General features: G+C 66.4%; 50 protein-coding genes and 1 pseudogene (1 of these 51 cut by a window edge). 27 read left to right on the top strand and 24 right to left on the bottom strand.

Translation table 11 applies throughout. The annotated features are described in order from the left end of the window. The first annotated feature begins 70 nt into the window (after positions 1-70). Entirely contained in the window at positions 71-970 is a 900-nt protein-coding gene (locus tag JOE41_RS07100; protein ID WP_232223543.1) for an SMP-30/gluconolactonase/LRE family protein, read from the top strand. Between the two features lie 88 nt (positions 971-1058). Here the strand turns inward: JOE41_RS07100 and JOE41_RS07095 are convergent, their stop codons facing one another. The 4 genes from JOE41_RS07095 to JOE41_RS07080 all read right to left on the bottom strand — a co-directional run bounded on the left by JOE41_RS07095 (position 1059) and on the right by JOE41_RS07080 (position 6718). After that, a complete protein-coding gene (locus JOE41_RS07095; protein WP_209751709.1) occupies positions 1059-3266 on the bottom strand; it encodes an alpha-galactosidase in 2208 nt (735 codons plus the stop codon). 173 nt (positions 3267-3439) lie between these two features. Continuing rightward, positions 3440-4783 carry a sugar ABC transporter substrate-binding protein gene (locus JOE41_RS07090; RefSeq protein WP_209751707.1) on the bottom strand — a complete coding sequence of 448 codons (1344 nt, stop codon included), beginning with the start codon at positions 4781-4783 and terminating at the stop codon, positions 3440-3442. Between the two features lie 56 nt (positions 4784-4839). Next, positions 4840-5766 carry a carbohydrate ABC transporter permease gene (locus tag JOE41_RS07085; RefSeq protein WP_011693211.1) on the bottom strand — a complete coding sequence of 309 codons (927 nt, stop codon included), beginning with the start codon at positions 5764-5766 and terminating at the stop codon, positions 4840-4842. A 10-nt stretch (positions 5767-5776) separates the two neighbouring features. Then, a complete protein-coding gene (locus tag JOE41_RS07080; RefSeq protein ID WP_011693210.1) occupies positions 5777-6718 on the bottom strand; it encodes a carbohydrate ABC transporter permease in 942 nt (313 codons plus the stop codon). Positions 6719-6931: 213 nt separating this feature from the next. On the opposite strand from JOE41_RS07080, the gene JOE41_RS07075 reads away from it, so the two are divergent. Then, the gene (locus JOE41_RS07075; protein WP_209751705.1) at positions 6932-8134 is read left to right on the top strand and encodes a Gfo/Idh/MocA family protein; all 1203 of its coding nucleotides are present in this window, start codon (positions 6932-6934) and stop codon (positions 8132-8134) included. Between the two features lie 14 nt (positions 8135-8148). Then, the gene (locus JOE41_RS07070) at positions 8149-9168 is read left to right on the top strand and encodes a LacI family DNA-binding transcriptional regulator (RefSeq protein ID WP_043431022.1); all 1020 of its coding nucleotides are present in this window, start codon (positions 8149-8151) and stop codon (positions 9166-9168) included. A 36-nt stretch (positions 9169-9204) separates the two neighbouring features. On the opposite strand, the gene JOE41_RS07065 is transcribed toward JOE41_RS07070, so the two are convergent. From JOE41_RS07065 to acs, 5 genes are all read right to left on the bottom strand, one after another. Beyond that, complete coding sequence (locus JOE41_RS07065) at positions 9205-9996, bottom strand: DeoR/GlpR family DNA-binding transcription regulator (RefSeq protein WP_209751703.1); 792 nt, start codon at positions 9994-9996, stop codon at positions 9205-9207. 58 nt (positions 9997-10054) lie between these two features. Further along, complete coding sequence (locus JOE41_RS07060; protein ID WP_011693206.1) at positions 10055-10969, bottom strand: carbohydrate ABC transporter permease; 915 nt, start codon at positions 10967-10969, stop codon at positions 10055-10057. Then, the gene (locus JOE41_RS07055) at positions 10966-11937 is read right to left on the bottom strand and encodes a carbohydrate ABC transporter permease (protein WP_011693205.1); all 972 of its coding nucleotides are present in this window, start codon (positions 11935-11937) and stop codon (positions 10966-10968) included. The genes JOE41_RS07060 and JOE41_RS07055 overlap by 4 nt, the downstream gene beginning before the upstream one ends. 119 nt (positions 11938-12056) lie before the next feature. Further along, positions 12057-13367, bottom strand: a complete 1311-nt coding sequence (locus JOE41_RS07050; protein WP_052309810.1) for an ABC transporter substrate-binding protein — start codon at positions 13365-13367, stop codon at positions 12057-12059. Between the two features lie 227 nt (positions 13368-13594). Further along, positions 13595-15625 carry an acetate--CoA ligase gene (gene acs, locus JOE41_RS07045; RefSeq protein ID WP_209751701.1) on the bottom strand — a complete coding sequence of 677 codons (2031 nt, stop codon included), beginning with the start codon at positions 15623-15625 and terminating at the stop codon, positions 13595-13597. A 494-nt stretch (positions 15626-16119) separates the two neighbouring features. Between acs and JOE41_RS07040 the strand changes: the two genes are divergently transcribed. The 3 genes from JOE41_RS07040 to JOE41_RS07030 are packed head-to-tail and all read left to right on the top strand — an operon-like array spanning position 16120 to position 19140. Further along, positions 16120-17622, top strand: a complete 1503-nt coding sequence (locus JOE41_RS07040; RefSeq protein ID WP_209751699.1) for a hypothetical protein — start codon at positions 16120-16122, stop codon at positions 17620-17622. A gap of 10 nt (positions 17623-17632) precedes the next feature. Beyond that, a complete protein-coding gene (gene nth, locus JOE41_RS07035) occupies positions 17633-18466 on the top strand; it encodes an endonuclease III (RefSeq protein WP_307800673.1) in 834 nt (277 codons plus the stop codon). After that, the gene (locus JOE41_RS07030; RefSeq protein ID WP_209751697.1) at positions 18463-19140 is read left to right on the top strand and encodes a CoA pyrophosphatase; all 678 of its coding nucleotides are present in this window, start codon (positions 18463-18465) and stop codon (positions 19138-19140) included. The genes nth and JOE41_RS07030 overlap by 4 nt, the downstream gene beginning before the upstream one ends. Before the next feature lie 55 nt (positions 19141-19195). On the opposite strand, the gene JOE41_RS07025 is transcribed toward JOE41_RS07030, so the two are convergent. Together JOE41_RS07025 and JOE41_RS07020 are read right to left on the bottom strand one after the other, a co-directional pair. Next, positions 19196-19396 carry a YegP family protein gene (locus JOE41_RS07025; protein WP_011694003.1) on the bottom strand — a complete coding sequence of 67 codons (201 nt, stop codon included), beginning with the start codon at positions 19394-19396 and terminating at the stop codon, positions 19196-19198. A gap of 159 nt (positions 19397-19555) precedes the next feature. Continuing rightward, positions 19556-21262: a bifunctional 3'-5' exonuclease/DNA polymerase gene (locus JOE41_RS07020; protein WP_209751695.1), complete on the bottom strand. Its 1707-nt coding sequence runs from the start codon at positions 21260-21262 to the stop codon at positions 19556-19558. A 619-nt stretch (positions 21263-21881) separates the two neighbouring features. Here JOE41_RS07020 and ssd point away from each other — a divergent pair. From ssd to JOE41_RS06985, 7 genes are all read left to right on the top strand, one after another. Further along, positions 21882-22904, top strand: a complete 1023-nt coding sequence (gene ssd / locus JOE41_RS07015) for a septum site-determining protein Ssd (RefSeq protein ID WP_209753574.1) — start codon at positions 21882-21884, stop codon at positions 22902-22904. Further along, positions 22901-24211, top strand: a complete 1311-nt coding sequence (locus tag JOE41_RS07010; protein WP_209751693.1) for a TadA family conjugal transfer-associated ATPase — start codon at positions 22901-22903, stop codon at positions 24209-24211. The genes ssd and JOE41_RS07010 overlap by 4 nt, the downstream gene beginning before the upstream one ends. Next, positions 24211-25041 carry a hypothetical protein gene (locus JOE41_RS07005; RefSeq protein ID WP_209751691.1) on the top strand — a complete coding sequence of 277 codons (831 nt, stop codon included), beginning with the start codon at positions 24211-24213 and terminating at the stop codon, positions 25039-25041. Before JOE41_RS07010 ends, JOE41_RS07005 begins: the two co-directional genes overlap by 1 nt. Further along, on the top strand, positions 25038-25652 hold the full coding sequence (locus JOE41_RS07000) for a type II secretion system F family protein (protein ID WP_011693195.1): 615 nt from the start codon (positions 25038-25040) through the stop codon (positions 25650-25652). Before JOE41_RS07005 ends, JOE41_RS07000 begins: the two co-directional genes overlap by 4 nt. A gap of 157 nt (positions 25653-25809) precedes the next feature. After that, the gene (locus JOE41_RS06995; RefSeq protein ID WP_374068685.1) at positions 25810-26118 is read left to right on the top strand and encodes a DUF4244 domain-containing protein; all 309 of its coding nucleotides are present in this window, start codon (positions 25810-25812) and stop codon (positions 26116-26118) included. After that, positions 26115-26570, top strand: a complete 456-nt coding sequence (locus JOE41_RS06990) for a TadE family type IV pilus minor pilin (RefSeq protein ID WP_209751686.1) — start codon at positions 26115-26117, stop codon at positions 26568-26570. The genes JOE41_RS06995 and JOE41_RS06990 overlap by 4 nt, the downstream gene beginning before the upstream one ends. A gap of 50 nt (positions 26571-26620) precedes the next feature. Beyond that, complete coding sequence (locus tag JOE41_RS06985; protein WP_245200980.1) at positions 26621-27007, top strand: Rv3654c family TadE-like protein; 387 nt, start codon at positions 26621-26623, stop codon at positions 27005-27007. A gap of 72 nt (positions 27008-27079) precedes the next feature. Here JOE41_RS06985 and JOE41_RS06980 read toward each other — a convergent pair whose 3' ends face one another. Next, positions 27080-29494, bottom strand: coding sequence for a DEAD/DEAH box helicase (locus JOE41_RS06980; RefSeq protein WP_209751682.1), 2415 nt, complete (start codon positions 29492-29494; stop codon positions 27080-27082). Positions 29495-29573: 79 nt separating this feature from the next. Beyond that, the gene (locus tag JOE41_RS06975) at positions 29574-30266 is read right to left on the bottom strand and encodes a GNAT family N-acetyltransferase (protein WP_209751680.1); all 693 of its coding nucleotides are present in this window, start codon (positions 30264-30266) and stop codon (positions 29574-29576) included. A 143-nt stretch (positions 30267-30409) separates the two neighbouring features. Between JOE41_RS06975 and JOE41_RS06970 the strand changes: the two genes are divergently transcribed. Next, the gene (locus JOE41_RS06970; RefSeq protein ID WP_209751678.1) at positions 30410-31303 is read left to right on the top strand and encodes a rhodanese-related sulfurtransferase; all 894 of its coding nucleotides are present in this window, start codon (positions 30410-30412) and stop codon (positions 31301-31303) included. Between the two features lie 15 nt (positions 31304-31318). Here JOE41_RS06970 and JOE41_RS06965 read toward each other — a convergent pair whose 3' ends face one another. The 6 genes from JOE41_RS06965 to JOE41_RS06940 all read right to left on the bottom strand — a co-directional run bounded on the left by JOE41_RS06965 (position 31319) and on the right by JOE41_RS06940 (position 36494). Continuing rightward, the gene (locus JOE41_RS06965; RefSeq protein WP_245200657.1) at positions 31319-31858 is read right to left on the bottom strand and encodes a hypothetical protein; all 540 of its coding nucleotides are present in this window, start codon (positions 31856-31858) and stop codon (positions 31319-31321) included. A gap of 72 nt (positions 31859-31930) precedes the next feature. Then, positions 31931-32488 (bottom strand): hypothetical protein, encoded by a 558-nt coding sequence (locus JOE41_RS06960; protein ID WP_209751676.1) that lies wholly within the window; start codon positions 32486-32488, stop codon positions 31931-31933. Continuing rightward, a complete protein-coding gene (locus JOE41_RS06955; protein ID WP_209751674.1) occupies positions 32488-33369 on the bottom strand; it encodes a hypothetical protein in 882 nt (293 codons plus the stop codon). Before JOE41_RS06955 ends, JOE41_RS06960 begins: the two co-directional genes overlap by 1 nt. A 44-nt stretch (positions 33370-33413) precedes the next feature. After that, entirely contained in the window at positions 33414-33875 is a 462-nt protein-coding gene (locus JOE41_RS06950; protein WP_209751672.1) for a hypothetical protein, read from the bottom strand. Positions 33876-33915: 40 nt separating this feature from the next. Beyond that, positions 33916-35073 (bottom strand): hypothetical protein, encoded by a 1158-nt coding sequence (locus JOE41_RS06945; protein ID WP_209751670.1) that lies wholly within the window; start codon positions 35071-35073, stop codon positions 33916-33918. A 236-nt stretch (positions 35074-35309) separates the two neighbouring features. Next, on the bottom strand, positions 35310-36494 hold the full coding sequence (locus JOE41_RS06940; RefSeq protein ID WP_245200656.1) for an NYN domain-containing protein: 1185 nt from the start codon (positions 36492-36494) through the stop codon (positions 35310-35312). Between the two features lie 116 nt (positions 36495-36610). On the opposite strand from JOE41_RS06940, the gene JOE41_RS20990 reads away from it, so the two are divergent. Next, positions 36611-38254 (top strand): methyltransferase, encoded by a 1644-nt coding sequence (locus JOE41_RS20990; protein WP_245200977.1) that lies wholly within the window; start codon positions 36611-36613, stop codon positions 38252-38254. A gap of 54 nt (positions 38255-38308) precedes the next feature. Here the strand turns inward: JOE41_RS20990 and JOE41_RS06935 are convergent. Continuing rightward, positions 38309-39478: pseudogene (locus JOE41_RS06935) on the bottom strand (MFS transporter); the annotation flags it as partial. Between the two features lie 190 nt (positions 39479-39668). Between JOE41_RS06935 and JOE41_RS06930 the strand changes: the two are divergent. From JOE41_RS06930 to proC, 9 genes are all read left to right on the top strand, one after another. Continuing rightward, positions 39669-40304: a helix-turn-helix transcriptional regulator gene (locus tag JOE41_RS06930; RefSeq protein WP_209751666.1), complete on the top strand. Its 636-nt coding sequence runs from the start codon at positions 39669-39671 to the stop codon at positions 40302-40304. Positions 40305-40411: 107 nt separating this feature from the next. Further along, on the top strand, positions 40412-43147 hold the full coding sequence (gene topA / locus JOE41_RS06925; protein WP_011693180.1) for a type I DNA topoisomerase: 2736 nt from the start codon (positions 40412-40414) through the stop codon (positions 43145-43147). Positions 43148-43281: 134 nt separating this feature from the next. Next, complete coding sequence (locus JOE41_RS06920; protein ID WP_245200655.1) at positions 43282-44406, top strand: hypothetical protein; 1125 nt, start codon at positions 43282-43284, stop codon at positions 44404-44406. A 121-nt stretch (positions 44407-44527) separates the two neighbouring features. After that, a complete protein-coding gene (locus JOE41_RS06915) occupies positions 44528-44977 on the top strand; it encodes an SseB family protein (RefSeq protein ID WP_043431006.1) in 450 nt (149 codons plus the stop codon). Positions 44978-45057: 80 nt separating this feature from the next. Further along, positions 45058-46104, top strand: a complete 1047-nt coding sequence (locus tag JOE41_RS06910; protein WP_011693177.1) for a Ppx/GppA phosphatase family protein — start codon at positions 45058-45060, stop codon at positions 46102-46104. A 1-nt stretch (position 46105) separates the two neighbouring features. Then, entirely contained in the window at positions 46106-46942 is an 837-nt protein-coding gene (locus JOE41_RS06905) for a sugar phosphate isomerase/epimerase (RefSeq protein WP_209751664.1), read from the top strand. A 112-nt stretch (positions 46943-47054) separates the two neighbouring features. After that, positions 47055-47396 carry a YciI family protein gene (locus tag JOE41_RS06900; RefSeq protein WP_209751662.1) on the top strand — a complete coding sequence of 114 codons (342 nt, stop codon included), beginning with the start codon at positions 47055-47057 and terminating at the stop codon, positions 47394-47396. Between the two features lie 18 nt (positions 47397-47414). Then, positions 47415-48725: an RNA polymerase sigma factor gene (locus JOE41_RS06895; protein ID WP_209751660.1), complete on the top strand. Its 1311-nt coding sequence runs from the start codon at positions 47415-47417 to the stop codon at positions 48723-48725. A 492-nt stretch (positions 48726-49217) separates the two neighbouring features. After that, positions 49218-50051 (top strand): pyrroline-5-carboxylate reductase, encoded by an 834-nt coding sequence (proC, locus tag JOE41_RS06890; protein ID WP_209751658.1) that lies wholly within the window; start codon positions 49218-49220, stop codon positions 50049-50051. Positions 50052-50071: 20 nt separating this feature from the next. On the opposite strand, the gene JOE41_RS06885 is transcribed toward proC, so the two are convergent. Together JOE41_RS06885 and JOE41_RS06880 are read right to left on the bottom strand one after the other, a co-directional pair. After that, on the bottom strand, positions 50072-50710 hold the full coding sequence (locus tag JOE41_RS06885; protein ID WP_209753570.1) for a TrkA family potassium uptake protein: 639 nt from the start codon (positions 50708-50710) through the stop codon (positions 50072-50074). A gap of 40 nt (positions 50711-50750) precedes the next feature. Further along, on the bottom strand, positions 50751-52184 hold the full coding sequence (locus JOE41_RS06880) for a TrkH family potassium uptake protein (RefSeq protein ID WP_011693171.1): 1434 nt from the start codon (positions 52182-52184) through the stop codon (positions 50751-50753). Between the two features lie 104 nt (positions 52185-52288). Here JOE41_RS06880 and JOE41_RS06875 point away from each other — a divergent pair, with 104 nt between their 5' ends. Then, positions 52289-53512 (top strand): acetoin utilization protein AcuC, encoded by a 1224-nt coding sequence (locus tag JOE41_RS06875; RefSeq protein ID WP_209751656.1) that lies wholly within the window; start codon positions 52289-52291, stop codon positions 53510-53512. A 44-nt stretch (positions 53513-53556) separates the two neighbouring features. Here JOE41_RS06875 and JOE41_RS06870 read toward each other — a convergent pair whose 3' ends face one another. Next, complete coding sequence (locus tag JOE41_RS06870; RefSeq protein ID WP_232223542.1) at positions 53557-54057, bottom strand: hypothetical protein; 501 nt, start codon at positions 54055-54057, stop codon at positions 53557-53559. Between the two features lie 160 nt (positions 54058-54217). Here JOE41_RS06870 and JOE41_RS06865 point away from each other — a divergent pair, with 160 nt between their 5' ends. Continuing rightward, entirely contained in the window at positions 54218-54775 is a 558-nt protein-coding gene (locus tag JOE41_RS06865; protein ID WP_209751653.1) for a helix-turn-helix transcriptional regulator, read from the top strand. A 105-nt stretch (positions 54776-54880) separates the two neighbouring features. On the opposite strand, the gene JOE41_RS06860 is transcribed toward JOE41_RS06865, so the two are convergent. Continuing rightward, the gene (locus tag JOE41_RS06860; RefSeq protein WP_280873413.1) at positions 54881-56260 is read right to left on the bottom strand and encodes an alpha-hydroxy acid oxidase; all 1380 of its coding nucleotides are present in this window, start codon (positions 56258-56260) and stop codon (positions 54881-54883) included. 119 nt (positions 56261-56379) lie between these two features. Here JOE41_RS06860 and JOE41_RS06855 point away from each other — a divergent pair, with 119 nt between their 5' ends. Next, positions 56380-56632 carry the 5' end (the start) of a FadR/GntR family transcriptional regulator gene (locus tag JOE41_RS06855; protein ID WP_043430996.1) on the top strand. Its footprint extends 455 nt past the window's final position, so 253 of the gene's 708 nt are visible here — the first part of the coding sequence; its start codon is at positions 56380-56382; the stop codon falls past the right edge of the window.

The following is a 56632-nucleotide window of genomic DNA, read 5'->3' as shown; positions in this document are numbered from 1 at the left end:
CCGATCTGGAGAGAGCGTCATCATGCGCTGCAAAAATGTGGATTCAGGAAACGCAATTCGCCGTGCCGCCGTGGGACTTGTTGCCCTCGCAGCACTCCTACTGCCGGCGCCGGTGGCGTCCGCCAGCCCGCCGTCAAACGGCCATGACAAAGTCATTGAGCTCCCGGGCGCGTCGTCCGCCGAGGGCATAGCCGAGGGTGCGGGCACTACCTTCTTTGCCGGGGACCTGCTCAAGGGGGACATTTTCCGCGGTGATATACGCAGGGGAACGGCCAGGCTCTTCATTGACGTGCCCGACGGCCGGATGGCGGTCGGCATGAAGGTGGATGTGGAGGACGGCCTGCTCTTCGTGGCCGGCGGCGCCACCGGCCAGGCCTACGTCTATGACACTGACACCCGCAAGACAGTGGCCACCTATCAGCTCACCACGGAACCGGCGTTTATCAATGACGTCGCAGTGACCCCCGACGGCGCCTGGTTCACGAACTCGCGCAAGGGTGAGCTGTACTTCGTCCCGGTTGACCGCCACGGCACGCCGGGCGAGGCCCGCACGCTCGAACTGACCGGACCGGCCGCGGCCACCCCGGCCGACTTCAACCTGAACGGCATCGCGGCCATCCGGGGCGGCCGAACCCTGGTCGTCGCCCACACCGCCAACGAGGCCCTCTATACGGTGGACCCGGACTCCGGTTCCAGCGCCTACATCACCGGTGCCGGCCTGCCCTACGTGGACGGGATCGTGGTGAAGGGGAACACCCTCTGGGCCGTGCAAAACATGCTCAACCAGGTGAGCCGTGTCCGGCTGGACGCCCGGCTGGATTCCTTCGAGGTCAGGGACGTGATCACCAGCCCTGAGTTCCAGGTCCCGACGACGGCAGCGCTGTTCGGCGATACGCTCGCCGTGGTCAATGCGAAGTTCGGCGTTCCCGGGGCCAGCACCTACGAAGTGGTCCTCGCCGACGCCCGCTAAGCGTCTCGGAAAGCCAAGAGCCTGCCAACCGGGTTCGTACCCGGCCGGCAGGCTCTTTGGGACGCGGTGAAACTACACGGCGTTGAGGCTACACGGCAGTGAAGCTGAGCAGCAGTGCGTGCTCCGGGTTGAGGACGGGCATGGGCAGGCCCACCTCGGACAGGAACCGGCCGCTGGCTTCTGCACCCGCGGTCAGCCATGCGGGGGGCTGCGCCTGGGTGTAGTTGTGCGCGTAGTCGGCATCGCCGGGCGTCGGGAAGATGGCCTCCACGCGGTAGCTGCGGTCCTGGTCCAGTCCCGGAATGGTAATGCGGCCCGGACGCTCCGCGGGCGACGTCCTGGTGCTGACCAGCGCGAACAGTGCCGCCGTGTCCCCGGTTGCTGGGCTGCCGTGGGAAACGACGCCGTGCAGCATCAGCGAATCGTCGGCAACATCCGCCCGGACCATCCGGCCCGAGTGGATCAGGCCGCGGTGCTCCTTATAGAGCCCGATGAACCGCTTGAGTTCTTCGCGCTCCGCGCCGTGAACCTGGCGGACGTCCCATTCGAGGCCGAAGTGTCCGAACAGGGCCGTGATGGCGCGGAACGAAACGTCGTGCGTGCGGGCCGTGGTGTGTGACGTAGTGGGGCCGATGTGTCCTCCGACCAGTTCCGGCGGCACCACCAGCCCGGTCCAGCGCTGGATGGTCTGGCGTTCCAGGGCATCGTTGCAGTCCGAAGCCCAGATCCGGTCCGTGCGTTCCAGGATGCCCAGGTCCACGCGTGCCCCGCCGGAAGAGCAGCTCTCGATTTCGAGGCCCGGATGGGCTTTCCTGAGCTCATCGAAGAGGCGGTAGGCGGCCAGGGTCTGTTCGTGGACGGAGGCGCGCCCGGCGTGGCCGTGCTCGGTGAGGTCCCGGTTCTGGTCCCACTTCAGGTAGCTGATGTTGTTTTCGCGCAACAGGGCGTCAATGCGGTCGAAGACGTACTGCCAAGCCCCGGGATTGACCAGGTCGATGACGTGCTGGTGGCGCCAGGTCAACGGCAGCCGGCCGCCGTCCTTGTGGGACCGTGCGGCCGGCCCGACGATCCAGTCCGGGTGGGCGCGCGCGGTGTCGGAGTCCAGGTTGATCATTTCGGGCTCCACCCAGAGGCCGAACTCCATGCCGCGCGAGGTGACGGCGTCGATCAGGGGTGTGAGCCCGTCCGGCCAGAGGCCCTCGTCCACGTACCAGTCGCCCAGGCCTGCCTGGTCGTGCCGGCGGCCGCGGAACCACCCGTCGTCGAGGACAAAGCGCTCCACGCCCAGGTCCGCCGCGGAATCGGCAAGTTCGACCAATACACCCAGATCGTGGTTGAAGTAGACAGCTTCCCAGACGTTTAGCACTACAGGCCGGGCCTTGCCGGTGCCCGCATGAGCTGCTCCTGAGACGGCTGACGCCGAAGGCAGCACATGGTGCGGCCGGTTCCTGAACCAGCTGTAGAACGCTTCGCTGATACCGTCCAGGCCGCGGTCCGAGTAGGCCGCGAAGAGAGCGGGGGTGGTGTAGCTGCCGTTCGGCTGGAGGACCACTTCGGCCGGACCCAGCAGCTCGGAACCACCGATGACGGTCCGTCCGTCCCCGATGCTGTCCGCGAACTGCTCATGGTTTCCGCTCCAGGCAAGGTGGGTGGCCCAGACCTTGCCGTGGCGGTTGCCGAAGCCTGCCGTGCCGGCGGCCAGCAGCAGGGAGGAGTCGTGGCCGGTCCGGCCGTGCCGGCCGGTCCGCACCCAGGTGCCCTGCTGGATGGCGCGGCGCTGAGGGTGGCGTTCACGGCACCAGCGTCCGGTCAGGTCAAGGAGTTCGACGGCGTCGGGAGCCACCGGCAGCACCGTGGCCAGTTCGTCGAGCTGAAAAGGCGAAGTGCCGGTGTTGGTGACGGTGTGGCGCATTTCCAGCAGCCCGCCGGCGTGCAGTTCCAGCGTGGATTCAACAGAGATTCCGGCATCGGGATCAGACTGGACGATCACAGCTGAACTTCCTGCGGTCTTGACGTCCGTGACGCGCAGGCGGACGGAAAAGTCGTAGCCGGGCACGCCGTCGGCGATCCGGTGCCCCCGGAGGGCCGGGCGTCCACGCCAGCTGGAGGATGCCTGCGGCAGCAGCCCGGCGGGGACGGAGGCGTCGATGGCGGAGGGCGGGATCGGTTCGCCGAGGATGGCCAGATCGGGGAGTGAAGCGCCCAGATCGGCGCCCCAGTGAATGACCTCGGCCTCCCCGCTGTCGAAGCTGATCACCAGGCTGGTGCCGGCGGAGCGGAGGTGCAGGGGATCCATGGGGGTTCTCTTTCGTTGTGGCGGGCGTCCGGTGACGCTGCCGGCGGGGTCCGTAAGGTGTGTTTTTCAGTACGTGCGGGGTGGAGCGCCCCGGGTGCCGCCGCTTCGCGAGGATGAAGCGGCGGCACCGGGGCAGTGGCTGCGACCACTTACGCAGCCACTACAGGTGCGATCTACTTGAAGAGATCGTTCACCTGGTTGTTGGCTTCGGTCAAGGAGCTGGCAGGCTTTTTGCCGGATACTACAGCGTCCATGGCAGGCTCCATGATGCCCTTGACCTTGGCAGTATTGTCAGTGATGGGGTATAGGAATGTGGTTCCATTCTTGACGTGCTCGGTGAAGGCGGTGACATCCACACCCTTGGCCTTGAATGCTTCCGCCGCTTTTTCGGAAGAGGCTTTCAGGGCCGGGAACACCACAGCCTTGGATGCGACGACGTCCTGGCAAGGTGCTGAGGCAAGGTACTCCACCCACTTGATGGCGGCGTCCTTCTTCTTGGTGCCGGCCCAGATCGAGTCGGCCAGGCCGTTGAACATCGACGCCCGCTTGCCTTCAGGACCCACGGGGGTGGGAGCGATGCCCACCTCAACACCCTTGTACCCGGTGTACTGGCCGATCATCCATGAGCCGTGGGCGTTGATGGCAGACTTGCCCGCGGCGAAGGTGTCGGCCATGGCTGCGCCAACAGTGGTTTCGAGCTTGGGCATGTAGCCCTTGTCAACCAGCCCTGCGAACCAGTCGATAGAGGACTGGAATTTGGGGTCGTCATAGTTGTAGTGAGTTCCCCACGGGTTCTTGTCCGTGTGTGACCAGCCGGTGGTGTTGGTGAGGTAGCTCCACTCAGTCTGGCCTGAGGAGTCGCCGCCGCCGTTGAGTCCAAGGCCGTAGACATCCACATTGTTCTTGTCGAAGCCCGCTTCGTCCCCGCGCTTGCCGTTCTTGTCAACGGTCAGGTGGGCAATGACCTTCTCGTACGTTCCGCCGTCCTGCGGGTTCCAGGTGAGGTTCTTCATCTCTTCTTCGGAGACGCCGGCCTTGGAAAGCATGGCCTTGTTGTAGAACAACCCGATGGTGTCCCAGTCCTTGGGCAGGCCGTAGCGCTTGCCGTCCTGGCCCACCCAGAGGTCCGCGAGTCCCTCGTTGTAGGCGGACAGGTCCACGTTGTCCTTCTTGACGGCGTCGTCAATGGGCAGCAGCTGCTTGTTCGCGGCGAGCTCGCCGTAGCGGCCCAGGTGGTTGGTGAAGACGTCGGGAGCCGTGCCGCCAACGAACCCGTTCGTGAGCGTGCTCCAGTAATCGTCCCAGCCGCGCTGGGTGATCTTGACCTTGATATCCGGGTTGGCCTTCTGGAAGTCATCAGCGCACTGCTGGTAGGCGGGAAGCTGGTTGGCGTCCCAGAGCCAGTAGCTGAGCTCGCCCTTGGCCGATTCTGCAGAGGAGCCTGAGCCGCCCCCACAGGCGGAGAGGGAGAGCGCGATGGCTGCGGCGACGGCGGCGGTGCCGAGGGATTTCTTCATTTTTTTCTTTCCGTTCGGGAGGGGTGGTGAGTCGGGCGGTGGGGAGAAGCCGGTGGTTATTTGATTCCGGAGAATCCGATGGAGTTGACGATTTTCTTGCCGAAGGCGGCGAAGAGGATCAGTACGGGCAAGGCGGACACCAGGGTTGCGGCCATGAGGCCGGACCAGTCCGGCGCTCCCTGCGGGGATTGCGACTTGAAGACGCCGAGCCCCACCTGGAGGACGCGGACATCGTCCTGGGAACCGACAAGCAGAGGCCAGAAGTACTCGTTCCACTGCCCGATGAAGGTCAGCAGGGCAAGGGTGGCCAAGGGCGCGGCGGCATTGGGGAGAACGATCTGGAAGAAGATGCGCAGGTGCTTGGCGCCGTCGAGCATGGCCGCCTCTTCCACTTCGCGTGACATGTTCAGGAAGAACTGACGGAGGAAGAAGATCGCGAAGGGGGTCATGAACACGTAGGGCAGGACCATGCCGAGCATCGTGTTGAGCAGGTCCAGGTTCTTGATCAGCAGGAAGTTGGGCAGCGCGGTGAAGATTGGCGGGACCAGCATGGTGCCCAGGAACAGGCTGAATACTGCGTTCCGGCCCTTCCAGCGCAGCCGGGCAAAGGCGTAGGCCGCCATCGCGCTGAAGAACACGGCTCCTGCGGTGGTGATGGAGGAGAAGATGATCGAGTTGCGCAGGTACAGCCAGAAGTCGATGGCTGCGCCGGAACCGCCTTCGGCGACGGCGTCGGCCGGGCTCTGCAGCCCGAACACGCGCATGAAGGCACCCAGCGTGAAGTCCGCGGGAAGGAGGCTGGCCGATTGGGAGGCCAGTGATCCGTTGGTGGACAGTGCTGTGCGGAGCACCCAGAGGAATGGGACCACGGAGACCGCGATGGCCAGGGCCAGCAGTGCCCAGGCGCCTGCGCGGCGGGTGTTGAAGGGACGGCGACGGCGGGTGGTGGCCGGCTTCGGTGCGCGGCTGGTGGTGGTGGTCATGCGGGGCTCCTTAGTCCAGGTCCGACTCGTTGCCCCGGAGGAACTTCATCTGAATGAAGGCAACGAGGGCGAGGATGAGGAAGAGAATGACGGCGATGGCGGACCCGTAGCCGAAGTCCGACTCAGTGAAGGCGCGCTGGTAGATGTAGTACTGGATGACGCGGGTGGCGTTGACCGGTCCGCCCTGGGTGGTCACGGCCACGGTGTCGAAGACCTGGAAAGAGCCGATCACCGTCACAACGAGTACCAGAACCAGGACCGGGCGCAGCAACGGCATGGTCACCTTGCGGAAAGTCTGGAACGGAGAAGCGCCGTCCAGGTTGGCCACTTCATAAAGGTGCTGCGGGATGGCCTGGAGGCCGGCAAAGATGAGCAGTGCGGTGTAGCCCATGTGCCGCCAGGTGTTGATCAGGGCCTGGGTGGGGATTGCCCACTCCTCACTGCCGAAGAACGCGACGCGGGGAAGGCCGCTCCATTCGATGAACTGGTTCACCACGCCGATTTGGTAGTCCAGCATCCAGAACCAGAGCAGGGCGGCGATTACGTTGGACATCAGGTATGGAAGCAACAGGGCCCCTCGCACAAGGGTGGATTTGGCCACCCTGTCCATCAGGAGCGCCAGGCCGAGCGCCAGGGCCGTCTGGAGCACGATATTTATCAGGACGTACTGCCCTGTGACGGCCAGGGAATTCCAGAACAAGGCATCCTTGGCAATCGCCGCGTAGTTGTCGAAGCCGACCCATTCAGGGTCACCGAGGATGTTGTATTCCGTGAAGCTCAGGTAGATGCCGCGGAAAGTTGGCACCACGTAGAAGAGGATGAACCCGATCATTGCCGGGGCAATGAAGAAGAGGGCGATCTTGAGGTCGCCGAACCGGTGGAGGCCGCCTCGCGGCGTTGGCGCTCCGGACCGGAGCTTTGCAGAACTCTCGTGCTTGGTAAGGGTGGTCATCTTCGACCCTTTCCTGACTGTGATGTGGGTAACAACTGGGATGAATCTACACGAGTAGATATGAAGTGGCAAGTATTTCATCCGGTAAATGCTGAGGATTTCCAATGTCACCGGATATTCGTTGACTCGAGTAGATTGCAGTGGAAGACTGTGCCCAGGCCCACACGGGCCATCCGTGCCCGGTACCGCGGGCCACTCAGGGAAAGGTAAACAATGACGTTTTCAATCGGAGTTCTCGGCGTCGGACAGTTCGGCGGCCATTTCGCCCACCTCTTCAAGCTCCACCCGGGAGTCAGCGAGGTCTACGTCGTCGACGAACGGCCCGAACGCGCCGCCGCAGCTCTTGAGCGCTGGGGGCTTGACGGCACCAAGGCGAGCTTCGAGGAGCTCCTGGCGTCCGACGTCGACGCCGTGGCCATCTTCACCCAGCGCTGGACCCACGGCCCGCTGGTGGAGCAGGCGCTGCGGGCCGGAAAGCATGTCTACTCCGCTGTTCCCATGGCGGTTACGGAAGAGGAGATCGAGCGCATCATCGCGGCCGTGAAGGAAACCGGGCTTGTCTATGCGATGGGCGAGACCAGCTACTACAACCCCGCCACTGTGTACGCCCGCAACCAGCACGCGGCCGGCAAGTTCGGCCGGATCTTCTACAGCGAAGGAGACTATGTCCACGACATGGACCTGGGCTTCTACGACGCCTACCAGTACAGCGGCGGAGAGTCGTGGAAGTCGACGGCGAGCTACCCGCCCATGCTGTACCCCACCCACGCCATCGGCGGCGTCCTGGGGGTGCTTCCCTCCCACGCAGTCAGCGTCAGCTGCATCGGAGTCCGGGATGACCGCGACGACGGCGTCTTCGACAAGGACGTCAGCATGTTCGGCAACGACTTCTCCAACGCCACGGCACTCTTTGAACTGAACGACGGCGGGGCCATGCGCACCAACGAAATGCGCCGCGTCGGGTACCCGTCCCACATCCGTGAATCACGGTTCCGCTTCTTCGGCACCGAGGCGAGCTTTGAGCAGCTTGCCAAGGTGACGGTGTGGCAGGACAAGGAAAACGTCCACGACATCTCCGAGCAGGTGGAAACCCGTCCCAGCATCCCGCTGGACGACCCGTCGCTGGCCGATGTCGCCCCGGAACTGCGCGACGCCTTCATCTCCGGACTTGCCCCTGTGCACGACCGCGGACGCCTGCCGGAGGAATTCCGCGGCGCCCCGAACGGCCACGAAGGAAGCCACCAGTTCCTGGTGGACGACTTCGTGACTGCGGTCAACGACGGGACGCTTCCGCCGGTCAACGCCTGGGTGGCCGCACGCTTCACCCTTCCCGGGATCGTGGCCCACGCCTCGGCCCAGCAAAACGGCGAACGGCTCCCGATCCGCGATTTTGGCGACGCTCCGCACGGTGCATAGCTAGCATGTACTCCATGACCATTCCCGCAACGCACCCGCCCCGAGGCCCGGTAACCCGCAAGGATGTTGCCCGCTATGCGGGTGTGAGTACGGCGGTGGTCAGTTACGTTGTCAACGGCGGACCCAAGCGGGTTGCGCCGGCCACCGAGGCGAAGGTCCAGGACGCAATCCGCGTCCTGGGCTACCGTCCCAACGCCGCGGCGCGGGCGCTGAAACTCGGCTCCAGCGAAACCATCGGCCTGATCATTCCGGACAACAGCAACCCATTCTTCTCCTTGCTGGCGCACGCGGTGGAAGACGCCGCAGCTGACCGGGGATTTGCGCTGGTTCTAACGAACTCGGACGGCAATGTAACGAAGGAACGGCGGAACATCCGCAACTTGGCCGCCCGCCAGGTGGACGGCGTGGTGCTGGCCAGCGTGTTGTTTGAACCGGACCTGGCGGAACTTGAGGCGGCCGAGATCCCCTCGGTATTGCTCAATCACAGCGGGGATTCTCCCGGCTTCAACAGCGTGGGCGTGGATCTTGCCGCCGGTGCCAAGATCGGTGTGGAGCACCTGATCGGGCATGGCCACAAGAATATTGCGCTGGCCATGGGCACCAACGTCTCCAACGAGGTCGACGGACGTGAACAGGGCTGGCTCCAGGCGCTGGCTGCGGCCGGCCTGCCGGAAGGACCCATTGTCCGCGGTGAATTCACCCGGGAGGGTGGCTACGCGGCGGGGCAGCGCCTGGTGGCTTCTGCCAGCCATCCGACCGCGGTGTTTGCGAGCTCCGACATGCAGGCCATCGGAATCCTCAGGGCCCTGCATGAGGCCGGCGTATCCGTTCCGCAGGATATGGCGCTGACGTCCTTCGACGGGTCCGCCGAGGCGGAATTCAGCTGGCCCGCACTGACCACGGTGGAGCAGCCGGTCCGCGCCATGGCGGAGGCCGCCGTCAGTGCCCTGGTGGGTGAAACGAAAGGAAGCCCGCCCGAACATAGGCTGTTCCCCACCCGACTGCGCATCAGGCAGTCGTGCGGCTGCCCGTAGCCGGACCCGGGGCCGTGAACAGCGCCGGACGCAGGGTTACCCCGCGTTGGCGATCCTCAGCCGGCTGACGCTCTCCTGCAGGATCCGCCGCGCGTCGCTGCTGAGCCCGGCGTCGCTGATGACCTCGTCCGCTTCCTCGAACCCCGCAATGGTGCTCATGCCCTGCGTGCCCCACTTGGTGTGGTCGGCCACCACCACCACCTTGCGGGAGGCCGCCACAAACGCACGGTCCGTCTCGGCCTCCAGCAGGTTGGGCGTGGTGAAGCCGGCATCCGGATCCATTCCGTGCACGCCCAGGAACAGCAGGTCCAGGTGCAGCTGCTTCAGCGCCCCCGTCGCAATAGGCCCCACCAATGCGTCCGACGGCGTGCGCTCGCCGCCTATCAGGATCACCGTGGAGCCGTAGCGGCCGGCCCCGGAGGACGAGCCGTGATGGAAGAGATCGGCAATGCGGATGGAGTTGGTCACCACGGTGATTCGCGGCCCGTTGACGAGTTCCTTGGCGAGCGCCCATGTGGTGGTTCCCGCGCCCAGCCCAACCGCCATGCCCTCATGCACCAGCGAGGCTGCTTCCAGGGCGATGGCCCGCTTCTCTGCCGTGAGCTGTGTTGACTTTTGCTCGAAGCCGGGTTCATGGGTGCTGGCATCGCCGGGAAGCTTGGCACCGCCATGGATCCGCTCCACCCGGCCGCCCTCTTCCAGCAGCTCGATGTCCCGCCGAACGGTCATGAGCGACACACCCAGCTGCTGGGCGAGGTCCGACACGCGGACCACCCGCTCGCGCTGGACGGCGTCCACGATTGCCTGGTGGCGTGCTGCGGGGAGCATGGAGTTCCTTTCGGGCTGCGGCTGGGGGAGTGCTGTCCCCGTCAGCTTCCATCATGGTCTACCCCTTGGAAGAACCAAGAGTCAGCCCTGCAACAAACTGCCGCTGCAGGAGCAGGTAGATCACCAGGGTGGGGATGACCGTGATGACGGCGCCGGCAGCCAGGAGGTTGTAGTTGTTCAGGAACTGCCCCTGGAGGTTGTTGATGGCGGTGGTGATCGGGAGCCGGTTGCCGCTCTGGATGAACAGCAGCGGCCAGAAGTAGTCGTTGTAGATGAAGATGACCTGCAGTGTGCCGAGCGCGGCGAAGGCCGGCCGGCACAGCGGAAGGATGATCTCCCGGTACTGCCGCCAGATTCCGGCACCGTCCACCAGAGCGGCTTCGGTGAGGTCGGCGGAGAGCGCCTTCATGTAGTTGGAGAGCACGAACGTGCAGAAACCCATCTGGAAGGCCGTGTTGACCGCGATGACAATGATGTAGGTGTTCAGCATGTTGCCGGAATCGCTGAAGGAGTACGGCACCTCGAAGTGCTTGGCCATCTCGAACAACGGCGCGGCAAGGACCTGTGGCGGCAGGAGGTTGCCGGCGGTGAACATGATGAGCAGGGTGATGTTGAACTTCCAGTTCACCCGGCTCACGGCGAAGGCCATCAGGGAGGCCAGGAAAAGGGTCATCAGCACGGCCGGGACCGTGATGAGTACCGAGTTCCAGAAGTACGTGGCGAATCCGCCCTGTGTCCACGCCTGGATGAAGTTATCGAAATTGAAGTCGCCCGCCAGGCTGAAGTAGCCGTGCTCGTTGGTGGACGCCACCGGACGGAGGGCGGTGAAGACGGACCAGCCCAGCGGGACCAGCCACATGACGGCCATGACGGTCAGGAAGATATGGGTTCCGTAGTGGCGTTTGGGCCGGCTGCCGGACCGGGGACCTGCAGCAGTATCTTTCCTGCCGGCGCGGACTGCGGTAGTGCTCATGCTTTGTTCTCCTTGCCAAAGGTGCGGCTGAGGTAGAAGACGATGGGGACGAGGGAAATGACCAGCAGCACCACGGCCAGGGCCGAACCGACGCCGATCACCTGGCCTTCGCCCACCAAGTTCTGGATCACCAGGGCACTGAGCATTTCCAGGCCGTTGGTGCCGCGGTTGATGACGTACACGACGTCGAAGGCTCGCAGCGATTCGATGATGGTGATGACCACTATCACGATGTTGATGGGCCGCATGGCCGGGAAGACCACCCGGAAAAACGTCTGGACGGCGCTCGCGCCGTCGATGGCGGCGGCTTCCTTCAGGCTGGGGTCCACACCCTTGAGCCCTGCCAGGTACAGGAGCATGACGTAGCCGGCATGCCGCCAGGTGGCCGCGATCATCGCGGCCCAGATGTTGACGGATGAATCCCCGAACCAGTCCACGGCCTGCGGCGTCCCGGCTGTGCCAAGCAGGAAGTTCAGCAGGCCGTTGTCGCGCTGGTAGAAGAGCTGCCAGATGATGCCGATCAGGGCCAGCGACAGCATCACGGGTGCAAAGAAGATGCTTTGGTAGATCTTGCTGCCGCGGATGTTCTGGTCCAGCAGCACGGCCAGCAGCAGGCCCAGCGGCGTGGCGATGAGGGCCAGGAACAGGAGCCACAGCATGTTGTGCTGCACCGCCGGCCAGAACGGCGGGTAGTCCTGGGAGATGTACTGGTAGTTGTCCAGGCCCGCAGGGCGGATGTCGCCCAGGTCCAGGCCGTTCCACCGGGTGAAGCTGAGGCCCACGGACATCAGCATGGGCAGCCACACCAGGGTCAGTTCAATCAGGGTGGGGATGCCCACCATCAGCGACAGGACCACCTTGTCCTGTCCGGACAGGCGGCGGACCCGGCCGCCCCTTGCCCGCTGCGCGGGAGCGCCTTCAGGCTCCCGTGATTCCGGCGGAACCAGTTCTCTTGCTGTACTGCTCATGGAAGTTTTCCCTCGATTGGTCCGGATTCCGGGAAGGAACGACGACGGCGGAAGGCTGTGCCGCCGTCGTCGTTCCTTCCTGGATGGTTGCCTGTGATGCGCGGCTGACGGGGCCGGAACTACTGCGCGGCGTACAGCGTCTTGGCCTGTGCCTCGAGGTTCTTGACGTCCATCTTGCCGTCCTTGATGAAGCTCTGCAGGGCCGGGATCATCACGTTGTTGGCCATGGCCGGAAGGGCGTCGCGGTCGAAGAACTGGCTGATGTATTTTGCGTTTGCGATGGTGTCCGCGCACGTCTTGTTGAGCGGCGTGAACTTGGACGTGTCGGTGCCCTTGGCCGTGGCGATGTTCGAGGAATCCACGGCGGCGTAGGCGTCCTGGGCTTCGGCCGTTCCCAGGAATGCCATGAAGTCGCGGGCTGCCTTGTTCTCGCCGCCCTTCTTGGACAGCAGGAGTCCGTCGATGGGGGCTTCGACGGCGTCCCGGCCTTCCATGGCGATCTCGGGGAAGGCGAAGAATTGGATGTCCGCCAGGACTGCGGGATCGGTGAACTGCTGGGTCACGAAGGACCCGAGCAGGTACATGCCGGTCTTCTTGGCCTCCAGCGCCTTTGCCGCGTCCTGCCATGTCTGGCCGAGGGCTGCCGGGTCCTGGAAGGGAAGGAGTTCCGCCCACGTGTCAAAGACCGCGCTCACTTTTTGCTGGTCCCAGGATTCCTTGTGCGCGCAGAGGTCCACATGGAACTGGTAGCCGTTGAGCCGCATGTTGATGTAGTCGAAGGTGCCCATGGCCGGCCAGCCGTCCTTGTCGGCAAAGCCGATCGGGATGATGCCGTCGGCCTTCATCTTGGTGGCCAGGGCCTTGAGGGCGTCGAAGGTTTCCGGAACCTCGTAGCCCTTCTCCGCCCAGAGGCTCTTCCGGTAGAAGAAGCCCCACGGGTAGTTGTAGTTGGGGACGAAGTACAGCTTGCCGTCCGGGCCGGTGGACGCCTTCTTCAGCGCGTCGGAGTAGTTGGCGCCGATGCTCTCCCAGACGTCGTCGATCGGCGCGAGCAGTCCCTTGCCCGCGTAGTACTGCATGCGGTAGCCGGCGAACCACGTGAAGGTGTCGTCCGGGGAGCCCTGCAGGTAGGAATTGATCTTGTTCTGGAAATCGTTGTGCGGCACCACGTTCGTGGTGACTTTCTTGCCGGTCTTGGCGGTGAAGGCATCGGTCACGGCCTGGTACGCGCGCTTGGGGACGTCGTCCGAGGATCCTGAACCGAAGGTGAGGCCGGGGGAGTCGGAACCCGTGGCCGACGGCCCGCTCCCGCCCGTGCAGGCGGCGAGGAACGGAATGCCGGCCAGGCCTGCCGCGCCGACGCCGACGGTCTTGAGGATGGTCCGCCGGCTCGGGTAAGCCGTTGCCGACGCATCAAACTGTGCTGCCATGTTCTCTCCCTTGAAAAATAGCTGCATGTGAGGCACCTCACATGCTCTGACTATAACCTCTCAAAAGAGAACAGGAAAGAACGGGAAACAACATTCTGGGTGCATCATGTGTTTGAATCGTCACAAAGCAGTGCGGCCCCGCTTTTCCGCGCCGGAGCGGGGAAAAGCGGGGCCGACTGGCGCCCGTCAGCCGGAGTTCCCGGCGAGTGTTACTTTTTGAGCGACGGCTACTTTCTGAGCGACTGGGCGATCTGGGCCATCACGGTGTTATCCGCCAGGGTGGTGGCATCGCCGACTTCACGGCCCTCGGCGACGTCTTTGAGGAGGCGGCGCATGATCTTGCCGGAACGGGTCTTGGGCAGTTCGGGCACCACCAGGATGGTCTTGGGCTTGGCGATCGGGCCGATCTCCTTGCTTACGTGGTTGCGGAGTTCCTGGACGATTGCATCCCCGGAGTCCACGGCGTCTTCGCGGAGGATCACGAAGGCGACGACAGCCTGCCCGGTGGTTTCGTCGGCGGCGCCGACCACGGCCGCTTCCGCAACCGCGGGGTGGCTGACCAGGGCCGATTCGATCTCCGCGGTGGAGAGCCGGTGGCCGGAAATGTTCATCACGTCGTCCACGCGGCCCAGCAGCCAGACGTCGCCGTCGTCGTCCCTCTTGGCGCCGTCGCCCGCGAAGTACATGGTCTCGAAACGTGACCAGTAGGTTTCCTTGAAGCGTTCCGGGTCACCCCAGATGCCGCGGAGCATGGCCGGCCAGGGCTCGCGGATGACCAGGAAGCCGCCGCGGCCGTTCGGTACGGATTCGCCGGCCTCATCGACTACGTCCACGGCGATGCCTGGCAGCGGCACCTGCGCCGAGCCGGGCTTGGTGGCGGTGACGCCGGGCAGCGGGGCAATCATCTGGGCACCGGTTTCCGTCTGCCACCAGGTGTCTACGATCGGGGCCGGGTTTTCCTTCTTCTCACCGTTCTTACCCGCGTTGGCGCCGATGACGTCGCGGTACCACATCCAGGCTTCGGGGTTGATGGGTTCGCCTACCGAGCCGAGGACGCGGATGGAGGAGAGGTCGAACTTGGCAGGGATCTCCTTGCCCCACTTCATGAAGGTCCGGATCGCGGTGGGTGCGGTGTAGAGGATGGACACCTTGTACTTTTCGATGATTTCCCACCAGCGGCCCTGGTGCGGGGAGTCCGGGGTGCCTTCGTACATGACCTGGGTGGCGCCGTTGATCAGCGGGGCGTAGGCGACGTAGGAGTGGCCGGTGATCCAGCCGACGTCGGCGGTGCACCAGTACACGTCCGTCTCCGGGTGCAGGTCGAACACCGCCTTGTGGGTGTATGCGCCCTGGGCAAGGTAGCCGCCGGTGGTGTGCAGGATGCCCTTGGGCTTTCCGGTGGTTCCGGAGGTGTAAAGGATGAACAGCGGGTGCTCGGAGTCATGGCCCACTGCGGTGTGGTCCGGTGAGGCGGCCTCCACGGTGTCGGCCCACCAATGGTCCCTGCCCTCGTGCCAGTCCACGTCCTGGCCGTTGCGCTTGACGACGACGACGTTCTCGACGGTGTGCCCGCTGCCGTCCCCTTCGTGGGACAACGCGTCGTCCACCGCGTGCTTGAGCGAGCTGGGCTTGCCGCGGCGGTAGGTGCCGTCGGCCGTGACCACGAGCTTGGCTTCGGCGTCGTCGATCCGGGAGCGCAGGGCTTCGGCGGAGAAGCCGCCGAACACTACGGAGTGGATGGCACCGATCCGGGCGCAGGCCAGCAGCGTGATGACCGCCTCGGGGATCATGGGGAGGTAGACGGCCACGCGGTCGCCCTTGGCCACGCCGAGGGATTCGAAGGCATTGGCTGCCTTCTTGACCTCTTCGGTGAGCTGCGCGTAGGTGTACGTACGGGTGTCGCCCGGCTCGCCCTCAAAGTAGATGGCCACCCGGTCCCCGAGCCCGTTCTCCACGTGCCGGTCCAGGGCGTTGTAGGCGGCATTGATCTCGCCGCCGACGAACCATTTCGCGAAGGGAGGGCTGGACCAGTCCAGCGTCTGGGTGAAGTCCTTGCTCCAGGTCAGCAGCTCGCGGGCCTGCTTTGCCCAGAACGCGGGACGGTCGGCATCGGCCTCTGCATAGTCCGCGGCGGTGACCACCGCGTTGGCGGCGAACCCCGGTGACGGGGCGAACTTGCGGTCCTCTTGGGAGAGGTTCTCGAAGGCGTCGCCCTGCCGGGGCGTTGTCGTGGTGGAGCCTGTGGTCTGTTGGGACATGGTGAACCTCATCATTCATCGATCTTTGCTGCGCGGGACGGACCGTCACCGGGTCGCAGCCGGGCCGCATGCGCGGCATCGGGCGGCGGCTGGTCACGGCTGTACCGCAAAGAGCTGTTCCGAAATACACACTAATACCTGCCCCGCAGCGTGCGTGTGCCCCGTCACATAGTGAACCGTGAGCGGCGTTTATTAAGCGCCGAGTGGTTCTGAAAACGCACAGCCCGCGACCCCGGACCCGTTACCCGGACGCTTGGCCGCCCCCTTCCTCGAGGGGCATGTCCACCCCGCAAACAGGCGGGTGTGCTATGCAAATTCCGCCGACATTCCGCTACGCCCGCCTCCGGCCCGTCAGCTAGTGATCGGCCAATCACTTGGCTAGGCTGAGATGGAGTTGTGACATCCGATGGAGGCAACAGGACCGCTTGGCGGTCCCGTTTCTGCCTGCCGTTAGGAGGCGCTGTCCAGGGCGCCGCCGTGCTAAGGAGAACAGAATGAACCAACAGAGCCATGGACAGCACAAAGCCGTCCATCAGCATCCCGGTCAGGCGACAGGCCCGGCGAGTTCCGGCCAGCCGGCAAGCGCGGAAGGGGCGAAGCCCGCGGGAAGCAGGCTGACCGGAAAGAAGAATGAAACGGTCCTTGGCCCGTTCACCGTCCGCGACCTCACCGTCTTTGCGTCGACGCTCCTTCTGTTTGTCGCGTCGCTGATCCCGATGTTCGGTTCCCGGTACAACCTGTGGAACCTGGGCAACCTCTTCTTCCTGGGCCTGGGGATCATCCTGCCCCTCATTGTGACCGCCCTTTTTGTGGCCCGCCGGTTGAGCCCCGAGTCCAGGGTGCGGATAGGGTCCCTGTCCATTGACCAGTTCGCCTCCGTGGTCGCGTCGTTTTCCCTGGGGTTCTTCTTCCTGGCCGCCGCCCAGGAATTCGTCCCGGTCCTGCTGGTGGGACTGATCGGATCCGTGGGACTTTTCGGGGCCACTGTGCTGGCACGCTTCATTCCCTTCCTGGCCGGTGACTTCCTGGACCGCGCCGAGGTTCCCGCGCATGTTGTGGCCCGGGAGTCCGCCGCACCGTTCCGTAAGCCCAGCGCCCCGAAGGAGCCCAAGCCCGCCAAGGAGCCCGGCTCCAGCACGTTGGCCGGCTGGTCCAAGCGACTGACAGCCGGAGCTGCAGGCGGTGCCGGTGCCGCCGACGCCGCCGGAAAGGGTGCCGCCGGAAGCAAGGGAGCCGCCGACGGAAGTGCGGTCCCGAACGGCGGCCGCCCCTATGCCGGCGCCGCAACTGCGGCACCGCCTGCGGCAACCCAGCATGGGACAACCCAGCATGACTCGGCACAACATGGGGCCACTCCGCATGAGCCGGCACAGCATGAACCGGCACAGCACGGCGCAGCCAGGCAGGGAGGTGCCGTTCCGACAGCTGCCGCAGGCGTGGCCGCGTCGTCGGGCCACGCGGCCGGCAACAACGCCGCTGCCGCTGCCGGGGCCGCGGCGGTAGGTGCTGCAGCGGCCAGCCGTGGTGCCGGTACGTCGCCCGCTACGCAGGCCGCCGCCGTCGTTCCTTCCGTTTCCGAGCGGACGCAGGCCGCCGACGTTGTTCCTTCCGTTTCCGAGCGGACGCAGGCCGCCGACGTTCCCGCCGACGGCCGGGAGTCCCACTCCGGTCAGGCCGCAGGCGCGGTGCCTTCCGCATCGGTTCCCGCTGAGACGATGCTGAACCCGCAGGTGAGCTCGCAGGAGCCCATCGGTGCCACCGTTGACCCGTACAGCCGCCCCGAGGAACACGAGGAGCAGCCTGTCCACGAGGCTTTCTGGTTCGCCGTGGCCCAGCCCCGCACTGCCATCGATGAGCGGACGGGCATGCCCGCATTCGTGATCGATCCCGGCGGATGGGTTCTTGCCCTGGAAGACCGGGGGCATGAATTCCTGGTGCAGCACACTGACGGCCGGGTGGGCGTGCTGCGGGACCTCAGCAACATCGAGCGCGGCTAGCCGGCCGCCGGTGGCCACTCTTTCCGGCACCCCGAAGCCGGGCAGCGTTATCCCGCGGACGTCCGGGGAGTCCCTGCTGGGGCTGAAGCGGCGGGCCCGCAGGATCAACCGGGCGCTCGCGGAGCTCTACCCTTATGCGCACGCCGAGCTGGACTTCCGCAGCCCCTTCGAGCTCCTGGTGGCCACCGTGCTCTCGGCCCAGACCACCGACGTGGTGGTCAACCAGGTGACACCGCTGCTGTTTGCCCGGTATCCGGATGCCCGGAGCATGGCCGAAGCCGACCCCGTCGAGCTCGAAGTGATCCTCAAGCCCACCGGTTTCTTCCGCGCAAAAGCGAGGAACGTCATGGCCCTGTGCAACCGGCTGGTGGACGAGTACGACGGTGAGGTGCCGCCGCGGCTGCAGGACCTGGTAACGCTGCCCGGCGTGGGCCGCAAGACCGCCAACGTGGTGCTGGGCAACGCCTTCGGCATTCCCGGGATTACCGTGGACACGCATTTTGGCCGCCTTGCCCGACGGTTGGGCTGGACCGAATCTGACGATCCCGTCCGCGTTGAGGCCGATGTGGCCGAGCTGTTCGAACCGCGGGACTGGACAATGCTCTCGCACCGGGTGGTGTTTCACGGACGGCGCGTCTGCCATGCACGCAAGCCCGCCTGCGGTGCCTGCGCGGTGGCCACGTGGTGCCCCAGCTACGGGGCAGGGGAGACGGACCCGGAGAAAGCGCGCAAGCTGCTCAAATACGAGCTCGCGCCCGGGCAGGAGGCGCTCCTGGCGCAGCTGCTGGCTGAAACACACCGGGCCGCGGAAATCCGGATGGAATCACAAAAGCGGGGAAAATGACCGCCCGCCAGGACCTCGTGGACCTCATTGCCGCCATCGACGCCGGGAGCGGCCCGGCGCGCAATCCCTACTGGCGCGATCTCGCGGTGGATGACAGCGTTGCCCGCAAAGCCGCAGTGCTGATGCTGTTTGGCGCCTTGGACAACGTTCCGGCTGCGTCGGGAAAGCCGTTGGCCCCGGCCGACCTCGATGTCCTTCTGCTGGAACGCGCCCACACGCTGGACGACCACCCCGGCCAGGTGGCGTTTCCAGGCGGCGGGATCGACCCCGGCGAGACGCCCATCGAAGCGGCACTCCGCGAAGCCGAGGAGGAAACAGGGTTGGACGCGGCCGGGGTGGAGGTACTGGGTGCCATGCCGCAGTTGGCCCTGCCCCGCGGGAATTTCCTTGTGACGCCCGTCCTTGCCTGGTGGCACTCGCCGTCGCCTGTCCGGGTGGTGGATTACGGCGAATCGGCCCAGGTTTTCCGGGTCCCGGTCCGGGACCTCCTGGATCCCGACAACCGGGTGATGGCAACGGTCAGCCGGGCCGGCCAGTCGTTCCTAAGCCCCGCCTTCGTGGTGAACAAGGTGGTGGTCTGGGGCTTTACCGGGATGATCCTGAACGAACTGTTCGATCACCTGGGCTGGTCCGTTCCCTGGGACCGGTCGCGCTTGCACCAGATCGATGTGTGAACTCCCGGTGCAACTCCCGGGCGGCCCGGTTGCCCGTCCCGGCGGGCCCCCGGGACTATCCAGATACCAACTCCCTTGGGGCGCGGTTCACCACAAGCCCGGTGGCGGCGCTTTCGCGGACCGCGTTGATACCTGCTACAACGCCTTTGAGCGTCTTGAACCGTGGCGAAACCGCCACTATCGTGCCATCGTCGGCCTTTAGCCGGAAGTAGAAAGCCTCGTCTTCAGCGTTAATGATTTCAAATGTGCCAGCCACTGTGTGGTGCCTCCCCAAATTTCCATGCGTCATTGCATCGGCCGGTCCTTTATCGGAGCTGCACTGCCACTGCTGCGAACCGGCTAATCGAGCTTAACCGGGATGCGAGACAGTCCACAAAGCTACCGACAGGTAGGTTACAAAGCGCGACTTACAGGGCTATTTCGCCTTGTCGTAGGAGTCCACTACCGCCACGCTTACGGGAAATTCCACCGGAATCCGGCCGAACAGCAGTTCCTTGGCGGCCGCAGCTGCCTCCTCGATGGCCCGGATACAAGCGTCCACCGAGTCGTCGGGGCAGTGGACCATCACTTCGTCATGGAGGAAGAACACCAGCTCGCCCGTGGGTCCGCCGGCCGACCGCATGGCGCGGAGCCGCCGTCGTAATTCCGCCAGCCAGCAGGCCGCCCAGTCAGCTGCCGACCCCTGGACCACGAAGTTGCGGGTGAACCGGCCGCGGGAGCGGGCAATCGCGTCCGCCCGGCGCTGTTCCTCGGCGGTGGTGGATTTCTGGCTTTGCAGCCAGCGGTCCGACGGCGGCGGGCTGCTGCGGCCCAGCCTGGAGGTGACCGTTCCGCCGGCCTCTCCCTCCCGGGCGGCCTGTTCCACGAAGCCGACGGCACGCGGGTATGTACGGGTCAGCTGCGGCATGAGGCGCCCGGATTCACCGGTGGTGGCACCGTAGATGGCACCAAGCAGGGCCACCTTGGCTTTGGCACGGTCCCCGCCGAATCCCTGGGCTGCGATGCCCGCATAGAGATCCTTGTCCCGGGCCGCTTCGGCCATTTTGGAGTCCTGGGCCAGGGCCACCAGCACCCGCGGCTCGAGCTGCGAGGCGTCAGCGACGATGAGTTTATGGCCGGGATCGGCGTGCACAGCGCCGCGGATCTGGCGCGGAATCTGCAGTGCTCCGCCGCCGCGCGATGCCCACCGCCCGGAGACGACGCCTCCCACCACATACTCGGGCTGGAAGCGGCCGTTATTCACCCAGGCGTCCAGCCAGGCCCAGCCGTTGGCCGCATGGAGACGGGCCAGCTTCTTGTAGGCGAGGAGCGGTTCGATGGCCGGGTGGCTGGATTCCTTGAGCTCCCATTGCCGGGTGGTCTTCACCTCAATGCCGTTCCGGTGCAGGGCGCGCATCAGTTCCTGGGGCGAATCCGGGTTGAGGCCTGGCGAGTTCAGCAGCCTGCGGAGTTCGGTGGTCAGCGCCTCGAGCCTGGCGGGCCGGTGGCCCAGCGGCGGGCGCGGACCCAGGTAGTCGGCCAGGATCTCTTCGTGCAGTTCTTCCCGCCAGGGCACACCGGTGTGTTGCATTTCCGCGGCGATCATGGCCCCCGCGGATTCAGCGGCGAGGAGCAGCTGGAGCCGCTGCCTGCGGTTCGCGTCCGTGCTCGCCTGGCTTAGGGCTTCCTGCTGGTCGGCGTACTCGGTGCGCAGCTCTTCGAGTGAATGCCTTGGCGCCCGGCTGAGTCCGGAGTCCTCGAAGAGCGCCCCCTGATGTGCCGGCTGGGGCGGCGGCTGCAGGCTGCGTGGCGGCTGCTGCGAGTCGTCGTCCTGGGTGAGCTTTTCCGCGTTGCGGGCGTAGGCAGTGTGCGCGGTGAACTCAGAATGCGCCAGGATGGCGCCGCAGAGTGCGAGGTCGTAGCAGCGTTCCAGCTCAACTCCCGCGGCCAGGAACGCCGGGTACCAGTCCTGTGTCCGGTGCCAGATCCAGCGCGGGCGCCGCTTTTCGAGCTCACGTACGACGCCGGCCAGCTCGCCGGCGCCGATGAGGCGGGGTTTGGGGTTGCCCGCGGCAGCAGAGCCGTCCGCTGCGAGTTCCTGGAGGGCTGCGCCGTCGGCGTGGGCGGACAGCAGCAGGAACATGGTCCTAATTCTGCCTTGTGGAGTGCCATGTCTGCGCCTCCGGCCGCCGTTGTAGGCAGCCTGTGCCCTTGTGCGGCTCCAGCGGGGGGTACTGGGGGAGTCCTGCCGGCGCACTGCCCCTCCACAGATTGTTCGGCGCCGGAGGTTGTCCACATGGCGTGCGCGGGGTCTGTCCGGACGGGCTGGCCGGCGGCACAGTGGCAGGATGAGCAGGCAGCATCTTCAGGAACCCACGCCGGAACCCGCGCCGGATTTCAGCGGCCCCGGCCCAGCGACGGCCCCGGGCCGAGGTATTGGTCCAGCGTCGGGAGCGCCAGCCGGACCTCCGGAGCCAGCCACGGCGGTACGCCGTGCGGCGCGGGCCGCACCGCCGGGAGGTGACGCTATAGCGCGCCGAAACCAGTCCCGGGTACGGACCGGGACTGATACGGAAGCAGCCGGATCGCACGCACGGGAAGGACGGTCCAGGCGCGGGCGGCAGGCGGCCGGCCGGCAGGCTGATGCGGGCAGGCGGCCAAACCAGGCCAGGACGGCAGCCAGCGGAAGCCCGGCAAGGGATGCAACGTCGGCTGCCCGGGGTCCCGGCGCCTGGCTTCCGGCCGAGTCTGCGGAAACGCTCCTGGTAACCGGCTTCGATTTCCTACGCGGCGAGGTTGAACGGATTGTGGCTGCTGCCGGCGGCCAGCTTCGCGTCGTAGCCGATGCCACTGAAGCGGCCCCTTTCTGGGACACCGCGGCCGTAGTACTGGTGGGCAGCGATATCCGCGAGCTGCCGCCCCGCCGCCGGGCACCTGCGGTGCTCGTGGGACTGGGCGGTGAGGGCGATAGTCTCTGGCACCTTGCCGCCGCCCTGGGCGCCGAACGCGTGGCGGTTCTGCCGGATGCCGCCGCGTGGCTGGCTGAATACCTGAGCCGCTCACGGTCGCCGGAAGCCGGCGGGCTCGTCCTGGGTGTGACGGGCGGGTGCGGGGGAGCCGGTGCCACTACAGCTTCGATCTGGATCGCCCAGGCTGCCGCGGAGTGGGGAGCCCGGGTCCTGTTGATTGATGGCGATCCCTGGGGCGGGGGTTTGGAACTGGCCCTGGCTGCCGAAGAATCACCCGGTCTCCGGTGGACCGACCTTTCAGAGGCAAGCGGAACCATCGATCCGGAACAGCTGTCCGACGCGCTGCCCGTGGCGGGCGGGTTCTCCTTCCTGTCCTGGCCGGGCAGCCGCGAACGCCAAAAGGGTGTGGAGGCAGCAACCGTGGGCGGCGTCCTCGATGCCGCGCGGCGGGGCTACGAACTGGTCCTGGTGGATATCGGCCGCGGAACGGAGCCGCTGCGGACGTTCGCCTGGGACTGCGACCGCATCCTGATGGTGGCCCCCGCGCAGCTAAAGGCCGCCGTTTCTTCCGCCAGACTGCTGCAGGAACTCCCCCCGGTGGAGACTGCGCTGGTGATCAGGGGCAAGGCGGGGGCCGTCCTCGACGGGCCGCTGATCGCGGAATCCGTGGGGTTGCCCCTGCAGGGACTTGTTCCGGAGGTGAAAGGCACGGCCAGCGCCACGGAGCTTGGCCGCCTGTTGGAAATGGGCCGCCGGCGCAGCGTGCGCCGGTTCGCCGCCTCGGTACTTGACCTCCTGGGTGGGGAGTTTCCATGAGCACGCTTCCACAGATGCCGGGTGCGTCCCGGTTTCCCGGGCCGGCCGGCGGCCTTAGGCGGCGGCAGAACAGTGCACTGGACGCCGGGCTGCTCGAATCCGTCCGCGAATCAGTGATGGCCGATTCCGGTCCGGTGACCCCCTCCCGGGTGGCCGCGGCCGTTCAGGCCACGGGAAGGCTCCTGGGCACGGCGGGGTCGCTGGCCGCCGTCGAACGGATCAGCGCAGAGCTCAACGGTCTGGGACCGCTGCAGGTGCTGACCAGGGATCCGTCCGTAACGGACATCTTCGTCAACGCCCCGGACTCCGTCTGGCTGGACCGCGGAAACGGCCTGGAGCAGGCGGCGGTGTCGTTCTCCTCCGAAAGCGAGGTACGTTCGCTGGCGGCCCGCCTCGTGGCGGCAGGCGGGCGGCGTCTGGACGACGGATCCCCGTGCGTCGATGTCAGGCTTGAGGCCGGATACCGGGTCCACGCAGTCCTGCCGCCGATCTCGACAGCCGGGACGCTGTTGAGCGTCAGAGTCCGCCGTCACGAGGTGTTCACGCTGGACGAGCTCCGGGACGGCGGCATGTTCGGTTCTTTGGTCCAGGACGTACTGGAACGCGTGGTTTCCCGGCGTCTGAGCTTCCTGGTCAGCGGTGCCACCGGGTCAGGGAAGACCACCCTCCTCTCAACACTCCTGGGGCTGAGCGAGCCTGGCGAACGGCTCGTCCTGATCGAGGATGCTTCCGAACTGAACCCCGTCCATCCGCACGTGGTGTCACTTGAGTCGAGGCACGGAAACCTTGAAGGCGGCGGTGCGGTGGACCTCGCCGAACTGGTACGGCAGGCCCTCCGAATGAGACCTGACCGCCTGGTGGTGGGGGAATGCCGCGGAGCCGAGGTCCGCGAACTGCTGACGGCTATGAATACCGGACACACCGGGGGCGGCGGAACGATCCACGCGAACACGGCTGCCGCCGTGCCTGCCCGCCTCACTGCGCTCGGTGCCCTTGCCGGAATGGGCCAGGACGCCATGCGGCTGCAGGTTGCCAGCGCTTTGGACGTTGTGGTGCATGTTGAGCGTTCCCGCGGCATCCGTCAGGTGGCCTGCATCGGGGTGGTTGACGACGGCCCGCTCGGACTGGAAGTCTCGGCGGCCGTGGCTGTGCAGGCGGGTACCGTCACCCTGGGACCCTCCTGGCCGAAGCTTGCGCGAAGACTGGGCATTGATGCTTCCGGCGCCGCAAACCACGGCGCCGCGGACCCCGGCCAGGCAGCCACCGGTGCCGGACCGCTGAGGCCAGTGCACAGGGGAAACCAGTGATGGCTTTGTTCGTCACAGCGCTGGCACTCGCTGCATGGCTGGTGGCCCGGCCGCCAGGCGGGCGTGCAGGAAGGATCCGCAAGGCACTGAACACCGGGCATCCCGACTCGCAAGGCAGGCGGGGCTCCCGAAGTGCGTGCGGCGTCAGGGGAAGAGGCGCCTCGCCCGGCGGGTCACAGGCCCGGAACGCCATCCGGGCAGGGAAGCCCCGCCAACAATCCCACGGGGTGCCCATGACAGTGGTGGTCCAACAACTGGCTGCGCTGCTCAAAGGAGGCCGTACGCCGTCACGGCTGTGGGATGAGCTCTGGATGGTCTACTCCGTGGAGGAGCCTTCCGGATCCGGACCCCGTGATGAACCGGGACTCACCGCCGGGTCGTTGTCGATGGTGTCGGTGGCCCGGGCAGCCGCCCTGCGGGGTTCCCCCGTGGCGGAGGCCATTCGCGCGGCATCTGCTGCTGCCTTCCCCGGAAGCCAAAACCGCGAACGGCGAATCTGGGGCGAACTCGCGGCGTGCTTCGACATTGCGGCAGCGAGCGGCTGCCCGCTGGCCGACGTCCTGACCCGTCTGGCGGCGCAGCTCGAAGCGGAGGACGACGCCGAAGCCGCCCGCCAGACCGCCCTGGCAGGTCCGAAGGCAACGGTCACCCTCCTGACCTGGCTTCCCCTGTTGGGCCTGGGGCTTGGGGTGGCCCTTGGCGTGGATCCGCTGTCCATCCTGCTCGGCACGCCGTTTGGGATGGCTGCGCTCGCAGCCGGTGTAGGGCTGACGGTGGCGGGCCGGATCTGGTCCGCCAGGCTCGTCCGCTCTGCCATTGGAACTCCATGACGGCGGAATGGCTGCCGTCGGCGGTCGTGGCACTTGTGCTGGCCGCTGCCGCAGCACTCGCCTTGACCGGACGGGGCAGCACGCACAGGAGGCTTCGTCGGCGGTGCCGGCAGAACCTGGACAACGGAGGGAACGGTGACGCCGGGACAACCCGGCAGGCTCTACGGGCCGGCGAGGGCCTGCGCGACACCGCCATGATGCTGGAGCTGATCGGGGCCATGCTGGACGCCGGTTCGGGGATCGGGCGTGCGCTGGAACTCGTCGCTGATTCAGCCTCACCCGAGTACCGCCATTCGCTCCGGCCCGTTGTGTCCGCACTGGCCATTGGAGCCGACTGGGAAACAGCGTGGCGCAGTTCCGAAGTCAGGACTCCGGAGCTGTTGGTCCTGAGGCAGGCCCTGGGCTTTGCCGCCCTGACCGGGGCGCCGTCGTCGGCCATCCTCTACGCGCAGGCAGCCAGGCTGCGCAGGGAACGCTTCAGGGCGGCGGAAAAGCGTGCTGCCGCGCTCGGCGTACGACTGGTGGTCCCGCTTGGCCTCTGCTCGCTGCCCGCCTTCGTCTGCCTGGGCGTGGTCCCGGTCCTGCTGGCGATGCTTCCCTCCGGAAGCTGACCCCGGACCGGGTGGGGCCGGGTGGGGGCACGACGGCGGCCGAGTCTTCCTCCACAGCCACGGCTTGCCCGGCTTTTCCACTTAGTCGAACCTCTCCCTTATCTCCATTCAGCCAAGCCGGGAGAGTCGAATCAGCCGGCAGACCAGCCGGAGAACAATGAAAGGAACCGCAATGTCAATCACATCCAACCACCGCCCGTACGCCCAGCCTGAACCCTCCGGCCAGACCGTCCCCGCAGACGCAGAAGTGCTGGAGATCTACCCGGGTGCCAGGGAGGCGGCACCCGTCTCCGGCCGGGCGCGCTGGCGTCTTATGGGATCCGAAGTGGGAATGGCCACCGCGGAATACGCCATCGCTACCCTCGCCGCAGTGGGTTTCGCCGGGATCCTGGTGTTCATTCTGCGCAGTGACGAAGTCCGGGGCTTCCTGCTGAACCTGATCCGGACGGCGCTGGCGTTGCCATGACGCCGGGATTGCGCCGCTGCCGGGTGGCGGACCGCGGAGCTGTCACTGCGGAATTCGCGGTGGCGTTGCCGGCGGTCCTTCTTCTCCTGGCGCTCCTGCTTGCGGGATCCGCGGCCGGGATTACCCAGCTTCGGCTCGAAGAAGCGGCACGGGCCGGGGCAAGGGCACTGGCGCGGGGGGAAGACGCCGGAGCGGTGGAGGGAATCGTCCGGCAGCTCGCCGGGGGCTCGGCATCATCATCCATCATGGGTGAGGACGGATGGCTCAGTGTCACGGTTTCCGGCCGGGTGTCCGGTCCCGTCGGGTCCATCATCCCGTGGACATTGTCCGCCCGGGCTTTGGCCAGGAGTGAAACCGCTGAGTCCGCGCCCATCCGTCCGGCGGAGACATGGCCCGTACCGGCACAATTCGGGAACGTCCGGGAGCAGCGTCCCGAAGCTGCGGCCTCGTGAACGCCGCGGGGTCTCCGGACCCGGGGCATCCGAAACCGGGAAACGGCGGACTGGGGAATCCGGAACCCGGCGGAGCACAAGCGGGTCAGCAGGAAGGTGGCCATGATCGCGGATCCGGAACGGTTCTTGCCGCCGGGCTCGGCATGGTGGTGATGGTCGCCATGGCGCTGATGCTGTTGCTGGCCCAGTCGGCTGTGATGGCGTCCAGGGCAGCGGCGGCCGCCGACCTCGCAGCACTGGCGGCCGCCGACGCACTGCGCGGGATCAGCCAAGGCGTGCCGTGTTCTGTGGCGGCCGATGTTGCGGGCCGGCACGGAGCGAAAATAACCAGTTGCACGGAAGGAGGAAGTGACACCATCGAGGTCCGGACAGAGCTCCTGAACCGGAGCATGTTCGGCGTAGCGACCGGCCACGCCAGAGCAGGGCCGCCGCCATGACCAGGAAGCCGGGCCCACGGGGGCCGGGCCCAAGGGGTTGGCCCCCGAAGCCGGGCTCAGTGGGAAGCGGGTTCAGAAGCGCGCTGCGTGCTCTTCCGCCCGTGCACCAGGCGTCGGGGCATCGGCCGGCTGCACGGCGAGTTGTTCGGTGGCGTCCTTCAGCAGGACCTCGATCAAGGTGATCGCTGCCGCCTTGTCCAGCGGGTTGTTCTTGTTGCCGCACTTGGGTGACTGAACACAGGACGGGCAGCCGGCGTCGCACTCGCAGGCCGCGATGGCGTCGCGGGTGGCGGAGAGCCATACTTTGGCCTTGTCGAAGCCGCGCTCGGCAAAGCCTGCGCCGCCGGGGTGCCCGTCGTACACAAAGATCGTGGGCACCCCGGTGTCGGCGTGAATGGCAGTGGATACCCCGCCGATGTCCCAGCGGTCGCTGGACGCCACGAGCGGCAGCAGCCCGATGGCAGCGTGTTCGGCTGCATGCAGGGCACCGGGGAACTGGGCTTCGATCAGCCCTGCCCCGGTCAGGGATCGGTTGTCCACCACGAACCAGACAGCCTTCGTGAACAGGTCCCTGGCGCCGAGCTCCAGCGGCTCCTCGCCCAGGATCTCATTTGAAATCAGCGCCTTACGCTGGAAGGAGACCACCTGTGTTGTCACCTTCACATCCCCGAAGTGAACGGCGACATCTCCCCATTGCGCGGTCCGCTGCGTCTCCAGGACTTCGATTTGGGTCACGTCACGGGCAGTGGTGTAGTAATCGGGGTTGGCGCGGCGAACCATCACGCAGTGGTCAGCCTCGTTCAGGTCCTCCACCACGTAGCTGTCGCCCTGATGGACGTAGACGGCACCTGTGTGGGCCTGATAGTGAGTTTGCGGCGAGTCCATGGTGCCCAGCAGGGAACCCGTCTCGGCGTCGACGATGCTCACCGGGCCGCCGCCGTCGGCCCTCAGGTTCACCATGGCCGCCGCGCTTTGCGGGTGGGTCCAGAACCAGCCGGCCGGACGCTTGCGGAGGTAACCCTGGGAGACGAGCTGGTCCAGGAGTTTCCCGGACGTGGGGCCGAACAGGTCAAGCTCCGCGTAACCCAGCGGCAGTTCCGCTGCGGCGGCACAGAGGTGCGGCCCCAGCACGTACGGATTGGAGGGATCGAACACCGTGGCCTCGACGGAAACATCAAAAATGGCTTCCGGGTGGTTCACCAGGTAGGTGTCCAAGGGATCGTCGCTGGCCACAAAAGCAGCGATGGCGTCCTGGCCCGCGCGCCCCGCCCGGCCGATCTGCTGGAAGAGGGAAGCCCTGGTCCCGGGCCACCCGGCAACCAGGACGGCGTCGAGCCCGGAGATGTCGATGCCGAGTTCAAGGGCGGAGGTGCTGGAGACGCCCAGGAGTTCTCCTGACCTCAGTGCCCGCTCCAGGGCCCGGCGCTCCTCGGGAAGGTAGCCGGAACGGTAGGCGGCAACACGCTGGGGGAGGCTGGGATCCACCTCATCCAGAAGCCGCTTGGTGATGGCGGAGATGGTCTCGGCCCCGCGCCGGGATTTGATGAACGCGATGGTCCGGATGCGGGAGGACACCAGGTTTGCCAGCAGGTCGGCGGTTTCGGCCACTGCGGTCCTGCGTTCCTTGGCGCCGTTCTCGCCGCGCAGTTCAGTGAGGGCAGGCTCCCAGAACGCCACGGTGGTGGAGCCGTGCGGTGAGGAATCCTCGGATACGGCGCGGACCGGGGCGCCGATGAGCCGGCCGAAGGACGTTCCCGGCTCGGATGCGGTCGCCGAGGCGGCAATGAACACCGGACCTGGCTGGGGGCCGCTGGAGCCGTAATAGGCGCAGATGCGTCGCAACCGACGCATCAGGTTTGCCACATGGGAGCCGAAGACGCCCCGGTAGCTGTGGGCCTCATCGACAATCACGTACTTGAGCCGGCGGAAGAAACTCGCCCACCAGGCGTGGTTGGGCAGGACGCCAAAGTGCAGCATGTCGGGGTTGGCCAGGATCACGTTGGCGTGGTCCCTGATCCAGCGCCGGGACGCCGGGTCGGTGTCGCCGTCGTACGTTTCGGCCCTGACAGTCGGGAGCCTGAGCGAACGGATGGCGGCAAGCTGGTCGACAGCCAGGGCCTTGGTGGGGGATAGATACAATGCCACGGCGCCGTCGTCGTGGATTTTTCCCGGTTCGGAAAGCACCCGCAGCTCCGAGCGGTGGATCGCGTCCAGCGCAGGCAGCTGATATGCCAGCGACTTTCCGGAGGCGGTCCCGGTGGCGATCACTACATGTTCCCCGCCGTGGGCAAGGTTGGCCGCCTGGATCTGGTGGCGGTACGGTTCGTGGATGCCCAGTGCACCGTAAGCCTCGACGAGGTCGGGGTGGGCCCATTCCGGCCACGGCTCGTTCACGGCCTGGCGGGCCGGAATGATTCGGACATGACGCAACTGTTCCGGGTCCGGGCCACGGCCCAGCAGCGGAATCAGGGAGTCATGGGGGTTCACTTCAACATTGTTTCATCCGGGCTCAAATCGCCGGGCATTAGCACCCCGGCACTGGCAACCCCGCCCGGCTGCAGCAGTCCTAACCTACGGAAAGGTCAGCGCCTTCGTTCGATGACGACAGCATCAGCACGTGGCACAGGGTGGTCCAGCCCAGGTGCGAGTACAGTTTCTGCCCGTCCAGGGAAGCCAGCAACAGGCCGTTTTCCACGTCGTGTTCGAACGCCTGCGCAGCCAGTGCCTTCATGATGAAACTCCCCAGCCCACGCCGCTGGTAGGCCGGTTCGGTGACGATCTTGTCGAACACTGCCGTGTGGCCCACCACGAATACACGGCCGCTGGCTGCCACGGATTCCCCGGCATTCACCACTGCATGGTGGACGCCGTCCTTCTTGAAGGTAGTCAGCTTCAGGTCATCGTCGGAAAGCCAGGGATCCTCGGAGTCCTGAGTCTCCATGTCCACGATCATCATGGTCTGCGAGGCGGAGGTGACGTTCAGGCCGTGCTGCTGGGCGAGGTAGGTATATCGTGCGACGTCGTTGGTAAGGATGGTGAGGATCCTGGCCGGCGCCTCGGCCGTCTTGGCAGCCAGCTCGGCGAATTCGGTGTCCGAGGGATCGTGGGCGAAATATTCCCATTCCTTCGTGGTGTCCGCGCGCAGCGCGGCCGGAAAGCGGCCTTCCGTTCGCGTCTCGTAGTTCCGGCAACCGGCCCATCCGGTCACCCAGATTTCCACGAGGCGGGTGATGTCTTCAACCATGGCGTCTGGACTCATGTGATGAGAGTATTCCAGCCCTGACGCGAGCAACAGGGGTAGGGTCCCGGAAGTGGTCTTGCTTATTGAATTGTGATCGGAACCGCAGGTAGAGGCTAAGGCCCCGGTTAAGCCGCTTTCGCTCAGCAAGTACCCTTAAATACGTGGCTCTGAACCGAATTGTGCTCTTTTACGGCTTTACTCCGATCACCGACCCCGACGCTGTGCGCCTGTGGCAGCGCGCCCTGTGCGAGAAGCTGGGCCTGACCGGACGCATCCTCATCTCCAAGGACGGCATCAACGCGACCGTAGGCGGAGAGCTGAACGCCGTCAAGCAGTACGTGAAGACCACCCGCGAATACAAGGGTTTCCACGGCATCGACGTCAAATGGTCCGGCGGCGGAGCGGAGGACTTTCCCCGCCTCAGCGTCAAGGTGCGGGACGAGATCGTATCCTTCGGCGCCCCGGGTGAACTCAAGGTGGACGCCAACGGTGTGGTGGGCGGGGGCACCCACCTCAAGCCCGAGGAACTGCACCAGCTGGTCGATGCCAAGAAGGAACGCGGCGAGGAAGTGGTGTTCTTCGACGGCCGCAACGCCTTCGAAGCCCAGATCGGCAAGTTCAAGGACGCTATCGTCCCGGACGTGGCCACCACCCATGACTTCATCAAGGAACTTGAGTCCGGCAAGTACGACTCACTCAAGGACAAGCCGGTCGTTACCTACTGCACGGGCGGAATCCGCTGCGAGGTGCTCTCCAGCCTCATGGTGAACCGCGGCTTCAAGGAGGTCTACCAGCTCGATGGCGGGATTGTCCGCTACGGCGAGACCTTCAAGGACCAAGGCCTCTGGGAAGGGTCGCTGTACGTCTTCGACAAGCGCATGCACCTCGAATTCAGCGACGAAGCCAAAACGATCGGTGAGTGTGTCCGCTGCTCGGCCCCGACTAGCAAGTTCGAGAACTGTTCCAACCCGAGCTGCCGCACGCTCACGCTCTACTGCACAGAGTGCGCCTCCAGCCCGGAGACGCTGCGCTGCCCGGAAGGCTGCGCCGCATAGCCTGGCATCCCGTGTTCAGATCCTGCTGATCCGGTAGGCGAAGTTCGCTGCGGACTGGGCCGCCACTTCCACGCTGAGCACGGCGTCGTTGGACACATGGATCACGTTCACGCGTGACGTTCCGCACCGCAGGCTCAGGTCCACGAGAGCCAACTCCCCGTTGCGGACGGTGAACGACACCCTGCGCGGGCTCTTGCACGCGAGGGTCAGCGAGTATGTGCCGCTGGGCAGCTGTCCGGTGCTCTCCTGGCGTGCGGTGCCGGCCTTGAGCAGGCCGAAACCCGTGTGGAAAACCTGGCCGGCCGTGTCCGGGAGGACCCGCCCGACCCACGCCTCAAGTTCCGCTCCGGTCACCGGGAGGTTTCGCCGTGGGTCCTGGGGGAGGGCTGCATCCGTGAAGGGCGGCGCGGTCGCGGTGGGCAGCGGCCCGCGGCCGTCGTCGTACACGTACTCGCACCCGCTCAGTGCCGCTCCGGCGGCCAGCGCACCGCAAAGCGCGACGGCGACCGCCGCGGCAGTGCGCCGTGGCACCCGGGGTGCCTGCACCGTGTGCATACTCTGACTCTAGGCCTGCCGCCATCCCCAAACCAGAGGCGGCAGGACGCACGCCGAAAGCCCATCCGGGCGTCAGTGCCGGGGGTCCAGAAGCCGGACAGCCCCCACTGCCGCTTTGTGGACCCGGTCCTCATCCGCACTCACGATATAGGCGGTCACCGGACCGGTATTAAGCTCGACCTGCTCGCTGACCGGTTCCCCGCAGGGCACATCAATACGATGGGTAGTGCCGGTGGATCCGCGGGAAGTGACCACCAGCTGCGCCTCCGCCGCACCCACGCAGACGGCCGTGACGGTGTACGCGCCCGCCTCCGTCAGGACCCCGGTGAACGTCAGGCCGCCTCCTGCTCCGCTGTGCCCGCTGATAGCTCCGGCAACGCCGCCCGCACCAGAGGGGACGTCCGCCAGCAGCAGTTCAACGGCCGCCATGTTGCGGTCCTGTTCAGCTTTCAGTCCGGGATCCATCGAGGCGACCGGAAGGGGCGGTGCAGCCGTGGCCGGTCCCGGCCGGGCGGTCGGGAGGGACGGCTCCGGCCCGACGTCGTTTGCGTATTCGCAGCCGGCCAGGCCGGCCGCGACCAGGGCTCCTGCGACCAGAAACAACGCGCGCTGCGGCCCCCTGTGCACCATCAGAACCCACTCCCGGCGGAGGGCTTCAGGCTGTACGCAGTCCGTACCGGAGCGTGGGTCGAATCCACCCTCACCAGGATGCCGTCGGGCCCCACCGGGATATCTGTGGGACGCGGCGCGCCGCAGGGAAAGCCGGTGCCGGAGAGCAGATCGTCACCATTCGGTTTGAGCACAGTAATCTCAACAGCGCCGGTCCCTTCGCAGGCAAAGGTGAGGGTCAACATTCCGGGTGACCCAACCGGCCCGGAGCGATGCCACCTGCCCGGCACCGGATAGCCCCGCACCTCAGCCGGTTGCGCCGGGCCGAGTTGTTCCGCGGCCCAGCCTGCGGCCGGCTCCGCAGTTGAACCAGGTGCGTTAGGGTAGGGTTCCAGCCGGAAGCCGCTCGCGCCGAACCGCGGCTCGGCAGCGGCAGTAACCCGTGCTGTGATGAGGCCGCCTTGATGATTGAGGCGCATGACCCTCCGCGCGTGGCACAGGAGGTTTGACTCCTCCGGGGCGGCCCCGGCCAGGCGCACGTCGAGCACGGCATACTGTGCCGCAACGCAGGCGGCCGTGAGGAGGTAGTCGCCGGCGGGAACCTCGGTGCTCCACGCGGCCGCGCCCCCCGTTGCAGTGACGTAGGGCAGTTGATCCGTTCCTGGCGGCCCCAGCAGCCGCCTCAACTGCTCGTCGTTGGCCCGCTCCGGCGGGACCGTGGGAGAGTCCGGGGCGTTCCCGGAGTCCGGCCGGTCCGGTCCGGAAGTCGACCGTGGCGGGGACGCAGCAGGACCCGGCGGACTGCCGTCGCCCGCGTATTCACAGCCGCTCAGCGCCGCCGCAAGCAGGCCCGGCACAACGGCGGCGAGGACCATCATCCGCTTCCCCCAAAGAGCTGACATGTCCCTGAGCATACGCACCCTCGCCGGCGGGGCAAGTCACAGAACTAGCTTCCGGCCGCCAGATGGTAGGCGTAGATGAGCGGAGCGTCCACGCTGGAGGTGCTGACCTGCACGGTGCCGGCGGCGGGCACGGTGATTTTGGCGCTCTCGCGGCTGCCGTTGCAGGCGGCCCCGGCCTCGGCGAGCTTCGTGCCGCCGGCGGTGACAGTGAAGAAGGCCTTGCCACCGCCGTCGCACGTCATGGTCAGGGTGTACACGCCGGCCGGGACGTCGGCGGCGTCCTTGACCAGCGGCTGGCGGTTGAGGATCTTGCCGGCATCCTCAAGCACCGTTCCGCCGGCTGTCGGCAGTGCCGTTGCCTTCCAGGCCGGGACGTCGGCGTTCTCGATGGAAACGGCTGAGGAGCAGGCCGAGGCGGCCAGCAGCAGGCAGGTGCCCGCGGCCGCCGTGCCGAGGACGCGCCTCAGTGCAGGCTGCGGCCGGGGCCCGGAGGTACGTGAAAACATACCTCCAACTTACCCGGTGACGCGGGCCGCGCTGACCGTGCTAGCCGGCAATCAGCTCCTGCACTTTTCCCTGGTGGAGGGCGATGTACACCCGGTCGCGCAGCCGGTTGGCCTGCTGATCGGTCAGTGTCCGCTCGAGCGGCTGGAGCACCAGCCGGAGCAGGACGTTGACGTCGCCAGGGGCCATGCGGAGGCGGTCGACGGCGGCAGGCGGCAGCTCCGCCGTCGGCGTCACCGCTTTGATCTCCAACGCCGCGAGGACCTCCGCGTCGTCGCCAAGGACCCGCCGCGCCCGGTCGCCCAGAAGTTCGACGTCCGCCTCGGCAGGGTCGGCCAGCACTAGCGAGAGGTCCCGGCGGACCGGCGGCATGAGTGAAACCGGCCGGTAGGGAGCAAGATCCAGCAACTGCCCCTGGATCTCCGGATTCTTGGCGCGGAGCAGCCGGATGTCGTCGATGCCCTTGCGCAGCATGAGTGCCCGGTCCAAGCCCATGCCCAGCGCCAGGCCGGCCCACCTCCGCGGATCGAGACCGGAGCTGCGCAGGACCGGTGCAGCCACCAGGCCGCACTCGGCGAGTTCCAGCCATTCCCGCCGGCCGTCCTGCAGGGTGACCAGGACGTCCAACTGCCTGCCCGCGGCGGTATAGCTGTGGGCGGACGGCGTTGCCCGCCACTGCACGCCGGGGTGGTCAGCCGCCGGCAGCACGGCGTCCACGACCGCCGCCATCATCGCCTGCAGATCGCTGGGCCCCAGCAGGCCGCGCGCCTTGATGCGCCACACATCGACCTGGTGCGGTGTTCCCACATGCGTGCGGTCTACGGCGTCCCGGCGGTAGACCAGCCCGGGCAGGACGTGCAGCCTGTCGTAGCGGCCATGCTCGCCCCGGAGCGAGTCGAGGACGGCCGGGATGCCCGCGGAGGTGTGGCTTCGGAGCATCACCGTGGGGCTGATATGGCGCGAATAGCGCGACTCCCGGGTGACATCGCCGGGTGAATAGCCCAGCCTGTCGTAGTTGTCGGCGGTGGCCACCAGCGGGTTCAGCCGGTGGGTTTCGGACGGGATGTCCCACTGCCGTTCGAATGCGGTGACCACGTCCGCCAGAAGCTGCTGCATGGCATGTGCTCCGGCGTCGGGGTCAGTCAGGTCACGCAGGGCGAGGGCGGTGTTGAGTTCTGTCAGGGAGAGATAGTTCTTCATGGGGTTTCCTTAAGGGGCAGCTGTGTGGAAGGGGAGGAAATCACCCTCAGCCGCTGCACCGGACGGACCCCGGCGGCCGCAGTTATGCGCGCAACAAGAAGCCCGTGCGGCCGGAAAGCGGCCGAGGGCTGATAAATCGTTGCGGCTGTTGCATAGGTCCATGGTGCCCCGGTGCATGCGCGATCCGCAACCTCTTGGAATACAGGCCGCTGCAGCGCGTGGTTGCCACGGTGCTGCTACTGGACGAGCTCATCCAACCGGCGCCAGAACGCCGCCCGGATGGCCTTGCGGATGTCCTGAAGGTCCGTCTTGGCTTCGCCGATCTTCGCGGCACAGTCCTTGATGAGCACCCGGTCAATCGTCGGCGGCAGCAGCGGCCGCTCGGCGAGGAGTTCGTTGAGTTCGCGCTGGCTGACGCTGCCGTGCCAGTTATCCGCGAGGCTGACAGCCACCGCTTCGGCACTTTCCACCAGGTCGAACCAGGGGCTTTGGGCGGCAGGGGCGCCAGTTGCCGTGGAATAGACCGGTTCCCGGCGCGCAACGCCGGCTGCCGGCACCGGACGCGGGTCCGGCTGCACACGCCGCGGCCCGGGCGTCGGGACCGGCCTGCCGGATAAACCTGCCGTGCCCGCAGCAGCCGCGGCAGAAGCAGCCGCGGGCTCTGAAGGCGCGCCGGATCCGGCAGCCTCGGCAGCGGAACCCGGCGCGGAGCCAGCTTCCGGAGCCGCGGTGGCACTGCGGGCGGGAACAACGCCCGGGCCGGGGACAGGCCGCCTGCCGGGAAGATGGCCTGCACCGTTGCCGGAAATGCTGACTGTAGTTCCGGTTTCGGACGAAGCGGGGGCGTAGGCGGCAAGCTCAGCCACTGGCGCCGACTTCGCAAAGCAGCGGTCCAGGAGCGTCTGCGGCAGGGTGGCAATGTCGTCAACCTGCAGTGCCAGATGCTCAGCCACCGCGGTGACCCCCAGCCGGTGGCCCTGGTTCTCAATTCCCAGCAGCACCACCTTCATGCCGAGGTCCTGCGCCGCTTCCACAGCCTCTGCGAGGTCATCGTCCCCGGAGAGCAGGTAGGCGACGTCAGCCGACCGGTTCCGGGCCACTCCCACCAGATCCAGCCCGAGCTTAAGGTCCACGCCTTTTTGTTCGCCGTTGTAGGACATGCGCCCGAGCCGGACTTTCACGCCCGGGAGCAGTCCGATCCGCTTGTGTTCGTCGCTGAACAAGCCGTCCTTGGCGGCGTCGTACCAGTACATCCTCAGCAGGTCCCGGCTGTCGCGCTCGCTGACAAACTCCTGGATGCCGTCCACAAGGCTCTTGTATTGGACGGAAAAGGCAGAGCGCAGCGAGTTCCCGGTGACCCGGAGCCCGCCTGTGGCCAGGAGGAAACCTGCGTCAATGAAGATCACACTTTTGCGGCTCATGCTCTGAAGCATAGGTGGTGCTGCTGACAATCCCGCCCCGGCGGCGCTGAGCCGGACAAGCCCGGCCTGGCGGGCGCAGCCCGGAACCATAGACTTGCCAGGTGACTGAAACAGCTATGCATTTCACGGCCGGCAACACTTCCGACGCCCCGCGCAGCGACCTCCCGGAGCTGCTGTCCGCCCTCGCCGCGGACCTGCGCGGCGTCGGTTACACCGTGGACGGAGTAGCAGGATTGCTTGGCGAGTCCGCCTATTCCGCCCTCGGCCGCGACCAGATCATCCCGTCGTTGATCGCCACCGAAAGTGCCGCCAAAGGCGACCCGGAGGCGGCGGCGCTTGCCGCCGTCGTACGCCTGTGGCTGCTGGCAGTGCCACAGCGCGCCGAAGTGCTCGACGCCGCCCTCCCGGGGGTCCGCACCCAGGGCCTCCTCACGCTGGGACTTGTTGAACCTTCTGCGGCAGGGGAGACCGGCCCGGATCCGGCTTCGGGAACCGTCAGGGCAAAAGCAGATCTGCGGCCGTACGGCTGGAGCGGCGATGCTGCAACGGGAGCGGGCGGCGCCGACCTCTGGGTGGCCAGCGACCTCGCGGCGCACCAGCAGGCCGGCGTCCTCCGCCACGACCATGTGCTGGGGATCGGGCAGGCTTCTACCACCCTGGTGCAGACCACCATCCGCCGGCAGGTGCCCAGAGCCTTGGACCTGGGCACCGGCTGCGGGATCCAGACATTCCACCTGTTGCACCACGCAGACCACGTGACAGCCACGGACATCTCAGCCCGGGCGCTTGCCTTTACCCGGTTCAACCTGCTCCTGAACGCCGGGGCGCTCGGTATCGACCCGGCCACGCCGGAAGACCGGGTGAGCCTGCGCCTGGGGTCGCTGCTGGAACCTGTGGCGGGGGAGGCCTTCGACCTGGTGGTGTCCAACCCGCCGTTCGTCATCACACCCCGAAGCGTGGGGGAGGCCGCGGCGGACCAGTACACCTACCGCGACGGCGGCCTGCCCGGAGACGACATCGTCGCCTCACTGGTCCGGGAACTGCCGTCCGTCCTTACCCCGGCCGGAACAGCCCAGCTTCTGGGCAACTGGGAGGTCGTCGCAGGCACGCCGTGGCAGGAAAGGCCGCAAAGCTGGGCGGGCCCGGATGTCGACTCCTGGTTCATCCAGCGCGAACTGGTAGGGCCGGAACAGTATGCCGAAACCTGGCTGCAGGACGCCTCCGAGTCCCGAGACCGCCGGCGCTACCAGGACGCCTATGCCGCCTACCTGGACGACTTTGCCTCAAGAAACGTGGAGGGGATCGGCTTCGGCATGATCTTCCTGCGGAGGCCCGCCGACGGCGCACGGCCGGTCATCAGCCGCTTCGAGGAGATAACCTACGCCATCGAGCAGCCCATCGGCCCGCACCTGGGGGCAGCAGTTGAACGGGCCGACTGGCTGGCGGCGAACGATCTTTCCGCCGCCCACCTGCTGGTGGCGGAGGACGTCACGGAGGAGAGACACCAGCGCCCGGGTGCGGAACACCCCGGCGTCATCCTGCTGCGCCAGGGCGCCGGACTCCGGCGCACCAACCTGCTGAGCACCGAGCTCGCCGGCTTCGTGTCAGCGTGCGACGGCGATCTGTCCGCCGGGCAGATCATCGGCGCCCTTGACGCGCTGCTGGGCGGGGGCGACGGATTCGACGGCGAAGCGTTCCGGAACGGGCTCCTCACCGAAGTCCGGAACCTGGTCCGCGACGGGTTCCTCCTGCCGGCCTGAACCGGTAACGGCGGCGGGCGCGGAGCCGTCCGGTCCAGCCGGAGCCGGAGCCGGGTCCGGAGCCGGAGCCGGGTCCTGGGAACCGAAGCGCCACAGGACGGTGACGGCGATGGCCAGGGACACCGCTGCGCCGGTCCCGCCGATCAGCAGGAACCCGGTCCGGACCGGCAGCAGGGCACCCAGGAGCCCGCCGAACGCCAACGCTGCAATGGTGATGGCCCGGGTCATTCCACCGATCATGGACATCGCCTGGCCGCGGCCTTCCTCGGGCATCCTGAGGATCACGATTGCCCCGAAGCAGGCATTGAGGACACCGCAGGCAACACCCATCCCGGTGTAGGCGACGAACATGATGTCCACGGTGGGCACCAGGCCGATAAAGGCGAGGACAGCTGAGGTTAATGCCATCGACCCCAGCAGCATGCGGAGCCGCAGCGGGGGTCTCTTGATCTGGCCGGCCAGGACTGCCCCCGCCGCCATTCCCAGGGCAAAAGCGGCAACAAGCAGTCCGTACTGTGTTTCGGAGGCGCCCATTTCGCCCCGTACCAGGAACACCTCGAGGACGTTGGTTGCCTCCCCCACGGCAATGAAGAACAGCGCGCCGAGCACGAGTGCCCATACCAGGCTGTCCCGCCGGATAAGCCGGAGGCCGTCCATCAAAGCGGGCTGCTTCCGCCCGGCCCGTTCGGCTGCGGTGCCCCTCCGGGTCCGGATCAGGAAGGCGCCGGCCCCCATCAGGACATAGCAGGCGCTTGCCACGGAAAACACCAGTACGGAGCCTCCCCAGCCACTCAGCAGTCCCCCCGCCGCAGGTCCGGCCATTCCCGCGATCATGATGGTTGCCTGCATGGTGCCCACGGCGCGTGGCGTGCGCTCTTCGCCGACGATCCGGGGCACCAGGGCTTGGAACGTCGGGCCAGCCACGGCCTGGCAGGCGTTCAGCACAAGAGTCAGTGCGAAGAGCGCGGGAATGTGGTCTTCCAGGTAGTACATGCTCAGGCCCATGCCTGCAACGGCGGCGGCACTTCCCGCGGAGGCCGCCGTGGCGAGTGTGCGGGAATCCCTGGTATCCGCCAGTCTGCCGGCCCACGGGGCCAGGACCACCAGCGGCAGGGCCGAGCACAGCAGATAAACGGCCACCAGCCAGGAACCGGCAAGGGAAATAGTGCCGGCCGCAGTGGCGGCCTGCAGATGCAGCATCACGCTGACCACAACGGCCCCCATGCCGGCGGCAGCCATGAAACGGGCGCTGCTCGCCAACAGGAAATCCCGGTTTCGCCAGAGCGGTGGATTTGCTGGTACTAAGGCAGGCGATGGCCCTGCAGTGTCCCCCATGTCCGCGAAGCTACTCCGCGGCGAACGGGGATGTCAAGCGTTTCTTTCAGACCCGCCGGAGGGCCGATAGAATGGAGGCGTGAATGCAGAAACTCCGGAGCCGGCGCCGGCCGCGCCAGAGGCTGCCAGGCGCAGGGCCCGGCCGGAGAAGAAAGTGGAGATCACCGACCCCAAGGCTATCCGCGCGCTGGCCCACGCCGCACGCCTGGAAGTGATCTCGGAACTGTATTCCACGCAGGTCAGCCGGACGGCCACGGAGCTGGCTGCCCAGACGGGCCTGACGCCGAGTGCCATGAGCTACCACCTGCGGGCCTTGCAGAAGTGGGGCATCGTGGAGCCGGCCGCTACCGCGGGCGATGCGCGCGAACGCCGGTGGCGTGCCGCCGGGACGGACTTCACCATTAACTCGGGCGGCGGTGTGGCCAGTCCCGAGTTCGCCGTCCTGGACCTCGAGCTGGACGCGTTCAGGCGCAGGGTCGACGCCTACGCCAAGGTCCGCGACGAGCGACGCAAAAACAATGAATCCATCGAGGCGCCTGGCGTGGTGGTCCTGTCCAGCGACCTGCTGTACCTGACCCCGGCGCAGCGGGCGGAGCTGACCGGACGGGTGTTCGGGCTGCTCAAGGAATACGAGCTTGAGGACCCGGACCATGTCCCTGAAGGGGCCGAGCGCACGGCCGCAATGTGGTCCCTGATTCCGGACGACCGTAAGTGATCCCCGGCACCTGTTTTCCACATGAATGCGCATCATCCTCCAAAATATGGTGAACTAGGCGAGTATGGGCTCATCTGCCCGAGCCAACCTTTTTCTGTAGGAGCACCGTGCCAAGCAAGGCCAAAACCGGCAAGAAACTCGTGATTGTGGAGTCTCCGGCCAAGAGCAAGACCATCGCCAAGTACCTGGGCGAGGGCTTCATCGTTGAGGCCTCCATCGGTCACATTCGTGATCTGCCGCAGCCGTCCGAGCTCCCCGCCGAACTCAAGAAAACCTCCATCGGTAAGTTCGCGGTCGACATCGAACACGACTTCAAGCCGTACTACGTGGTGTCCCCGGATAAGAAGAAAAAGGTGACTGAGCTTAAGGCTGCGCTCAAGGACGCTGACGCCCTCTACCTCGCAACCGATGGGGACCGCGAGGGAGAAGCCATCGCGTGGCACCTGCTGGAAGTACTCAAGCCCAAGGTCCCCGTCTACCGGATGACCTTCGGCGAAATCACCAAGGAAGCCATCCAGCGCGCCATGGGCAACTTGCGCGATGTCGACCAGGACCTCGTGGACGCCCAGGAAACCCGACGCGTACTTGACCGCCTGTACGGCTACGAAATTTCCCCGGTGCTGTGGCGCAAGGTCGCCCGCGGCCTGTCCGCCGGCCGTGTCCAGTCCGTGGTCACCCGCATGGTGGTGGACCGCGAACGGGAACGCATGGCGTTCAAGGCCGCGTCCTACTGGGACCTCACCGGCCAGTTCGGTGCCGGCAACGGCGCGACGTCGTCATTCAAGGCGAAGCTCGCTGCCGTCGACGGCGCCAAGGTGGCCAGCGGCCGGGACTTCAACGACGACGGCGAACTCACCTCGCGCAACGTCACACACCTGAATGAGGAACTTGCCACGTCGCTGGCAGCGGGACTGCAGAACGCGGAATTCCGTGTCCGCTCCGTCGACACCAAGCCGTACACCCGCCGCCCGGCCGCTCCCTTCACCACGTCTACGCTGCAGCAGGAGGCGGGCCGCAAGCTGCGGTTCTCCTCCAAGAGCACCATGCAGGTGGCCCAGCGCCTCTACGAAAACGGCTACATCACCTATATGCGTACGGACTCGTCCGCGCTGAGTGATGAGGCCGTGACGGCTGCGCGGCGCCAGGCCTCCGAGCTCTACGGGCCGGAGTACATACCGCAGTCGCCCCGTGTTTACACCGGCAAGGCAGCCAACGCACAGGAAGCCCACGAGGCCATCCGCCCCGCCGGCGACTCCTTCCGCACCCCGGCGCAGGTGGCTAAGCAGCTCTCGGGTGACGAATTCCGGCTCTACGAGCTCATCTGGAAGCGCACCGTTGCCTCCCAGATGGGCGACGCCAAGGGCTCCACGGCCACCATCCGCCTCGGCGCGGTGGCTGCGGACGGCCGCGACGCCGAGTTCTCCGCTTCCGGCACCGTCATCACCTTCCCCGGATTCCTCGCCGCCTATGAGGAAGGCAAGGACGAAAGCCGCGGGGACGATGACTCCGAGGAAGCCCGCCGCCTCCCCAACGTGGCCAAGGATGACGCCCTCACGGCCTCGGAGATCGTCGCCGTCGGCCATGAGACCTCGCCGCCGCCGCGCTACACGGAAGCTTCCCTGACAGCCGAGCTGGAAAAGAAGGGCATCGGACGCCCGTCCACCTATGCGTCCACCATTTCCACCATCCAGGACCGCGGCTACGTGCGTAAGCAGGGTTCCGCGCTGGTCCCGAGCTGGATAGCCTTCTCGGTGATCCGCTTGCTCGAGCAGCACTTCCATGACTACGTGGACTACGAGTTCACCGCAGACATGGAAGGCGACCTGGACAAGATCGCCAACGGCCAGGCCGTGGGCGCCGCCTGGCTCAAGCATTTCTATTACGGCGAAGACTCCGATCCCGGCCTGCTGAGCATCGTGAACAACCTTGGCGAAATCGACGCCAGGGAAATCAACTCCGTACCGATCGCCGAAGGCATCACCCTGCGCGTGGGTAAGTTCGGCCCGTACTTGGAGAGCTCCGTTCCCACGATCGATCCCAAGACCGGCGAAGTGGTGGAGTCGGCCCGCGCCAACGTCCCTGAGGACCTGGCCCCGGACGAGCTGACGGCCGCCAAGGCGAAAGAGCTGATGGAGACGGCAGCGCCGGAGGAGAGGGTCCTCGGCGAAGACCCGCACACGGGCCACACGATCGTGGCCAAGAACGGGCGCTACGGTGCCTACGTCACGGAAATCATTCCGGAGATGACGGACGAGCAGCTGGCCAACCAGCCCGTCGAGTACTACAAGAACGGCAAGCCCAAGCCGCCGAAGAAGCCTGTGAAGGCCAAGCCGCGCACGGGTTCGCTGTTCGCCTCCATGAGCGTGGACAGCGTCAGCCTGGACGAGGCCCTGCAGCTCATGAGCCTGCCGCGCGCTCTCGGCCAGGACGCCGAAGGCAACGTCATTACCGTGCAGAACGGCCGCTTCGGCCCCTACCTGAAAAAGGGCACCGACTCGCGTTCCATCGGTTCCGAAGAGGAAATCTTCACGATCACGCTGGAGCAGGCGCTGGAGATCTACTCCCAGCCCAAGCAGCGTGGAGCGCGTGCGGCCGTCCCGCCGCTCGCCGAGTTCGGTCCGGACCCGGTTTCGGAGAAGAACATCGTGGTGAAGGAAGGCCGCTTCGGCCCCTACATCACCGACGGGATCACCAACATCACTGTTCCGCGGTCCACCTCGCTGGAGGAACTGACCCGCGAACAGGCCGTGGAACTGCTCGCGGAAAAGCGTGCCAAGGGCCCGGCCAAGCGTCCCGCGGCGCGCAAGGCCCCGGCGAAGAAGAAGGCTGTCGCCAAGAAGTAGCCACTCGAGAACGTGGGTGTGGGCCGGGGGCTGCGTTCCGGAACGCAGCCCCCGGCCCACACCCACGTTCTGGGTTGTCCACATAGCCCGGCGGGGCGCTTTCACGATCCCCGGTGCCCGTGGAGGCTGGTGGAATGAACAGTCAGGGAAACCCCCGGCCGCATGAAGCCATTGACCCGCTCGCGGACGTCTGGGCAGAGATCGCGGGCACACGTACGGGTGGCTGGGTAGCAGGAACCACGGCGCCCCGACGCCCCGCGCTTCGGACGGATGCTGCGCCGATCCCTTCCGTTGCCTCCGCCCGCGTATCGCCTCCGGCGCGTGGTCCCGTCGCCTTACCAGCGAGTCCGCTGCCTGGCGGCTCAGTCATGTGGCGGACGGAAGAGTTGCTTGCCAGCGGGCTTAGTAAGCGGCACATCAATGAGCACCTCCTCGCAGGCTCCCTTGTCCGGGTCCGCACGGGCATTATGGCCCTCGGCAGTCATTGGAATGCCCTTTCTGACGGCGACCGGGGGCGTGCCCGGCTCGCCGCGTACAGCAAGCGGACCCTGGCTGCCACGGCTGGCGACGGCCTTACGTTCAGCCACACGTCCGCCGGGCGGCTGCATCGCCTGTATCTGTGGCGGCCTGACCAACTGATTCATGTCATCGTTCCCTACCACGCGGCCCGCGGTTCTCACGCGGCCGACGTCAAAGCCCATTCCGCTCTTCTCCTGCCTGGCGACCGCACCGAGATAGACGGTTTGCCAGTAACTTCACTGGATCGGACTGTGCTTGACTGCGCTCTGATGCTCAACTACCGGCAGGCCCTGATCCTCCTCGACCACGGGCTGCGCAGCGGATGCGACCGGCAACGACTGGAATCGGCCTGCGCAGGACTGGCCGGAGTCCGGGGAGTGGCAGGCTTCCGCCGGGCGCTGGCTTTTGCGGACCCGATGTCCGAGTCTCCCGGCGAGTCATTGGCCAGGGACATCATTGCGCGGCTGAGGTTCCCCGCTCCTGTGCTCCAGTTCCGGGTTCAAACAGTCCGCGGCACCTACCGATTCGACTTTGCGTGGCCGGATCTTCGCGCCGCCCTGGAATTCGATGGAAAGTCCAAGTACTTCGACTACAAACCGACAGCCCAAGTGATCTATGAGGAGCGCCAACGGGAGAAGCTGTTGACCGAACAAGGGTGGCGGATCCTGCGCATCGGCTGGAAGGACCTGTTCGACGAACGGGGAATGAAAGGGCGCCTACTGCGGCTCCTGCGTGGCTGAGATCGTGGGTGCCGGCCGGAGCCTGTGTTCCGGAACGCAGCCTCCGGCCCGCACCCACGAAGTCGAAGCCCGGATGGGGAAGGAATTGCGCCCTGCCCGGCAAACGTGGTCGAGTAGATGCATGACTGAACAGCCTGCACCCGCGGAAATCCAGCCCCTGAACGACCTTGAAGAGAAGCTCGCCACAGGTGACCAGCCGGATGCAAACCCGGTGGACGTCATCCTGTCCTTCCTCAACAACGAGGTCTACATCATCAGCTCCGATGCGCTCGAGGGCGAGGACGCGCAGGTGGAACCCCTGGTGCTGTCCAACGCCGAGGGCAAGCCTGTGCTGGCCGTGTTCTCGCACCCGAGCCGGGTGGACCAGCAGTTCCTCGACGCAGCCCCCAACGTCCTGGGCACCCAGGGAGCAGCGATCATCGGCAACCTCGGTGATGAGCTCGGCATGGTGATCAACCCGGGCAGCGCCTTCGGCTTCGAAATCGATCCCGAGGGCGTGGCCAACATCCGGCGCGACTTCAAGCGTGCCGACCAGCCCGCAGAGGATTCCGGCACACCGGCAGCCGAGTAGCTGCAGCCTCATTCCGACTTGGACGGGCAAGCCGCCGACGCAGTTGCGCCGGCGGCTTGCCATCGGTGAATAATGGCAGAATGCGTCTAGGCGTCCTCGACATCGGTTCAAACACTGTCCACCTGCTCCTGGTCGACGCGCATCCCGGCGCGCGGCCGGTGCCCTTCGCTTCGCATAAGCGCCCGCTTTCGCTGGTGCAGTTCCTCGACGCCGACGGAAACATCAACGACGCCGGCCAGCACGAACTCATCGAATTCGTCCTTGAAGCGTGGGAGTTCGCGGCCAAACACAAAGCCCAGGATCTGCTGGCCTTTTGCACCTCTGCCATCCGGGAAGCCACCAACGGGCCTGCTGTCCTCGCCCGGGTCAAACACGAAACCACCGTGACGCTGCAGGAACTCACCGGCAGCGAAGAAGCGTCCATGACGTTCTTTGCCGTCCGGCGCTGGTACGGCTGGGGTGCCGGACCCATTCTGAACCTCGACATCGGCGGCGGCTCCTTCGAAATGGCGCTAGGCCAGGACGAGCTCCCTGAGCTGGCCACGTCCGTGCCGCTGGGCGCGAGCCGCCTCACCCGGGACTGGCTGCAGGAGGACCCTCCCACCGCGAAGAGCGTCAAGGAGCTACGGCGCTACATCCGGGCAACCCTCAAACCTGCTGTTCGGAGCTTCAACGAACTGGGCAGGGCCAACGTGGTGGCCGGGACGTCCAAGACCTTCCGATCCCTGGCCCGGATCGCCGGGGCAGCCCCCAGCGCGGCCGGACCGTACGTCAAACGCGAACTGGGCGCCACGGATCTTGGCATCTGGGCGCAGCGGATCTCGGCCATGAAGACCGAGGATCGTCTGCACCTCCCCGGTGTCTCCGAAGCCCGCGCCAACCAGCTCCTCGCAGGAGCCCTCGTGGCAGAGGCGGCCTTGGAACTCTTTGAGTTCAAGAAGGTCAAGATCTGTCCGTGGGCCCTGCGGGAAGGACTGATCCTCCGCCGGCTGGACCAGTTGATCTTTGAAGGACCACTGGAACCGGTACACCAGGTGGTGCTGCCTCCGGTTGCTGCCCCTGCCGCGGCTTCGGCTGCCGCGCCCGGCGCCCCGGCCCGCGCCGCCTCCGGCGGGAGGGCTGACTGAGATGAGCGCCGCCGTCGAACGTTCCCCGGAAGAAAAACGCGTGATCCCGGTGGCGCTGTCCAGCGCGTCTGTCTACCCGCTGAGCGTGCACGATGCTTTCGCCGTGGCCCAGGACCTTGGTTTTGACGGCGTGGAAGTGATGGTCACCAACAATGCCACCAGCCAGAGCCCGCACTCCCTCCTGGAGCTCAGCCACCGTTACCGGCAGCCGATCGTGTCCATCCACGCGCCCACGCTGCTGTTGACCCAGAAGGTCTGGGGCTCGGCCTGGAACAAGATCGAAATGTCCTGCCGGATGGCGCGTGAAGTGGGCTGCGGGACCGTGGTGGTCCATCCGCCGTTCCGCTGGCAGAACAACTACGCGGAGAACTTTCCGGCAGGCATTCGCCAGCTCGCCGACATGTACCAGGTGCGGATCGCCGTCGAAAACATGTACCCGTGGCGCGTGCGGGGCCGGGAGACTGTTGCCTACCTGCCGCACTGGGACCCGCTGGGCCAGGATTACGACGACGTCACGTGGGATTTCTCGCACGCCGCCACTGCGGGGGCCAACAGCGTTGAGGCGATCAAGGCACTCGGCAGCAAGCTCAGGCACATCCACCTCACGGACGGCTCGGGTTCCAGCCGGGACGAGCACTTGATTCCCGGCCGCGGCAACCAGGGCTGTGCGGAAGCGCTGCAGCACTTGGCGGGCAGCGGATTCGACGGCGTGGTGGTGGCGGAAATTTCCACCCGACGGGCAAAATTCGCAGGTGAACGCGAACTGTGGCTTAACGAAACCCTGAAGTTCGCACGCCAGCACCTGAGCCACCCGTTGGTCGGTGCACGCGAGGCGTAGCAGGTTCTTCGCAGAAGGAACGCGGGCGGTGTGTCGATACGGGCGGGAGCCATTCGTATAGAAGGTGAGAGGCGGGCACCCGGCCGGCCGACTCCTCAAGGAGGAAAACCAAATGTCACAATATCTGCTGAGCATCTACCAGCCTGACGGTCCCGTCCCGGACGCGGAGTTCCTGGAGCCCATCATGCGCGGCCTTGAAGGCCTGAACCAGGAAATGAAGGCGGCCGGCGCCTGGGTGTTCGCCGCCGGCCTCCATCCCGCCGACACTGCCACCGTCCTGCGGCCGGACGGGGACGACGTCCTTATCACCGACGGCCCGTTCACCGAAGGCAAGGAGCATCTGGGCGGCTTCACCGTCATCGATGTGGATGATCTCGATGCAGCCCTTGACTGGGCCCGCCGGCTAGCCAGGATCGTGACTTTGCCAGTCGAAGTCCGTCCCTTCCAGCACTAAGCCCTCGGCGACGTCCGGATGACGGGGCGCGGTTCCGCTGCCGGGGGTTCCGCCTCGGGGGATTCCAGCAGCGAGATAGCCCGGATCTTCCGCCGGGAGTACGGCCGCGCCGTGGCAGTGCTGGTCCGGCTACTCGGCAGCATCGACCTCGCCGAGGACGCCGTGCAGGACGCGTTCACGGCGGCGGTGCAACGCTGGCCCTCCAGCGGCGTCCCGCCCAGCCCGGCCGGATGGATTATCACCACGGCCCGCAACAGGGCCATCGACCGGCTCCGGCGTGACGCCGCCCGCGACGACAAATACGCCAGGGCCGCCCTGCTGCATGCCCGCGCCGGAGACGCCTCCGGCGCGGCGCCCGAGGATCTGCTGATGGATGAGCTGGAAGAGGAGGCCGGGGTGCGCGATGACACGCTGCGGCTGATCTTCACCTGCTGCCACCCGGCCCTGGGAACCCCGGCCCGCGTGGCGCTGACGCTACGCCTCCTGGGCGGGCTGAGCACCGCGGAGATAGCCCGCGCCTTCATGGTGCCGGAAAAGACCATGGCCCAGCGGCTGGTCCGGGCCAAGGCGAAAATACGGGACGCCCGGATTCCCTACCGCGTGCCCCACGGTTCCGAGCTGCCGGAGAGACTGACGGCCGTTCTCGCTGTGGTCTACCTCATCTTCAATGAGGGCTACAGCGCAAGCTCCGGCGACGCACTGGTCCGGGTCGAGCTCTGCGGGGAGGCCGTCAGACTGGCCCGGCTGCTGGTGGCCCTGATGCCGGATGAACCCGAAGCCCAGGGGCTTCTTGGGCTGCTGCTGCTGGTGGAGTCGCGGCGCGCAGCCAGGATGGCACCCGACGGCGGCATGGTGCTGTTGGCGGACCAGGACCGGCAGCTGTGGGACAAGGACCTGATCCTTGAGGGGCAGGCCCTTGTGCGCCGGTGCCTTCGCCGGAACCGGCCGGGACCGTACCAACTTCAGGCCGCCATCAACGCTGTGCACAGTGATTCCCCGTCAGCCGGCGAAACGGACTGGGAGCAGATCCTACAGTTGTACGATCAGCTCCTGCAGGCGTCGCCGGGTCCGGTGGTGGCACTCAACCGCGCGGTGGCCGTTGCCGAAGTGCACGGCCCTGAGGCAGCCCTCGGCCTGGTCGACGCCCTGGAACTGGCAGGCTACGGGGTGTTCCACTCCGTGCGCGCGGATCTCCTCCGGCGCCTGGGCCGCTTTTCCGAAGCCAGGGAGGAATACCGCAAGGCACTGGGGCTGGCAGGCAACGCGGCCGAGAGGCGGTTCCTGGAAGGCCGGCTGCTTGGGCTGCCCGCGGCGGACCGGCCGGGTTAACGAGAAAACGCCGGGCGGTCCTGCCGAAGGAATTGGGGGAACCCTTCCGCAGCCGCCCGGCGCTCCGCCGGTTCCGAAGAACCGGCTGTCATCACTCGCACCTGTGAGGCACTTTCCAAGTTACAGACACACCTTGGGCGTTTCGGGAGTTTACCCTGTGCGTTGGCTGGCAATCCGTGCGCTGGGCGGGACTTGAATGCGGTGGCCAGGGCTTAAATGAGAAGCACCGGCGGCCTCGCAGGAAAATGGGGGAAACCTGCTGCAGACCACCGGTGCCGGGCAAACATCCCCATGCTTGCCTCATCACTCGCACCCTCAATGAGGTAATAACTACGGTAGGCGCCGACTTTGTGAGGAAGCTGCGCCGATCATGTGAGCCAGCTGTGAATGGGGGCGGGCCCGTTTGCCGCTGGCTGCCACTGCGCGGCTGGAGGGCGTCCGGATAGCAGCCCCCGGATGCGGCGACGCGCGCCGAACTGCAATGATGGACCAATGAGCAACCGAATCGCATTCCTTGGCTGTGGATCCATGAACGAGGCCGTCATGAGCGGCATGCTGGAGGCCGGAACGGACCCGGCGGACGTCGTGGCCACTGTCCGGCGCGCGGAGCGTGCTGCCGAACTCGCCCAGCGGCACGCCGGCATCACCGCCATTGCCGGCGAGGAGGAGCCGGAGAACAACAAGCAGGCGGCAACCGGCGCCGACGTCGTGATTCTGGGTGTCAAGCCTGTGGGAATCACCGACCTCGCGCGGGAAATCAGCGGTTCGCTTTCCCCGGAAGCCATCGTGGTCAGCGTTGCCGCTGCGGTGTCCATTGCCCAACTTGAAGCCGCCCTGCCAGCCGGCCAGCCGGTGATCCGCACCATGCCCAATACCCCTGCCAAGCTGGGCCGCGGCGTCGTGTCCGTCTCACCCGGTACCAACTGCTCGGCCGAACAGCTGCAGTTGGCCAAGGACATCCTCAAGGGTGCGGGCACCGTGGTGGAGGTGCCCGAAGAACAGGTGGACGCGCTGTCGGCCATCAGCGGTTCGGGGCCGGCCTACGTGTTCTACCTGGCCGAGGCGATGGCTGCCGCCGGTGTGGAGCTGGGGCTGGATCCGGAGTTGTCGCTGCTGCTGGCGCGGGAAACGGTTGCCGGAGGCGGCCTGATGCTGGCCGAGCCCGGCGCGGACCCAACTGCCCTGCGCAAGGCCGTGACCAGCCCGAACGGGACCACAGAGCGCGCAATAGCCACGTTCGACGAGCGGGGCCTGCCCGCGATCATCGCCGAGGGCGCCCGCGCCGCGGCAGCCCGCGCAGCCGAGATCACGAAGCAACTGGGCTAACGGCTCAACCGCCGGCCCGGCTAGGGGCGGGCGGCAAACCGTTCCAGCAGGTCCACGTGGCCGGACACGATCAGCATGTCCCGGGAGGACACCTTGGTTTCCGGCCGGGCATACGTGAAGTCTTCGCCCGGCGACTTTACGCCGACAATGGTTACGCCGTACTTGGAGCGGACCTTGGACTCGTCCAGGGTGAAGCCCACGGTTTCGCGCGGCGGGTACATCTTCACGATCGCGAAGTCGTCGTCGAACTCGATGAAGTCCAGCATGCGGCCGGAGACCAGGTGGGCGGCCCGGACACCGGCGTCGGCCTCTGGGTAGATCACGTGGTTGGCGCCGATCCGGGTGAGGATCTTGCCGTGCGAGGGCGTGATCGCCTTGACCCACAGGTGCTCGATGCCGAGGTCCACGAGGTTCACGGTGATCAGCACCGAGGATTCGATGGACGTCCCCACTCCCACCACTGCGGAGCTGAACTCCTGTGCACCGAGCTGCCGGAGTGCGTCGATGTTCGTGGCGTCGGCCTCGACGACGTGCGTGAGTATGGGCGCCCATTTCTGCACCAGGTTGCGGTCGCGTTCGATCGCCAGGACCTCGCGCCCCTGCTTGACCAGCTGTTCGGCGGTGGACGAGCCAAAGCGGCCCAGCCCGATCACCAGCACGGGGGCGTTGTGGGCGGGGCGGTTGACGGCGCCTGAGGGATTAGCCAATGATGGGCCTCTCTTCCGGGTAGTGGTACAGCTGGCTGCGCTGGCGCAGTGCCAGGGCAGCGGCAAGGGTCACGGTTCCCACACGGCCGGCGAACATCAGCGCGGTCAGGACATAAACGCCCGACGGCGGCAGCTCGGCACTGAGGTTGGTGCTGAGGCCCACGGTGGCGAAGGCTGAGATGGTCTCGAACAGTACGCGGTCCAGGGGCGCGCCACTGATATGCAGGAGCGTGAAGGCAGAAACGGAAACCAGGGTTGCGCCGGCGACGATCACCGAGATGGCAACCCGCATGGTTCCCTGCGGGATGGTGCGGCCGTAGACCTTCACGTCGGCGTCGCCGCGGGCCTCGGCCACGATGGCCAGGAACATGACGGCGATGGTGGTCACTTTGATGCCGCCCGCAGTGGAAGCTGAACCGCCGCCGGCGAACATGAGGGCATCAGTGAGGAGCATGGTGGTGGATTCCATGTGGTTCTGGTCCACCAGGTTGAAGCCGCCGGACCGGGTCATGACGGAGGCGAAGAGCGAGTGCGTGATTTTGTCGCCGACGTCCATGGACCCGATGGTCCGCACGTTTTCCCACTCCATCAGCCCCCACAGCACGGTTCCGGCAGCCAGCAGGATGAACGACACCTGGATGGTCAGCTTGGTGTGCAGGTTCCATTTCTTCCAGTTCAGCCCGTTCTGCTGCAGCACCATCACCACAGGGAAACCAAGGCTGCCCAGGAACACACCGAGCATCAGCGGGACCAGGATCCACAGATCGGTCTCGTACGGGACGATCCCGTCCGAGTGCGGGGTGAAACCGGCGTTGTTGAAGGCGGAGATCGCATAGAAAACGCCATGCCACACGGACTGGCCAAAGCTCTCGCCCAGCGCCAGGAAGCGGGGGATAAGGGCCAGTGCCAGGCTGCCTTCGATGACCACGGACGTGGTGATGACGATCCGCAGCAGGGTGCCCACTTCGCCAAGGCGCCCGGCATTGTTCATGGCTTCCTGGGCAATGAGCTTGCCGCGAACCCCGAGCTTCTTGCTGACCATGAGGGCCAGCAGCGAGGCCAGGGTCAGCGTGCCCAGGCCGCCGACGAAAATGCCGATCAGGATGACCAGCTGGCCGAAGAAGGACCAGTGCACGGCCGTGGACACGACGGTGAGGCCCGTAACGCAGACGGCGGACACCGCGGTGAACAGGGCCTGGTGCAGGGGAGTGAAATTGCCGGTGGCGGACGCCGCCGGCATGGACAGGAGAGCTGTGAACAGGATGATGACAACACCGAACGCAGTCAGCGCCAGCCGCGCCGGTGACGTGTTGGCGATGTTGTCGATGAAGTCGCGGATCCCCGTGAAGATCCACAGACCTTCACGCTCCGGCATGCCGGGGTGCCAGTTCGCCGGGCTCTTGGACCTCGGCTGGCTTTGCGTCATGTGCGGCTTTTCCTCGGTTGAAACTGCTTCCTTCAGTAGTAAACCACTATATTCCGCGCGATGACCGGGAAATCAGCGCGCCCGGCTCAGGTAGCCTGTCCTTGATGACATTCCTGCCCGGACTCGCTCAATCCGCACTGCCAACGATGGTGGTGTGGGATATGGCCATGACCGCCTATAACTTTGGCCACGGGCACCCGATGGCACCCGAACGCATGGAGCTCACTGCCCGCCTCGCCCGCAGCCTGGGCCTGCTGGACCTGGGGCACGTTACCGTGGCTGCCCCGGAAGTGGCCGGTGACGACGAACTGTGCACCGTCCATAGCGCCGAATTCGTGGCGGCGGTCCGGCGGGTCAGCCTGAACCCGGACCAGCCCGACCTGGAGCGGGGCCTGGGCACGGAGGATGACCCCGCTTTTGCCGGCATGCATGAGGCCAGCGCGCGGCTTGCCGGCGGTTCACTGATGGCAGCCAGTGCGATCCTTGACGGCAGCGCCGTCCGGGCGGTCAACTTCGGCGGCGGCATGCACCACGCCGCCAAGGAGCGGGCCAGCGGCTTCTGCATTTACAACGATGCCGCCCTGGCCATCCAAAGACTGCTCGACGGCGGTTTGCAGCGCGTGGCATATATCGACGTCGACGCCCACCATGGCGACGGAACGCAGAGTATCTTCTGGGATGATCCGAGGGTCCTCACCATTTCCCTGCACGAGACCGGGCTGACACTTTTCCCCGGGACGGGCTTCGCCAACGAGATCGGCGGCCCCAACGCCCAGGGCAGTGCGGTCAATGTGGCCCTTCCGGCCGGAACGGGCGACGCCGGCTGGCTGCGGGCCTTCCATGCGGTCGTGCCGCAGCTGATCGGCGCCTTCGAACCCGAAGTGATTGTGAGCCAGCACGGCTGCGACTCGCACCGGCTTGATCCCCTGACGCACCTCAACATCAGCGTGGACGGCCAGCGTGAAGCGGCCACCGCCGTCGGGAATCTCGCAGCGCGCTACTGCGGCAACCGGTGGATTGCCACCGGCGGGGGCGGCTACAACGTGATCAGCGTGGTGCCGCGCTCCTGGAGCCACCTGATCGCCGTCGCGGCCGGCAGGCCCGTGCCGCTCCGGACGCCCGTTCCCGAGGACTGGCGGACGTACGTCCAGGACAAGTACGGGGCACTCTACGGGGTGACGGCGCCCGAACTCATGGGCGATGACGTCGATCTGTGGTGGCGTTCATGGGAGGTCGGCTTCGATCCCAACGACGAGGTGGACCGCACCGTGATGGCCACGCGCAAGGAAGTGTTTCCGCTATACGGCCTGGACCCCTGGTTCGACTAGCACCTGGTTGGACAAGCGCCTGGTTGGTCAAGCGCCTGGTTCGATTAGGTGAGCGGTTTTTCCGTCTGGAACACCACCCCGGCGGCGCCGATGAGCCAGCCCAGCAGGGACAGTGCGAAGGCGCCAATAAGGTCCGTTGACGCAGTTCCCTTGACCAGCCAGAGGAGCAGGACCAGCAGCCCCACTGCGAGGTAAACCACCACCGCGGCCACGATCCGCCCGGACAGCCGGGCCGTGACTTCGGCCGGGTTGAAGGCGGCGGTGGCGCCGGCTTGGCCGGGTTTCAGATCGCGGCGGGCTTCCTCGTCGCGGCGGACTTCGGCAATGGTGAAACCCAGGGCCGAGGCGGTCAGGGAGCTCAGGGACGTTGCCAGGACGCCCGCTGCCGTAACCAGGGCTCCGTTCAGGGGCGGCGCGACCGTCCTACCGTCCGGCACCCAGAAGCCGACGCGCAGCAGCACGGATCCCCAGACCGCCACGAACAGGCCCAAAAACACAAAAGCGATGATGTTGAACAGCTGCTGGCGCAGGAAATCCATGGCCATCCACCCCTCATATTTGAGCGGCCGCAGCCGGACAGCCCGGGGCAACCGTGAGTCCGTTGTAGCACTGCGGCAGATGCGGGGCAATGGCCGTTGTGCGCGGGAGGTCCGCGGGAGGAAATAGTGGATGCCATCCGGCGTATATGTCGCTAGGGTGGATCCCATGGTGACAGACGACGTATTTGCCGTCATTGCTGAGGCAACCCGGCGTGACATTCTGGTATCCCTCCGCTCGGGGGACAAAGCAGTGGGGGAGCTGGTTGAGGAACTGGACGCCAGCCAGCCCACCATCTCCAAACATTTGAAAGTGCTTCGCGAGGCTGATCTGGTCAGCATGCGCGCCCAGGGCCAGAAGCGCTACTACGCGCTGAACCCCAAGCCGCTTGCCGGCGTCGCCAGCTGGCTGGAGACGTTCGACGTCGGGCCGCGTGCCGCCGCCGTCAGCTCACCGGCCGCGCAGGTCCTGGAAGAAAAAACGGTGCAGGCAGCGGAAACCGCGGCTGCCGCGCCGGTGCCGGCCGCTACGGGCCCCGGCCGTCCGGCTGCCGCAGCGGTGCCCGGCGCCTCGGAAGGCGGGCAGCTCAGCCCTGCCGTGGCGATTCCGGTGGCCACGGCAGGGGACGACACCGTCCCGCAGCAGATCGGCCGCACCGTGGGCCGGGCCGCCACGAAGGCCGCAGACCTCATCGCGAACCTGCCAAAGTTCGGCCGCAAAAAGTAGCCCCGCGTCACCCAACTGACTCGCAGACAACGCTGTGAAAACCCGTTGTGGGTGCGTTAACTGCCAGCCAGTTGGGCGGGGCAGCTGGTGGCCGGGTGTGCCGGCCTACTTGCCGAGGATCCGGACGTGGTCCGGGGTGAGCTCGGAGAGCTTGCTGACGCCCAACAGCGCCATGGTGCGGGTCATGTCCTTTTCCAGGATCTGGATGGCGCGGTCCACGCCGGCCCGGCCGCCGGCCATAAGGCCGTACAGGTAAGCGCGGCCGATCAGCGTGAAGTCGGCGCCCTGGGCCAGTGCGGCAATGATGTCGGCGCCGCTCATGATGCCGGTGTCCAGGATGATGGCGGCGTCGGAGTTGTCCTTGGTAAAGGCTTCCTTGACGCCGGGCAGGAGGTGGAACGGGATGGGCGCACGGTCCAGCTGGCGTCCGCCGTGGTTGGACAGCACCACGCCGTCGGCGCCGTGGTCCACCACCTTGCGGGCGTCGTCGACGGTCTGGATGCCCTTGACCACGAGCTTGCCCTTCCAGGTTTCGCGCAGCCAGTCCAGGTCCTCGAACGTCAGGGTGGGATCGAACATGGAGTTGATCAGGTCCGCCACGGTGCCGGTGTAGCGGGAGAGCGACGCAAACGTCAGCGGCTCGTGGGTGAGGAAGTTGAACCACCAGGCCGGTCGGTAGGACGCATCCAGCACGGTCTTGATGGTCAGCGCCGGCGGAATTGTCATGCCGTTGCGGACGTCGCGGAGGCGGGCCCCGGCGACGGCGGTGTCCACGGTGACCATCAGGGTGTCGTTTCCTGCCTTGGCGGCGCGCTCGATCAGTTCGAGGGAGCGGTCACGGTCCGTCCACAGGTACAGCTGGAACCAGTTGCGTCCGTTGGGCGCCGCCTCGGCGACATCCTCGATGGATGCGGTGCCCATGGTGGACAGCGTGTAGGGAATGCCGGCGGCTTCGGCGGCCTGGGATCCGGCGTACTCGCCTTCGGACTGCATCATCCGGGTGAAACCGGTGGGCGCGATGCCGACGGGCAGTCGGGAGGGCTTGCCCAGGATGTCGGTGCTCAGGTCGATACTGGAGACGTTCCGAAGGACGCCCGGCCGGAACTCGATGTCCAGGAAGGCCTCACGGGCGCGCCGCAGGGTGATTTCGGCTTCGGCGGCGCCGTCGGTGTAGTCGAACGGTGCCTGCGGGGTGCGGCGCTTGGCCATGTCCCGCAGTTCCCAGATGGTGCTGGCGCGCTGCAGCTTCGCGGCACGGCTGAACTCGGGTTTCTTGAACTGCATCAGCGGGGCGAGGTCCGAGTACTTCGGCACGCGGCGCTTGAGCGCGGCCGGGACTGCCGCTGCTGCCCGGTTCACTGCGCCGGACAACGCTGCGCCGGTCTGGGATGCTACGGCTGCGCTGCTGGCGGCCGTGGACGGCACGTCCGTTGCGTCGGGGGCCGGGGTGGCCTCAGGGTTGTTGGGCTGGATGGTGTGCGTCATTGCTGCCTCCGGGGGCATCGGGCTGAAGTGGCTCTGGACGGGCCGCTCTGGACAGATGGATCTGTGGTCTAACCACACTCTAAAGGATGTGGTCCAACCACATCAAGTACCATTGGCCCATGCGTACCCATCAATTGGTCCTGCAGTGGATCGAGAACCAGCTTTCCAGCGGCGAACTGGCCCTGGGCGGCCGGCTGCCGGCTGAGCGGACGCTGGCCGAACAGCTGCAGGTCTCGCGGACATCAGTCCGTGAAGCGATCCGGATCCTGGAAGCCATGGGCGTTGTCCGCGCCGGGGTGGGATCCGGTCCCGACGCCGGCACGGTGGTCATCGCGGACCCGACGGCGGCGCTCGGATCGGCGCTGCGACTCC

It is taken from the genome of Arthrobacter sp. PvP103, assembly GCF_017833075.1.
Lineage (GTDB): Bacteria > Actinomycetota > Actinomycetes > Actinomycetales > Micrococcaceae > Arthrobacter.
This window is presented reverse-complemented; position numbering and strand designations above follow the sequence as displayed.

What these genes read in the sequence shown, in the direction of transcription:
- JOE41_RS07080 (WP_011693210.1), bottom strand. Translation starts at nt 6,718, where the DNA reads ATGACCACCCTTACCAAGCACGAGAGTTCTGCAAAGCTCCGGTCCGGA.
- JOE41_RS06975 (WP_209751680.1), bottom strand. Translation starts at nt 30,266, where the DNA reads ATGAGTCCAGACGCCATGGTTGAAGACATCACCCGCCTCGTGGAAATC.
- JOE41_RS06905 (WP_209751664.1), top strand. Translation starts at nt 46,106, where the DNA reads ATGAGCGCCGCCGTCGAACGTTCCCCGGAAGAAAAACGCGTGATCCCG.
- JOE41_RS07000 (WP_011693195.1), top strand. Translation starts at nt 25,038, where the DNA reads ATGACGGCGGAATGGCTGCCGTCGGCGGTCGTGGCACTTGTGCTGGCC.
- JOE41_RS06940 (WP_245200656.1), bottom strand. Translation starts at nt 36,494, where the DNA reads ATGAGCCGCAAAAGTGTGATCTTCATTGACGCAGGTTTCCTCCTGGCC.
- JOE41_RS07005 (WP_209751691.1), top strand. Translation starts at nt 24,211, where the DNA reads ATGGCTTTGTTCGTCACAGCGCTGGCACTCGCTGCATGGCTGGTGGCC.
- JOE41_RS06955 (WP_209751674.1), bottom strand. Translation starts at nt 33,369, where the DNA reads ATGTCAGCTCTTTGGGGGAAGCGGATGATGGTCCTCGCCGCCGTTGTG.
- JOE41_RS06860 (WP_280873413.1), bottom strand. Translation starts at nt 56,260, where the DNA reads ATGACGCACACCATCCAGCCCAACAACCCTGAGGCCACCCCGGCCCCC.
- JOE41_RS06960 (WP_209751676.1), bottom strand. Translation starts at nt 32,488, where the DNA reads ATGGTGCACAGGGGGCCGCAGCGCGCGTTGTTTCTGGTCGCAGGAGCC.
- JOE41_RS06995 (WP_374068685.1), top strand. Translation starts at nt 25,810, where the DNA reads ATGAAAGGAACCGCAATGTCAATCACATCCAACCACCGCCCGTACGCC.
- JOE41_RS07020 (WP_209751695.1), bottom strand. Translation starts at nt 21,262, where the DNA reads ATGTTCCTGCTGCTGTCCGCCCACGCCGACGGCGCAGCCCTCCAGGAA.
- JOE41_RS06910 (WP_011693177.1), top strand. Translation starts at nt 45,058, where the DNA reads ATGCGTCTAGGCGTCCTCGACATCGGTTCAAACACTGTCCACCTGCTC.
- JOE41_RS06950 (WP_209751672.1), bottom strand. Translation starts at nt 33,875, where the DNA reads ATGTTTTCACGTACCTCCGGGCCCCGGCCGCAGCCTGCACTGAGGCGC.
- JOE41_RS06865 (WP_209751653.1), top strand. Translation starts at nt 54,218, where the DNA reads ATGGTGACAGACGACGTATTTGCCGTCATTGCTGAGGCAACCCGGCGT.
- JOE41_RS07055 (WP_011693205.1), bottom strand. Translation starts at nt 11,937, where the DNA reads ATGAGCAGTACAGCAAGAGAACTGGTTCCGCCGGAATCACGGGAGCCT.
- JOE41_RS07060 (WP_011693206.1), bottom strand. Translation starts at nt 10,969, where the DNA reads ATGAGCACTACCGCAGTCCGCGCCGGCAGGAAAGATACTGCTGCAGGT.
- JOE41_RS07010 (WP_209751693.1), top strand. Translation starts at nt 22,901, where the DNA reads ATGAGCACGCTTCCACAGATGCCGGGTGCGTCCCGGTTTCCCGGGCCG.
- JOE41_RS07075 (WP_209751705.1), top strand. Translation starts at nt 6,932, where the DNA reads ATGACGTTTTCAATCGGAGTTCTCGGCGTCGGACAGTTCGGCGGCCAT.
- JOE41_RS06880 (WP_011693171.1), bottom strand. Translation starts at nt 52,184, where the DNA reads ATGACGCAAAGCCAGCCGAGGTCCAAGAGCCCGGCGAACTGGCACCCC.
- JOE41_RS20990 (WP_245200977.1), top strand. Translation starts at nt 36,611, where the DNA reads ATGCATTTCACGGCCGGCAACACTTCCGACGCCCCGCGCAGCGACCTC.
- JOE41_RS06895 (WP_209751660.1), top strand. Translation starts at nt 47,415, where the DNA reads ATGACGGGGCGCGGTTCCGCTGCCGGGGGTTCCGCCTCGGGGGATTCC.
- JOE41_RS07090 (WP_209751707.1), bottom strand. Translation starts at nt 4,783, where the DNA reads ATGAAGAAATCCCTCGGCACCGCCGCCGTCGCCGCAGCCATCGCGCTC.
- acs (WP_209751701.1), bottom strand. Translation starts at nt 15,625, where the DNA reads ATGTCCCAACAGACCACAGGCTCCACCACGACAACGCCCCGGCAGGGC.
- JOE41_RS07095 (WP_209751709.1), bottom strand. Translation starts at nt 3,266, where the DNA reads ATGGATCCCCTGCACCTCCGCTCCGCCGGCACCAGCCTGGTGATCAGC.
- JOE41_RS06870 (WP_232223542.1), bottom strand. Translation starts at nt 54,057, where the DNA reads ATGGCCATGGATTTCCTGCGCCAGCAGCTGTTCAACATCATCGCTTTT.
- JOE41_RS06945 (WP_209751670.1), bottom strand. Translation starts at nt 35,073, where the DNA reads ATGAAGAACTATCTCTCCCTGACAGAACTCAACACCGCCCTCGCCCTG.
- JOE41_RS06900 (WP_209751662.1), top strand. Translation starts at nt 47,055, where the DNA reads ATGTCACAATATCTGCTGAGCATCTACCAGCCTGACGGTCCCGTCCCG.
- JOE41_RS07030 (WP_209751697.1), top strand. Translation starts at nt 18,463, where the DNA reads ATGACCGCCCGCCAGGACCTCGTGGACCTCATTGCCGCCATCGACGCC.
- JOE41_RS06990 (WP_209751686.1), top strand. Translation starts at nt 26,115, where the DNA reads ATGACGCCGGGATTGCGCCGCTGCCGGGTGGCGGACCGCGGAGCTGTC.
- JOE41_RS06875 (WP_209751656.1), top strand. Translation starts at nt 52,289, where the DNA reads ATGACATTCCTGCCCGGACTCGCTCAATCCGCACTGCCAACGATGGTG.
- JOE41_RS07070 (WP_043431022.1), top strand. Translation starts at nt 8,149, where the DNA reads ATGACCATTCCCGCAACGCACCCGCCCCGAGGCCCGGTAACCCGCAAG.
- proC (WP_209751658.1), top strand. Translation starts at nt 49,218, where the DNA reads ATGAGCAACCGAATCGCATTCCTTGGCTGTGGATCCATGAACGAGGCC.
- JOE41_RS07050 (WP_052309810.1), bottom strand. Translation starts at nt 13,367, where the DNA reads ATGGCAGCACAGTTTGATGCGTCGGCAACGGCTTACCCGAGCCGGCGG.
- JOE41_RS06915 (WP_043431006.1), top strand. Translation starts at nt 44,528, where the DNA reads ATGACTGAACAGCCTGCACCCGCGGAAATCCAGCCCCTGAACGACCTT.
- JOE41_RS07040 (WP_209751699.1), top strand. Translation starts at nt 16,120, where the DNA reads ATGAACCAACAGAGCCATGGACAGCACAAAGCCGTCCATCAGCATCCC.
- JOE41_RS06965 (WP_245200657.1), bottom strand. Translation starts at nt 31,858, where the DNA reads ATGCACACGGTGCAGGCACCCCGGGTGCCACGGCGCACTGCCGCGGCG.
- JOE41_RS07065 (WP_209751703.1), bottom strand. Translation starts at nt 9,996, where the DNA reads ATGCTCCCCGCAGCACGCCACCAGGCAATCGTGGACGCCGTCCAGCGC.
- JOE41_RS06920 (WP_245200655.1), top strand. Translation starts at nt 43,282, where the DNA reads ATGAACAGTCAGGGAAACCCCCGGCCGCATGAAGCCATTGACCCGCTC.
- JOE41_RS07085 (WP_011693211.1), bottom strand. Translation starts at nt 5,766, where the DNA reads ATGACCACCACCACCAGCCGCGCACCGAAGCCGGCCACCACCCGCCGT.